Genomic DNA, 55,773 nt, shown 5'->3' with positions numbered 1-55,773 from the left:
CGAAAAGGAAACATGCGAGAAACGGGATGCTGTCACCCGTCGACTTCGAACGACAGCAGAAAATGAACGCCGAGGGTGTCTAAGAAACTCGGGGCTATTCACACCTTTGCATCTTTAGGGAAACGGACATTTGTTGAGAATGAAGCATCGGTAACAAAGGGCTCTAAAGCGGACCTTTGGTGCTGCCCGATCACCCAGCCATCTTCCACAACATCCAAAGCGCCATGCCTACCATCATCACGTTCTCGATCAGCGAGATGAAGCCCAGCGGCACGTTGCTGTTGCCGCCAACGCATACGATCGTATTTAATGCGTCACGGCTACTACCCAGTCCGCATCAGGCGGTTGCTGGTAGAGCGTCAGGTTGGCATCTGCAACACGCCAACACGGTTGTTCTTGAGTTAGCTCCGCATTCACACCAAATCTCAATTCGACACATCCAGCTTCAGATCACTGAAATCCCCCCTCGCCAACCGCTCGCTGTCTGTTGAAATCACCACGCTGCCAACGTCACCAAACATGTGGCCTGTCAGATAGTTCGTGCTCACTTCAATCAGCATGACAGATCGGGGCATATTTGCAGCAAATTCGATGCATTGCCCCTCCGGCATACCGCCAAATTGAATCGGTGCGCTTCTGGCCTGACTCCGCCACAGCTTCTTGAGCTCCTTTTTTACGTCAGCACGCATGGCACCAGCATTTTCTGCGTAGTCGCGCTGCAAAACCAAACTCCGCAACGTTCTGTAGTGTTCAAAATCGCTGCGAGAGACCAAATTTTGGTCAATCATTGCCTGCAGCAGCTCAGAAACGTGCTCCCAATCACCGATCTTCAAGCCTTCTTCGGGCGTGCTGGCCAGTTGCTCTTTCATTCGGTTCAGGACTTCCAGACCGGATGAGCGTTTTTCGACCCAGGAGGTCAGTCTGGCACGCTCCGCCTCCAGTTTGTCCGTGTCTGTCAAATCCGCCAACAGGCGTTCAGCACGCTCACGGTTCTTTTGTAGCCCATCGATTGCCTCGTCCAACGAATTTGGTGGCGTTCCCATTCCCACTTTAAAATAGATGCTTGAGGCATCGTCATCTTGGCCCGATTGTTTCATTCGGGCCGCGGATTCTTCAAAGCACACAAAACAAAGCCGCACATGCTCAGCCCGGATTTTCCGGATTTTCTGCGCTATTTCTTGCCATTCGCCGGGACTTTCAGCTCGAAGTTTGCGATAGCCTGCGTAGTTGATATCGCGAGTAACAGTGATAGGCAGGTCCACGAACTGCTCGGAAATCTGTTTGCTCAGCGCTGTGGTTGAAGCGCCCAAGTCCGCAGCGGCCTTTTTATCGCTGCTTGAAATGGGATAGGTCGAAGCGGACCTTGCGATCCCCTGCACTGCACTCTCGTCCAAAGCGCGGGCAAACGGCTCTCCGCGCGCGAGACTCTCCTCAAGCTGTAGCGCGATCAGGTCTTTAATCCGGTCATATTCATCGAGCCAGTTTTGCACCGTAAAAAGCTGGTCGCGATATCGATTGGTAAGATCGATGATCATCTTATCGAATCCAGCGATTTGGGATTCCAGAACATCGCAAAGTTCAGGATTACCGCCATCTTCCGAGCCAAAGTTTTTGAGTGACACCAACACCTTCTCATGGCGGCTGGAAAGTGCTGTGTGCGCAACTTCAACCAGCAACCGCAATTGACGCAACGAGGTGGGCCGAACCAAAGGATCGCTCAGCGGAAGATCGGCAAATGGATCACCCACTGGCTGTGGATTTCGCAAATCGGATACCTTCCCGCTCGTGGGAGCCTCCGCCAGCCGTATGGGCCAAGCGGGCATTTCAAGCGCAAAATCCGGCAGTTTCGACTGTTCGTAGTAATAACAGGAAAAGTCCTTCGGAACGGACGCGGGAACGGGGGCGATCGCCGTGTTGGCCTGAATCAAATGGGCCTGTGCCTGCAACACTTCACCTACCGAAAGGTGGACAACCAACTTGCCTTCGCGCGGTCCAAGCCCGCCCCACGCATCGGCAGGAAGCTGCGCACAGTCTATCTCACACAATTGGAACCGGGTCGGGTCTTGTCTGTCAGGTAAATTCAGCAGTTCAGGATGGTGGCTCTCACCGCCAATCCACCCTAGCGGAGGCGTGCTTGAACGCTCGGATACGTCAACGAAAGCAAAGACCGGATTGAAGTGGTGCGGCTGTGGAATGACGTCGCGTGCTTGACGAGCGTTGCTTGTCTGCTTGCCAAAAAGCCCGTTGAGTATTTGTTTTAAGGCCATGAAATCATCCGTGCGCCAGATATTCCCCCAATAATGCGCAAGATGTCTTTCAGAAATATTGACCCATAAAACTCTTATTCACCCAAACAACCCCGCCCCCATCCACAGCGCCATAGCAACCATCATCACGTTCTCGGTCAACGAGATGAACCCCAACGGCACATTGCTGTTGCCGCCGACGCAGGCGCATTTGAGATTTCGTTTGTCGATATAAACGGCCTTGAACACCGACACACCGTTGATCCCCGCGATGAACAGGGCAACGGGCGCGGAAATCCATGTCAACGCTCCCGCGATCATCAGCACGCCAGCGCCAACCTCGGCAAACGGGTAGAAATAGGCATAGCGCAGATGCTTCATCGCCAGCAGGTCATAGGTGATGAATGTGTTGGTGAAACTGTCAAGATCGCGCAGCTTCTGAATACCCAGCGCGCACATGGAAAAAGCGATAAACCATTCCGCCGCCCGCACAGTCGCCACGCTGCCGCTGATCGCGTAGCTGGCGGCCATAGCCATCAGCGCGGTCACAGCGAAAATGGCGATTACGGGCGTGTAGGACAGCGCGTTCTTGTCTTTGCTCGGCACACCCAGCTTTTCCTTAAGCGCATCGAACCCGCCAACATGCTCGCCGTCGATCCAGATTTGCGGGGTCGTCTTGACGTTGTGCTTGGCTTTGAACGCCTCCTGCTCCTCGCGTGAGGTAATCAGGTTGTCGTCCAGCTCGTAGCCCTTGCGAGACAGCAGATCGCGCGCCCTCATGCCTGAGGGACAGATATGGCTATCCATATACATGCGGTAAAGAACGGCTTTTTGCGCCATGATATTGCTCCCCAAAGCGGTGAAGCGGCTCTCCCGCCTCACCTTCTCACTTGGGGTGGAGCACAGCCCGTGTCAATCGCTACGCCGCCAAAGCTGCCGCGCCGTCGCGCAAATCCATTTCCAAGGCTTCAGCCACGGCACGGTTGGTGATCTGCCCGCGATGAACGTTCAGCCCGTTCATCAGGTGCGGGCTCTCTTTGAGCGCCTCAATGCCGTTGTCGGCCAATGCGAGGCCAAACGGCAACGTTGCGTTATTGAGCGCATGAGCAGACGTAACGGGCACTGCGCCGGGCATATTCGCCACGCAGTAGTGCACGATGCCGTCGACTTCATAAGTCGGCTCCGCATGGGTGGTGGCTTTTGAAGTTTCAAAACATCCGCCCTGATCAATCGCCACATCGCACAAAACAGAGCCGGGCTTCATGCCTGACAGCATAGCACGGCTCACCAGTTTCGGCGCAGCCGCACCGGGAATGAGCACCGCACCAATCACGGCGTCAGCGGAGAAAACCTCCTCTTCCAGCGCCTCTGTCTTGGAAAAGCGCGTGGTCACCCGCCCGCCGAACATCGCATCCAGTTCCCGCAGTCGGGGGATGGATCGGTCGAGGATGGTTACCTGAGCGCCCAGCCCAACCGCCATCATCGCCGCGTTCGTGCCAACAACGCCGCCGCCGATCACGACAACCCTGCCAGCCGCCACACCCGGCACACCGCCCAGCAGCACACCGCGTCCGCCATTGGCCTTTTGCAAGGCCGTGGCAGATGCCTGAATGGAGAGCCGCCCCGCCACTTCAGACATAGGTGCCAACAGCGGAAGGCCGCCTTGGGCGTCGGTGACAGTTTCATAGGCTATCGCCGTGCAGCCGGAAGCCAAAAGACCACGCGTTTGGTCTGGATCGGGAGCAAGATGCAAATAGGTGTAGAGCAACTGCCCTTCGCGCAATTGGGCCCATTCGGCAGGCTGCGGCTCCTTCACCTTCACGATCATGTCGGCACGGGCAAAGACCTCCGCAGCCGTATCGACAACCTCAGCCCCTGCCGCACGATAGGCATCGTCGTCCGCGCCGATGCCAGCGCCGCATGCCGTCTCGGCAATAACCCGATGACCGCGAGCCACATATTCGCGCACTGCGCCGGGCGTTAAGCCCACACGATATTCGTGATTTTTGATTTCCTTTGGAACGCCGACCAACATGATTTTCACTCCCCTCATCGCGCCGCTTTTCCAGCGCAAATTATTGCAATAACGCAGTTTACCGTCGATCTTCGCACATTTCCTTGCAAATATGCCTTTGTAAGCCACATACTGCGCTTAAAAATTGCGCTCACCTCTTCAACTACGGAGAATTATTGTGGCAATCGAACTCGACGCGATAGATCGCTCCATCCTCACCGAACTTCAGCGCGACGCCCGCGTGCCCAATGTTCAACTGGCCGAGCGCGTTGGCTTGTCGCCCTCCGCCTGTTCACGCCGTGTCGATGCGCTGGAAAAATCCGGCATCGTGCGCGGCTATCACGCCCGGCTATCGTCGAAAGCACTGGGCCACCCAATCGTGGTCATCGTCTACATCACGCTGGAGGGCCAGTCGGTCGCGCAACTGGCGGATTTCGAGGCGGCGGTGAAGAAATGCCCCAACGTGCTGGTCTGCTATCTCATGTCCGGCGAAAGCGACTACCTGTTGCGCGTCGCGGCGCAGGACTTGGAAGACTACGAGCGCATCCACAAAGAATGGCTCTCCTCCATGCCCGGCGTCGCAAGAATGACCTCCAGCTTCGCCCTGCGCGAAGTCATCAACCGCCCGAGTGTCGAGATCGGGTCGTTCGCCTAACGCTTGCACCGCTCTGGCGAGACGATTAGGGGATGGACTAACAACAGGGAGCGCTTTGCAATGCTGAAAAAACTAGGGGCGGCCTTCGCTGCCATTGTGGTTATCCTCGGCGCAGTCCTGATCTTCGGCCCGCGTGAGCCGGTGGATGAGACGATCTCTATCGACAAAGCGGCTATCGCAACCGATCCGCAAGCCTATCTAGCGGCGGAAGAAGCCGCTCACAGCGACATCATCGAAGGTGCGCACAAGCAGATCATATGGAATGACCCCGCCAACAAGGCCAAGACGTCACTTTCGGTGGTCTATATCCACGGCTTCTCCGCCACGTTGGAGGAGATCCGCCCCCTGCCCGATCAGGTGGCCGCAGCACTCGGCGCGAACCTCTTCTACACCCGTCTTTCCGGCCATGGGCGCACCGGCGATGCGATGGCCGAGCCGACCGTAAACGATTGGTTCAACGACACCGCCGAGGCCATCGAAGTGGGCCGTGCGATTGGCGAGCGCGTGGTGGTCATTTCCGTTTCCACCGGCGGCACCTTTGTCGCTTGGGCGGCGACTAAGCCGGAAATGATGGAAAACGTGGCCGGATTGGTGTTCATCTCGCCCAACTTCGCCATCAACAACCCTGCTGCGCCGCTGCTGAGCGCTGGAGCCGCCCGCTATCTGCTGCCACCGATCTTCGGCGCGGAGCGGTCTTTCGAAGCGATCAATCCCGAGCACAAAAAATGGTGGACGACGAAGTATCCCACAGCCGCTATCTTTCCCATGGCGGAAAGCGTTCGCTTCGTGGATAAGCTGGATAAATGGCAGGCCAAGACGCCTGCCATGTTCATATATCACCCGGACGACAAAGTGGTGAGCGCCGACGCCACCAAGCGTGTCGCCGCTTTCTGGGGCGGTCCGACCGTAGTGGAAGAAGTGACCGAGGCCGAAGACCCGTTTAACCACGTTATCGCGGGCCGTGTTCTCAGCCCTTCCAACACCGCCCCCCTTGCCCGCAAAATCATTGATTGGATCAAAACCAAGTGACCGAACTTACCGCCCAGCCCAAAGCCTCGCACTTTATCGATGGTGCCTATGTGGACTACGCGTCCGGCAAGCCGTTTGTCAGCCTCTATCCGGCAACCAACCAGCCCATCGCGCACCTTCACGCCGCGACGGACGAAATCGTTGAGAAAGCCATTGCAGCCGCCGTGCGCGCGCAAAAGGAATGGGCGTTGGTGCCGCAGATCGAGCGCGGGCGTATACTCATCGAGGCCTCTAAACTCATCCGCGCCCGCAACGACGAAATTGCCCGCATTGAAACGCTGGACACCGGAAAAGCCATCCAGGAGACGCTCTATGTCGATGCCGTTAGCGCCGCCGACAATCTGGAGTATTTCGGTCAACTCGTGGCCACGATGACCAACGAGCAAATCCCCGTCAACGAAACCAGCTTTGCCTATACACTGCGCGAGCCGCTGGGTGTTGTCGGCGCAATGGGCGCTTGGAACTATCCCATTCAGGTCGCCGCGTGGAAATCCGCCCCCGCTTTGGCGATGGGAAACGCCATCGTCTACAAGCCATCGGAAATGACACCGCTGACCGCGCTGATTCTGGCGGAATGCCTCACCGAAGCGGGGCTTCCCGCTGGCCTCATCAACATCATTCAAGGCTTCGGCGATGTGGGCGCGAAACTCACCACACATCCTGACATTGCCAAAGTCTCGCTCACAGGCTCGGTTCCTACGGGCACGAAAGTTATGGCATCCGCTGCGGAGAGCTTGAAACACGTAACGCTGGAACTCGGTGGCAAGTCGCCATTGATCGTATTTGACGATGCCCATATCGAAAACGCGGTTTCCGGCGCGATCATGGGCAATTTCTATTCCACGGGTCAGGTCTGCTCCAATTCAACCCGCGTTTTTGTCCAAGATGCCATCCGCGAAAAATTCACCGACCGTCTGGTCGAGCGCACTAAAGCAATCAAGTTGGGCGACCCGCTGGATCCCGATGTGCATTTGGGACCGATGGTCTCCAAAGCGCAGTTGGATATCGTCACAGGCTATATCGAGCAAGGTAAAGCCGAGGGCGCAACCCTGCTGTGCGGCGGCGACACGCTAAAGCTGCAAGGCTTCGAAGACGGCCATTTCATCAAACCCGCAATCTTCGACAACGTCACCGATGATATGACCATTGCGAGAGAGGAAATTTTCGGCCCCGTCCTTTCACTATTTTCCTTTTCGGACGAAGACGAAGTCATCGCCCGCGCCAACGCGACGCCGTTCGGTCTTGCAGCGGGAGTGTTCACGAAAGATCTGGCACGCGGTCACCGCGTGGTGCGCCGCCTGCAGGCGGGCACGACCTACATCAACAATTTCAACCTCACACCCGTCGGCGTTCCCTTCGGTGGCTACAAGATGAGCGGCATCGGGCGCGAAAACGCTGCCCACGCACTGGAAAGCTACAGCCAGGTCAAGAGCGTCTTTGTCGAATTGGGAGACGTCGAGGCGGGTTACTGAACCCAATTGTTCCCGACAATGGCCGCAATCGCCCTTGGCGCAGAGTGCGTTTCACGACAAGACCACGGGACAGCGCGTGAGGTCCCAGTCTTTTGCTAAGCCTTGAGACTCCAATGCCCGATAGAGGCGGTCGCTGATGAAGAACTTGCTCAAGATTCGCTCATCTCGCCAGATATCAGCACCTGACAATGCAGCTTCAGAAAACCGTGTGACCTGAAGGGATGGGTTTGGCGTCGTTGCCCACAGTTCTCCCTTCCAGACATCACGGGCACCTTCTGAAAGCTCGGGCAGAAACGCGTTCTTCTTGACGCCTATGTAGAGAATGCAAAACCCCTCACTGAAAATCGTCGTCTTGTCGGATTTGTAGAGGGTGACGGGTTTCAAAAAGCCGGGGGCAATGTCGAAGTCACGGATTACGGACGCACTCTCGGGAGACACGAAAAGCGGACCTGCTTTGAACAAATGCAGGGTGTTCGGGTATTGGTAAGGTTCCTGACTTCTCGGTTCGTAAAATTCCGATGGATATTCTTCGATATCAACCGGCTCGCTGCGCTCGGATCGCTGCAATAATTTGGACAAATGTTGCGTCAGGATTGACGTACGTTCATCAGGAAGATCGGTCGTCAGCCATGACTTCTGATGCGTGCTGCTGGTCTGCACGCTGCTCATCCAGATGCAGGGGCCATCCGGCGTATCGGTCGATGTTGTTTGATGGTCCGTCATCAATTTTGTCGCAGTGCTTTTATTCATCTGTAGCGAAAGCCGTAATGCTTCAAAATCGATCCCGCATCAAATACTTCGAATGCAGAACCCTGTGCTGAAAAGACAACCATTTTTCTTGAGGCCAGCACCTTTTCACGACATAAGCGTCGGGAATTCCCAACCTTGCGGCCGCCATCATGACCAATCCCATCCTCGTCGAAGTCTCCCGCGGCCCGAAAGTGGAGAGCGTGCACCGCGGCGCTATCGCCGTCATGGATGCTCAAGGTAAATCGGTTCTGTCCTTTGGAGACACCGAGGCCCCCGTCTTTCCCCGCTCTGCCGTAAAAGCCATTCAAGCGCTGCCGCTGATCGAGAGCGGTGCTGCCGATGCTTATGGCTTTGGTGACAAAGAATTATCGCTCGCCTGCTCCTCCCATTCCGGTGAAGACGAACACGTCGCTATGGCTCGCTCCATGTTGAAGCGCGCAGGATTCAGCGAAGACATGTTGGAATGCGGCGGCCATTGGTCGACCAACCACCGCACGCTGCTGCACCAAACGACAATCTATCCGATCAACTCCACACCGCCAGCCGTGTGCAACAATTGCTCCGGAAAACATACAGGCTTCGTATGTACAGCCGCCCATACGGGCGTGGACCCCAAAGGCTATATCGGGCGCGATCATACCATCCAGAAAAACATCAACACCGTTATGCAGGAAGTAACGGGCGCGGCTCACGATGAGGATATCTGCGGAACAGATGGTTGCTCCATCCCCACATACGCCGTGCCGCTGTCAGCTATGGCCACGGGCTTTGCGCGCATGGCCACCGGCGTTGGCCTACCTCCCGAACGCGCCACGGCCGCTAAGCGGCTGCTCAACGCCTGCATGAACGAGCCATTCTACATGGCAGGCACGAAACGGTTCTGCACGGAATACATGACGCTCGGCGCTGGGCGTCTGTTCGCCAAAACGGGCGCGGAAGGTGTATTTTGCGCAGCAATTCCAGAACTCGGTGTCGGCATCGCGCTTAAAGTTGACGACGGCACCACCCGCGCCAGCGAAGCGATGATGGCAGCCGTCACTGCGCGGCTGTTGCCAGCCGACGACCCGCTACAACAGGGACTTGCGCGTTGGACGGATAAGAGGATGCGAAACTGGAACGGACTTGACGTTGGCCGCGTGACGGCCACCCTGCCCCTTTAACTTGGACTGGGTTTTGCGTCCTTGGAGAATATGTAAACCACTGATGCGAAAACTGACGCCGCCAGATAAAGCCAGATCACAGCGCTGAAGCCAGACACTTCATCGCCCGACACAGCGCTGGCGTCATAGACGAAGCCGGACAAGCCCTGCATCAACCCTGTGCCGCCGATGGAGAAGAAGTTGATCAGCGTCACCCCCCGGCCCGTCAAATCAGCCGGCACGTAAGCCATACAATGGGCCATCACCACACCATAGAACATGCCAGCCAAGCCCATCACCACCAGCGCACCCGACACAAATTCCACACTGCCAAGTGGGTTGAACGCCCAAGCAGCCAGCGCCACTATCGTTAGGCCGTTGCCGCCCAGCACCACCCATTTGCGCGAGTTGAACAACGTGTCCATCGGACCATAAGCGAGCGAACCGATAACCATCGCCACCGCCACAAAAAACGTGATTGACCCAATCTCGGTAGCGGCCAACCCATGCACTTGATCAAAATACGGCCCGGCCCAAAGACCGCGAATGTTGGCAATGATCGCGTAGCCAAACAGGCACATGGGAAAAATTGGCCACAGTGCCGGAATGGAGAATACGCGCCAATAGGAACCGTTATCCCGGTCCGGACCTCCAGACACATGGGGATTCTTCACCAGCAGCAGCGTCGCCACCGCAATCGCCACAGTGACCGCACAAAGCCCGCCCATCACCAGCCGCCAGCCGTAGGCGTCCGCCAGTGATGCCAGCGGCGACGTGCCAAGCAAGTTTCCCGCATTGCCAAATGCGATAAAGGTCGAGGAGAGAAACGCAAACCGCTTGGCGGAAAACTCGGCTCTGAAAATATACAAAGTTGCCATCAACACAGGCGAACACCCAAGCCCAATGGCGCCCATAGCAACGATGACCATCCAAGGCGCACTCGCGACCGCAAACATCGCAGCGCCACCGCCTGCGCCTGCAAAAAACAACAAAGCCGCCGTCAGCTTAGGCCCAAGCCTGTCCAACATCGGCCCCACCAAAAACTGCGACAACGCAAAAACCACAAACCAAGCCGCCAGCGCCTGGCTCAACTGATTGTTCGTCATCCCCAATTCAGAAGAAAGGACGGGCGTCAGCACCGCAAGAAACGAGCGATAAAACTGGCTCATCACATAAGCAAAGGCGAGCGCGATAATGCCGGGCATGGGGAAGGTATCTCAGAAGAGCAAAAAGCCGACGAGAGGTATCATTGAAAAGGCACGTTTGGAAAGGCTAGTGCGAAAGACTGATGTGCGGACGAAGCGCGATTCAAACAATGGCAGCTATTGATACAGTGCGGACCCACCACTGTGATGCAACCGGATGTCATGCCCCAAGACTCATTGCTTGTTCAATCGATTTTGGTGAGTACGGGTAGTTTGTGACCAGGTGCTCTCTATGAACGAAAGCACTGCTTTGATTTCTTTGTCGGTCAGTACGCCTTCATATGCTGGCATGTTCGATTTGTAGTCTGGTTGATTGAGATATTTCGCCAAACCGTATTTTGTCAGATTGAAAAGTACCTGATTGCTATGATGCCAAGTATGACCAGTGTCGTCATGGGGAGGTGCAGGCATCGTGAGATCTGCATTCGGTCGCCGCCAGTTGGGTTCGCCCTCAAGATTTGTGCCATGACAGGAGGCACAGTGTTGCTGATAGATTTCTCTGCCCTTTGTCACAATTGGCAAGTCGTCGGGGGACAACAATTCTGCCGCGTGAGAAGAACCAGGAAAAACCGAGGCAAGCAACACCAGCCCGAGGCCTCCAGGGCTCCAAAATTTCAAGTTCTTCACTCAGATCACCTTGAACCAGGTTTTCATCCCAGCGGCAGAGTGCTCCAGCATGTGGCAGTGAAGAAGCCAGTTGCCAGGATTGTCAGCAACGAACGCGATTTTCACCTGCTCGTCGCGCTCGATTGTGAACGTGTCACGCCAGTCAAAGTGTTTTGGCGTTTTCCCATTGTGTTCGATGATCTGGAAGTGATGGCCATGCAAGTGGATACCGTGGGGCCAACCGGTTTGGTTATCTGTGGTAAGAACAATCGTCTGTCCCTTCTTGGCTTCAAACAGTGGTTTGTCGCCGAAATTGGCGACGCCGTTGAAAGACCAAAACTGGCCGGTTCTCCGCATTTCCCTCGGCCCCATCATCATGCCGTTGTGCATCATTCGGCCCATCCGTCCCATTGCGCCGCCCTCCATATTTAGACTGACGGACATCGCGTTTTCCAAGTCTGGCTGAGCGATAGGGTTCATCGGCAACGTCGTACTTGCTGCGGCTTTCTGCGTTCCGGAGGATTCCACAACATCGAAAACAGCAATACTCAGCGATTCCCGACCCGCAAACGCTGTCAATGCAAAGTCGCTTAGGTCATTGAGGCGCGCTACGGCTTTTTCCGTTGGAGTTACCAACAGGTCCATTCTCTGTGCGGGTAGCAATGCCTCATACGGGGTCTGTGGCGCGCGTGGTTCGGCGAATGGAAAGCCATCATATGCGATCACTTCTGCACTGATGACGCTAGGATCTATGAACATAATTCTCGCGTTTGCGGCATTGATGAGCCGCAGTCGATAACTCTCGCCAAGTGCTAGCTTAATCGTTGGCTGGGATTGTCCATTTACCGTCAGCCATCCGCCCAGGCGTCCAGCGTGGCTCCAGTCACCCATAAATCCAAGACTGGCGAAGTCAAAAACACCGTTCTCATCAAGCCGCCAGTCATCAATCATCAAGATCAGATCATGAGATCTATCAAATACTGGATCTGCTTCCTCGACAATCAGCGGCCCGTACAAGCCCAACGCAACCTGTTCCCAACTCCGGTTGTGGGCATGATACCAGAACGTACCCGCATCCGGCACATCGAAGATGTATTCAAACGTTTCACCAGGCCCAACAGCGTCTTGCGTCAGACCGGGAACGCCATCCATCGCATTGACGATACGAATGCCATGCCAATGAACGGATGTTGGCTCATCAAGCTCGTTGGTGAAGCGAACCCGAACCGTCTGACCCTGCTTTACTCGAATTTCAGGGCCGGGTGATGTGCCATTGTAGAGCCAGAGATCGGACTGCGCAGATTGGCTACCTGCAAGCTTCTTGGCTGTTTTTGTGGCTCGAAGATCAATAAAGCCATCATCCGCTTCTGCTACGACAAGTGTTGGAACTGCCAGTGCACCAACGCCCAGTCCTACGAACTTGATGAAATCACGACGATTAAAGTGCGAGCGATTATCCATTGGTCATATCCATCGTGTTTGGCAGTGAGGTTACGGTAGTGAGAACGGCGGTGATCGCCAGAATCAAAGCGACTACTGCCATTTCCAGTGAAATGGACTTTCGGAGATGCCCGGCAGCCGAAACACTCTCTTTCCTCAGCGCAGGAACGAAACGGATTTTGTTGGCGGCGGCAAGCGCTAGGAGTACCGCAACGGCTGCGAGTTTCAGCAGAAGGGTAAGTCCGTATTGCGACGAAATCAGTGCCAACGGTGATCCGACCAACAGAAAGGCCAGAACAGAACCTGCGACGACCAATCCGCCAACCACCCACATGGCCTGCCTGCCAAATTCGTGCGCCAGACCACCGGCAACGGAAAGATTTGATTTGGTTGCCACTGATTTGCGCAATGGCCAAAGCGCTCCGATCCAAAAACTGACGCCAAGCAGGTGAAGCGTTACCAGCGCCGCCAGAACAAGCCTAGGATCGCCGGTTGCATGGCCCACGAAGGAAAACGACGAAGCGGTCAGCAGGGCGCCTGTATATCCAAACCAACGTGCAGCCGGAATCCGCAACGCAAACGCTGTAAGTGCGGCCAGCCCCAGCACTCTTAGCAAAACTGATGTTCCAAGCGGAGCATTGCTTACCAGGCCGATCATCTCTGGATCGACCATTCCACTTATACCGTCATCCAGCAGCCTTCCTGCCTGCACGACTATTTGGGCCAACGAACCTGCTAGGCCAACGGCAGCCATTGAAACGATAATTCGACGCAATCCAGCCTTCAGATCATCTTGAAGTTGCGATGTTGCGAACAGATACAGGGCTGAGCCGATGGCCACGAAACAGCCGACGTAAGAAGCGAACTTGGCAGCGAGCGCCAAGAGATCCCAACTGCTCAGCTCGACAGACATCGGCGATCACTCGGATACTGAAAATGAGAACGCGCCGTTTAGCGGATGTCCGTCGTCGCTTAGCGCGCGCCATTCGACTTTATAGTCACCTTTGCCGCGGAATTGCGGCGTCAATTCAAACAGCTTTTGAAACGACCTGGAGGGCAGTTCCAGCCGATCTGCATGGTTTGCCTCACCAAGAGCATGCGTGAGAACGATCTTGGTGAGACGCGCCGGCTTTCCGAATTCCAGCGTCAGCTTGTCAGGCTGCGTTTTCATTTCCGAATTGTCGGCTGGAAACGTCGCCTTCAGCGGCGAATGAGCGAAGGCGCCAATCGGAAGCAGAAGAGCCAGAACTATCGCGTATGCTACTTGTCTCATTTGGTTTCCCTCACTGAATGCCGTTGGCGCGTTGAAGCGTTCGCACGTAAATGATGATATCGGCGATTTCCTGATCAGAAACGCCCGCTATGGGGGGCATGTTTCCATATGGCCAATGGTGTTGCCTAACGCCCTGTTTGACGGCCAGAACGAATGACATGTCGCTGTGATGGCTGGGCTCGTAAATTTTGTGAACCAAAGGCGGCGCAAAGCCGTCTTTTCCCGATGCATTTGTGCCATGACAGGAAGAGCAATTCGCATTGAAGGCCTTTTCTCCTTCAAGTGCCGCCCCCAACAATTCAGGCACAACCACTGCTGCTAGCGGTTCGCTTGATTTGGCAACATGATGATCTCGATTGAGAAAAAAATATCCCGCGGCGACCACTAACGAGACAGCACAAATTATCAATACAGAACGATTCATCAGCTTCGCTTTCCGGCAAGATCATCAATGATGGGACAGTCTGGCTTGTCATCTCCGTGGCAGTTTTCAGCTAGAGTCGATAACGTTTTTTTCAGTGAACGCAGCTCCTTTATCTTCCTGTCGATTTCAATCACCTTTTGGTTCGCAATTTCCTTCACATCGGCACTGGCGCGATGTTCATCTTCGTACAGCGAAAGCAGCAAGCGACATTCATCAATCGTAAAACCAAGACTACGCGCCCGCTGCAAGAAGCGCAGGCGATGCACTTCCTGCTCGGAATAATCCCGATAGCCATTACTGGCCCGCGTCGGCTTAATCAGGTCAATCTCTTCGTAGTAACGAATTGTCTTTGGCGGCAGCTCGCTTTGCCTCGCGGCTTCGCCAATATTCATCGCGAGCGACCTACCGCGTAGCCAACACCAAACCCGATTGCCAAAAGAATGATAACGGCAAAAATCATGCCGAAACCCATGTGGCCATATGGCATTCCCATCATGTGGCCGTATCCTTCATTGATCTGCATTTGAAGCTCCTTTCATCTTTCTGATCGGCCCGGTAGTTCTGCTGATGTCTGAAGATAATGGTTCCACCCACTGGAAGGTCAAGTTTAACGTTCTCAACTTACAAATTGATCCTCCGAAGTCTCAAAGCATTCGAGATCACCGAAACCGAAGACAAGCTCATGGCCGCCGCTGCAAACATGGGGGACAAGAGCGCTCCTGTCAGCGGATAGAGTATTCCGGCCGCCACAGGTACGCCCAGTGAGTTGTAGGCAAAAGCGAAGAACAAGTTTTGCTTAATGTTGCGCACAGTGGCGGTTGACAGCTTCCGGGCGCGAACGATGCCCGTAAGATCGCCGCTGAGAAGGGTGATGCCCGCGCTTTCCACCGCCACGTCCGCGCCCGTACCCATGGCAATGCCCACATCTGCGGCAGCGAGGGCGGGTGCATCATTCACACCGTCGCCAGCCATGGCTACCACCTTACCCTTATTGCGAAGTTCGGTGATGAGAGCTTGTTTTTCCTCCGGGAGGATGCCGGCTCTGATCTCATCGATACCCAATTGCGATGCGACGGCCACAGCCGTTTGCTCGTTGTCGCCGGTCGCCATCACGATCGAAATACCCTGATCGTGCAGGTCGTCAATTACCGACCGTGTGGTGGACTTGATTTCATCGGCGACAGCAATCAATGCCACCAGATCTTCAGCCAAAGCGACATACATTACGGTCTTTCCATCCAGGCGCAGGGTGTTGGCCTTATTTTCAAGCTGGGCGGTGTCGACACCTGCCAATTCCATCATACCGGCGTTACCTAGCGCCACCGATTTGCCTTCAACACTCCCTCTGACACCCTTTCCTGTAATCGCTTCAAAGGCTGAAACCTGAGCGGGAGAAATATTGCGGCCTGCGATGCCATCGACGATCGCTTCCGCCAAAGGGTGTTCCGAGCTGCGCTCCAGCCCGCGCACTGCGGAAAGAATGGCCGTTTCGTCACCGCTCAGCTTTACCACATCCGTCAGTCTGGGCTTTCCTTCGGTCAGCGTTCCGGTTTTATCGACGACGAGAACGTCTACCCGTGCCATCAGTTCAAGAGCCTCTGCTTCCCTGATCAAAACCCCCGCTTGTGCGCCGCGTCCCGTTGCCGTCATGATCGACATGGGCGTTGCCAATCCCAAGGCACACGGACATGCGATAATCAAAACGGACACGGCTGACACCACAGCAAATGCAAGTGTCGGATCTGGCCCGGCAGCCAGCCAGATCAAGAAAGCCAAAACAGCAATCAGAACCACGGTTGGAACAAAGTACGACGCAACTTTGTCGGCCAACCCTTGGATGGGTGCACGCGAACGTTGGGCGGATGCAACCATAGAGACGATCTGCGCCAACATCGTTTCATCCCCCACCCGTTTGGCTTCAATAACGACGGATCCGTTCTTGTTGATCGTGCCTCCGGTGACAGTTTCGCCAACCGATTTCTCAATTGGGATGGGTTCACCCGTCAACATGCTTTCATCTACATTTGTTGTGCCTGCCGTGACCACAGCATCCACAGGGATGGCTTCACCCGGGCGCACCCTTAGCGTATCGCCGACGATGATGTTTTCCAGTGGAACATCATATTCCTCGCCTTCTGGGGTGACACGTCGTGCTGTTTTTGGAGCAAGATCAAGGAGCGCGCGAATAGCGTCGCCGGTGCGATCACGGGCGCGCAGTTCCAGCACCTGACCGACGAAGACCAGTGCGATGATGACAACGGCTGCTTCGTAATAAACGGGAACATGGCCGCCTGCTTCCTGAAGTTTGGCAGGGAAAATACCTGGAAAGAAGGTGGCTATTGCGGAATAGGCGTAAGCCGCTCCGACCCCGATCATAATCAAGGTCCACATGTTCAGATTCCAAGTCTTTATCGACGTCCATCCACGCTGAAAGAATGGCAGAGCGGCCCATAGAACCACAGGCGTTGCGAGGAAAAATTCCAGATAAACGGAAACGGTTTCACCCAACCATTCCCGTATCGGAAAACCAACCATGGGGCCCATAGTGAGAACCATCAAAGGTACTGCCGCCAATACGCTCACCCACAAACGGCGGGAGAAGTCGATCAACTCGTGGTTAGGACCGTCCGAAACGCCATCCATCGGCTCCAGCGCCATGCCGCATATCGGGCATGTGCCGGGTCTTTCCTGCACGATTTCCGGGTCCATGGGACAGGTGTAGAGCGTATCTTTTGACTCGCCAACGGGCTTCCTGGCCTTGTTGCCGGAAAGGTAAAAGTAGGGATCGGCCTCAAAACGATCACGGCATTTGGGATTGCAGAAATGATATTCATCACCCTTGTGGGTTAGATACGGCTTTCCCGCGTTGAGATCGACCCGCATGCCGCACACGGGATCTTGAACTGTGCTGTCGGAAGGAACCAGCGCAGCCTTACGGATTTGTGCCTGAAGGGTGTTTGCATCTTGGTCGCTTTGACCATGGCTACATTGAGCTGAATGCTTGTGTTCGGTCTGAGTGGCCATTGCCTTGACATGCCTTAAAGATTTGCTTTCCACGCAAAGCTAATCTTTCCAGCAACTAGAAGGTCAAGCCGGTTCGCATTTATTCGATCTGCCCAAAAAATCATCTGCTATCAGATGGAATTCCGTATTTTCCTCGACCAGTTTTAGTGAGCTGCCCCCGCTTGGTCAGATTGGACAAAGCCCGATATGTCGCTTCGTGCGTTAATCCGAGTTGGCTCGCGAAGGACAAGACGCTTCCCTTTAACCACCCCTCGGCGATACCGGCATATACCCGCTCTTGGGCTGAGCGGATGGCACGCAGTTCCAATAGGCGACGATAGTCCTGCACTTGACCGGCAAGGTGTGCGGTCATCTTCATGGCGAAAACTGCATTGGTCTCTAAGTGATGAAGCACGAGTGCCTTATCAAACTTGACGATGGAACATGCTTTGAGTGCTACCGCATCACAGTGATAGGTATCTGAGTAGAGCGAGGCTTCTGCGAAGCTTTGGCCAGAGAACGCGCGGTGGATTGAAATATCCGCGCCATCTTTGGCATAGCGGATCATGCGAACCTCGCCTTCCAGCAGATGGAAAAAGCCGGTCGACTTTTCTCCGCTTCGAAATATCAAACTGCCTTGCAGCACCGATTTTTCGATTTTCGTTTCAGAAGGAAGGTCGAGATAGGGTTCGGGAAGCATCGAAGAAAAATATGATTGAAATCATATTTGCGCAAGCCAAACGCGTCTAACGTGTCGATAAAAGGAGCACCAAATGCAGTTTACTTTCAAACGCGTCACTTTGATCGTCGCTATCGCGATGGCCGCGCTTTTGGGAAGCTATTACTTCGCATCCCAAGAGACCCATTTTACCGCAAGCACCCATCATAATCATGGCAGCGGATCTCAACCAACAGAAGCAGGGCAGTCAGCATTCGCAGCAATTGCTGAAATCGTCGCGATCTTGAACGCAGATCAGAATACGGATTGGTCCCAAGTCGACATCAAGTCTTTGCGCAGTCATCTGGTCGACATGAATGCCCTGACCCTTGCCAGCAAAACAGAAATGCAGGTCGATGGTATGAGGGTTCGGTTTGTTGTGACAGGAAGCCAATCTGTCATTCGAGCAGCGCAGAACATGGTTCCTGCCCATGCAAGAGAATTAAACAAAAGCCCCGAATGGGCTGCTTTGGGAAAAGCCAATCCAACGGGTGCCACTCTCACCATGACTGCCACTTCCGACAATGTGCTCAAGAGAATAGAAGCCCTCGGTTTTTATGGACTGATGGCAACTGGTGCACATCACCAACCGCATCATCTCGGAATGGCAAAGGGCCAAGCAATGAACCACTGAACACTTGGTAGCAAGATCGAGACCAACGGTCAGCTCCATACCAATTAGCAGACATTCGATAAGTTCATCGAACGGCTAGGATGGGCTCCAAGCTGCCATCTTAGCATGGAGGTTGGAGACCGATCGGCAAGATACTTTGCATCCACGTCATTAATCAGAAATTTGAGGGCGAGAGCGAATTGCGGTTCATGCCACGGTGAGACGGCTGGACATGCCGGTGAACTCGTAACACCAATTCAAAAATGTGGAACGAGTTGAGATGTTGGAGCGATAAGCCTGCAACGGAACCGCTCTGCTCTGTATTATCGGTTCCGTTTTGGCCTGCTCTGGAATGATGGCGGTTGGCATTAAACAGCCGTACAAATGTGCAAAATCGATAGTCCAATGCAACCACCGAAGCCCAGCAGCCGAAGAGGCTGCCGGGCGAAGGCCCGCCCCATCGGAGCGCCTTTGGCGCGTGAGATATAAAATGGTGCCCTCTGCCGGACTTGAACCGGCACGACCGTTAGGTCCACGGATTTTAAGTCCGATGCGTCTACCAATTTCGCCAAGAGGGCATTTGGCCGCTTTGAAAGGGTTTTCGTGGCGACCGCAAGGCTGATAAAGGCTTTTGACGATTTGATAAACCCTGCCTTTCAGCCAGCGCACAGATTGCGCGCATTTTTGATGATGAGAAACAAGATGAGCCAACCCGTTACCGCCGCCATGCTGGTTATCGGCGATGAGATCCTGTCCGGGCGCACGAAGGACAAGAACATCGGTTATGCGGCCGAATATCTCACCAACATGGGCATTGATCTGAAAGAGGTGCGCGTGGTCTCCGACGACCTCGACGAGATTGCCGATGCGGTCAACGCGCTTCGCCACAAGTACACTTACGTTTTCACCTCAGGCGGCATCGGCCCGACCCACGACGACATAACGGCTGACGGCGTGGCGCAGGCGTTCGGCCTGCCCTGCGAACATCACCCGGAGGCGCTGGCCATCTTGCGCGAGCACTACGCTAAGACCGATTTGGACTTCACCGAAGCCCGACAGCGCATGGCCCGCACCCCGCGCGGCGCAACGCTCATCGAAAATCAGGTCTCAAAAGCCCCCGGCTTCAAGATCGGCAATGTGCATGTGATGGCCGGCGTGCCGAAAATCATGCAATCCATGATGGACGCGATCGGCCCCACGCTGGAAGGCGGCGCGAAGGTTCTTTCCAAACACATAGACTGCCCCGTCGGCGAAGGCACAATCGGCGGGCCGCTGGGTGAAATCCAGAAAAAGCACTCCGAGACGATGATCGGCTCTTATCCGAAGTTCGACGGTAGAAATATCACCACGCAAATCGTCGTGCGCGGACGGGATGAGGCGCAGGTGGATGCAGCGATTGCGGACGTAGAGGCGATGGTGGCGGGGTTGACGGGGTAATTGCGTGCCGCTCAAAGGTCGTTTTTGCCCCTGGTTCGCAGATGAGAAGTTAGAAATAAACTGCCAACAACACAAAACGCGTAAACGTGGATTTTGAAACTGAAGACATGGATTTAAACGACCTGCAACGCATACCAAATGGACTGCAATTAAAGCGGAACTTGATCTCATCCGAGCAGCATGACCGTTTGCTGAGCCAAGTGGATGCTCAACCTTGGCGGACCGACTTGAAGCGACGCGTGCAGCACTATGGTTGGCGATATGACTATCGGGCACGCTCCGTTGCGCGCGATGATTACATCGGCCAATTGCCCAATTGGCTGAGCAGCATCGCTCACAAACTCAAGGCGGATGGTTTTTTTGCTACCATACCGGATCAGGCAATCGTCAACGAATATCTTCCAGGCCAGGGCATTAGCTCCCATGTCGACTGTGAACCATGCTTTGGCGATAGCGTCGCAAGCCTTTCTCTCGGCTCACGCTGTGTAATGAACTTTGAGCAGGTGAGTGACAGCACCAGATTTCAAGCCTTGCTGGAACCCTGCTCCATGATCATCATTTCTGGTGAAGCGCGTTTCGGCTGGAAACACGGAATTGCTGCTCGAAAGAGCGACGTGATCGGTGGCATTCGCCATAAACGTAAACGGCGTGTTTCAATTACCTTCAGAACTGTGAATTCTGGGCGTTGATGCAAAAGCGGCAGGTATTGATCGCCTCCCTTCCCTGCGCTACTCCCGTGCGACCTCTTTCCCAGTGCGAGCGTCTTCCATGTCCTCACCCAAAAAATTCCCCGTTTCGTGGGATCAATTTCACCGTGATTGCAAAGCGCTGGCTTGGCGGTTGACTGGCCTTGCAGATGCGAACGGCGGCTGGAACGCTATCGTTGCGATCACGCGCGGCGGCCTTGTGCCAGCAGCGATTATTGCGCGGGAATTGGGCATCCGAAACATCGAGACGGTCTGCATCGCGTCTTATCATGAATACAAAGACCAGGGTGAGTTGGAGGTGCTGAAAGGCATTTCGCCCGATCTGATTTCGGGCTCCGGCGGTCAGGGCGAAGGCGTGCTGATTATTGACGATCTCACCGATACAGGCGCAACCGCCCGCAAGGTGCGCGAAATGCTGCCCAAGGCGCACATCGCCACCGTCTACGCCAAGCCCAAAGGCTGCGAGATGGCGGACACGTTTGTCACCGAAGTTTCTCAAGACACGTGGATCTATTTCCCGTGGGACATGGAAATGTCCTATGTCGAACCCATTTCAGGCCTCAAGGACGGATAAAACCATGACCATAACCCGCTCGCATTCCAACCAGCGCATGAGCCAGTGCGTCGTCCACGGCGACACGGTCTATCTCGCTGGGCAAGTCGCGCAATCCGCCCCCGGCGGCACGGTGACAGCGCAAACGCAAGCCATTCTGGCGCAAATCGATTCGCTGCTTGCAGAAGCCGGTTCCGACAAGACCGAAATCCTATCCGCCACGATCTGGCTGTGCTCGATGGACGATTTCGCGGAAATGAACGCAGTCTGGGACGCATGGGTGCCCGAAGGCCATGCACCCGCTCGCGCCTGTGTCGAATCCCCCCGCTTGGCAACACCCGATTTCACGGTCGAAATCGGCATCATCGCCGCGAAATAAGGATCTGGCGAATGGCAGACTTCGACCTCATCGAGAACCTGCCCTTTACCACCCAACAGGCAATCGGTGCGCGCGCGAGGCTTGGTCTAGTCGTTCTGGCGAGCGACTACACGCTGGAGCACGAAATCGCCGCCACGCTCGCACGGTCCGATATGCCGGAGGGTTTGGCGCTGTACGTCTCCCGCATCGCCAATTCTCCGCAAATTACGCCCGACACTCTCGCTGCGATGGGGCCAAACCTCACCGAGACTGCGGAGCGCTTGCTGCCCGGCGATAACCTTGACGTGCTGGCCTATGGCTGCACGTCGGCGTCGATGGTGCTCGGCCCTGATGCGGTGAACGAACGCCTCACCGCTGCCAAACCGATGGCCAAGCCGACCAACCCTGCCAGTGCGGCATTCGCTGCGTTGACCGCTCTAAAGGCCAAGCGCATCGCTGTGCTGACGCCTTACACAAAAGACGTGAACGCATATGTGGCTGACGGTTTGACGAAGGGCGGCTTCAAGATTGAGGTTTTCGGTTCGTTCAACGAGCCGATGGATCCGGTTGTCTCCAGCATCGACCCGCAAAGTCTCAACGGCGCAATCGACACCATCACAAAAGGGCGCGACGTGGATGCGGTGTTCGTCTCCTGCACCTCGGTTCGTTTGATGGATGCGGTTGCCAAGCTGGAGCGAGAAACCGGCCTGCCCGTCACATCCTCCAACCACGCCATGATCTGGCACATGCTCCGGCTGGCGGGGGTAAACGAACGTTTTGACGGCTTGGGCAGGCTCTACACCGTCTAACGACGTCATTGCGGTGACAATTTCCCCACTGGCACCCATCCCCCACTTCGCTTAAACACGCCCGATGGCCGCAAGAAACCCCGCCCTATTCTTCATCATTCTCACCGTGGTCATCGACATGCTCGGTGTCGGCCTTGCATGGCCAATCTTGCCTCAACTCGTCGAGGAACTGTCAGGCGCAGATTTCTCCGATTCGGCTCTGATCTACGGCTTTCTCATGTCGGGTTTTGCGCTGGTGCAATTCTTCGTCTCGCCCTTCGTCGGCATGCTGTCGGACCGCTACGGCCGCCGGCCTATTCTGCTGATCTCGCTGTTCGGATTGGGCGTAGACTACATAATCCTCGCGCTTGCTCCGAACCTATGGTGGCTCGTCGTAGGGCGTATTCTTGCAGGCCTGTTCTCCGCCACCGTATCCACCGCCAACGCTTATATCGCCGACATAACGCCCCGCGAGGGCCGCGCAGCAGCGTTCGGCCTGTTGGGAGCAGCATTCGGCGTTGGCTTCACGCTTGGCCCGCTCATTGGCGGCGTGTTGGGCCAATACGACCTGCACTATCCTTTCTGGCTCGCCGCTGCGCTGGCGTTTGCAAACTTTATACTCGGCTGGTTCGTGCTGCCCGAATCGCTTCCGGTCGAAAAGCGTTCGGCAATCGATATCCGCAAGGCAAACCCGTTTAGCGCCCTGCTCTATATCCGCCGCTATTCATCGCTTGCCATCCTTCTGGTCGCCCTGCTCCTCACGGGCATCGCCCAGCAAGGCTTGCAAGGCATCTGGGTGCTGTGGACCAAGGCTCAATTCGATTGGGGCGTGGCGGAGGCGGGCTACTCGCTCGCATGGGTGGGCGTGTGCATGGCCTTCGTCCAAGGCTGGCTCGTGCGCCAAGTCGTTCCGATCTATGGCGAACGCAAGGTTATGTTCACTGGCTTCATCATCTCCACCTTCGCCTTCGCCGCCCTACCCTTCGTGACCGTCGGCTGGGTCGTCTATCCGGGCATTCTCATCCATCTTATCGGTTGGGGCTGCGCCGCGCCTTGTCTTACCGCGCTGATGTCGCAAAACGTGCCGGACACGGAACAAGGCCTCCTGCAAGGCACGATGGGCTCGGTCAACACAATCGCGATGATTCTCGGGCCGCTGATCGCGACTGGCATATTCGCCAAGTCAGTCGGCCCCGATGCGTGGATCGATATGCCCGGCTCATACTATTTCTTCGGCGCTATCCTATTCGTCATCGTGCTGGGCATTATATCGCGCGACACCCGCCGCAGCCGAAGTGTTGAAAAGGTAGAATCCACCTAAGCAACCGTTTCCAAACCGCGCCCTTCCGCGCCATAGTGAGCGCAGGAGGAAAAGCCGACGTGTATGAATTGGTGTATGCCAGCGAAGCAGTCGCTGGGCTGACGCAAAACGATATTGAAGATATTCTGAGCTGCGCCAACGCCCGCAACCCCGCGCTTGGCATCACAGGGCTGATGATTTTCGACGGCAAGCGCTTCCTGCAATTGTTGGAAGGCCCTTTCGATTCGGTCGAAACCATCTTTGCCTCGATAGAACGCGATCCCCGCCATACAGATATCATCCGCTACTATGGCCAGAACGTCGCTACGCGCTCTTTCGATAGTTGGTCTATGGGTTTCAAATCGGTCGATTCCGCCAAGGCGTATGAAGAAGTGGCCAGAATGGAAGGCCGCTCGCTCAATCTCTCGGCCGCTGATCTGCCCTCGATGGGCGGACGCTTGCTGCGATTGTTACACGATGCAGACGAATAGAATTTGTCGAGGAAGCTTCGCAACAAAGGTCTGCAATGAGCCCATCATACCGCGTCATTGTTTCTTGGAAAGCGAGCTATTCAGACCCCATTGCCGTTCAAAACGGCGAACAAGTTTGGCTGAGCGGCAAGACAGACGAATGGGATGGACATGTCTGGCTTTGGGCCAAGGACACACGAGGCAAAGAGGGCTGGGTTCCAGACAGCATTATTGAAGCGACTGAGAATCAGTGTTTCGCCAAAGAAGCATTTTCTGCGCTCGAATTGAGCTGAAGCATTGGCGATCAACTGGTTTGCCTGGATCAAGCCCATGGCTGGCTGCTGGGCAAAGCAGCAGACGGGCGGCAAGGATGGGTGCCACTGGATAACTTGGAACAAATCCAGCCTCAACGGGGTGTTTAATTGGCAGAACACTGCGCATACCCCGTCCAGACACTCCCAAGCCCCTGCAAGGTGATGGCTATCAGGGATTGAGACCAAGCCGACACATTCGACAGGCGAACAACCTTCTGTTTTACAATATATTTTCTTGATATTTGGCTTCGCAGATTCGGCGAAATGAATGCCTTTCCAAAGCGCTTTCAGCCCGAGAATCGGGGAACCGAGAAACGCCTTTTTGGGTCAACAAGTTTTTTTCATTTTTTTTGCTGTCCATCTTTTGACATGTGACCAACATGTGCAGAACCGCCAAAACCGTTTGAAATGCCGTGTTTAGCCTATGAACTTGCTGTTGATGGCCACAAGCACCCTACCCACTAGTCCTAGTAGGCCACAGTTTTGCGGGCCCCAGCATGTTGACCCAACAAACCACTTTGTTAGTTTCGCCACCGTCAGTACGACCACTCTCTCATCTGCAAAGCCGCTCGATTGCGCGGCACGCAAAAACGGGGGTGAACAATCCGGCCTTCGAGTAGTTTGTGACGTCTGAACGGGTGTTTGTTTTCAAAAAACCGTTTTGATGCACTGCGCTTCTCTGTGTCCAAATTCAGGGCAGAAAGGTCGAGTGAGATTTTGTTAACGATCTGTTAACACAATTAGAGCCTACTACATCTTGTAGTAGGCGGGGCGGAAGGATACTATATAACGCGTTGGCGACAGCGAAGCGATTGAACCAATCGCACTCACGCTTTCAACCGCAACACGTCATAGCACCTTGCGAACCACTGTATTTTTAGGAGCGGCTTCGTTGTCGGCTCCGCACGCGTAACACCGGATGATGCAAGCCTTTCAGGGGCTGGTTTCATCGTCCGCATGCCGGAGGCGGCATCAATGGCCAAGCGGTTCGTTCAAGAAACCGTCGTCCACTGGGTCCGCCACACATTCCGGGGAAGACAAACCGGGGGCACTGCTGAACAAAAGCGGGGCTAGAAATTGAGACAACCGGACGGCAGGAAGCCGATCCGGCGAACGAGGGACTATCGAACGATGCGCATTGAACGCCACTATACCGAAGCTGGAAAATCACCCTTTGCGGGCGTGCCGATGCGCACCGCTACATCCGAAATCAAAAACCCGGATGGCTCCGTGGTGTTCAAGCTGGAGGACATTTTGGTCCCCGAGCAGTTCAGCCAGGTTGCAGCTGACATCATCGCACAAAAGTATTTCCGCAAGGCGGGCGTACCAGCCGTACTGAAGAAAGTCGAAGAGAACGATGTTCCCTCCTTTCTGTGGCGCTCGGTTGAAGACAAAGACGCGCTAAAGAAACTGCCGAAAGCCGAACGCTACGGTCCGGAAATGACCGCTGAGCAGGTTTTCCGCCGTCTGGCAGGCACTTGGACCTATTGGGGCTGGAAAGGCGGCTATTTCGACAGCGATACCGACGCCGAAGCCTATTTCGACGAGCTTTGCTTCATGTTGGCGACCCAGAAGGTCGCGCCAAACTCTCCCCAGTGGTTCAACACAGGCCTGCATTGGGCATACGGCATCGATGGCCCCGCCCAAGGCCACTATTACGTTGACTTCGAGACCGGCAAACTGACCAAGTCGAAGTCCTCCTACGAGCACCCACAGCCGCACGCTTGCTTCATTCAGAGTGTTGGCGATGATCTCGTGAACGACGGCGGCATTATGGACCTTTGGGTTCGCGAGGCGCGCCTGTTCAAATACGGTTCAGGCACAGGCTCCAACTTCTCCTATATCCGCGGCGAGAACGAGCCCCTCTCCGGCGGCGGCAAGTCCTCCGGCCTCATGTCATTCCTCAAAATCGGCGACCGCGCAGCAGGCGCGATCAAATCTGGCGGCACAACGCGCCGTGCGGCGAAAATGGTTGTCGTCGACATCGACCACCCGGATATCGAGCAATATATCGAGTGGAAAGTGACCGAAGAGCAGAAGGTTGCGGCCATCGTGACCGGCTCGAAAGTCGTCTCCAAGCACATGAAAGCCATCATGAAAGCCTGCGTGAACTGCGAAGGCCCGGACGGCGATTGCTTTGACCCGAACAAGAACCCAGCCCTGAAACGCGAAGTGCGTGCGGCGAAGAAGAACATGGTGCCGGAAAACTACGTCGCTCGCTGCATCGCGCTGGCACGCCAAGGTTACACCGATATTGATTTCCCGGTTTACAACACCGATTGGGACTCTGACGCCTACCTCACGGTTTCCGGCCAGAATTCCAACAACTCGGTGTCCATCAAAGACGAGTTCCTGCAAGCAGTCGAAAAAGACGAAGAATGGAACCTGATCGCCCGTAAAGACGGTTCGGTGACCAAAACGTTGATGGCCCGCGACCTGTGGGACAAAATCGGCACAGCAGCCTGGCAGTCCGCCGACCCAGGCCTGCACTACAACACAACCATGAACGACTGGCACACCTGCCCCGAAGCTGGCCCGATCCGCGCATCGAACCCCTGCTCCGAATATATGTTCTTGGACGATACGGCCTGTAACCTCGCTTCGCTGAACCTTCTTCAGTTCCGCAAGGGCGACAAGTCCTTCGATGTTGAAGCTTTCGAACACGCCACACGTCTTTGGATGATGGTGCTGGAAATATCGGTTCTGATGGCACAGTTCCCGTCAAAAGAAATCGCACAGCTTTCCTACGATTACCGCACGACTGGCCTCGGCTTCGCCAACATCGGCGGCCTGCTTATGACGGCTGGCATTCCTTATGACAGCGACGAAGGCCGCGCGATTTGTGGTGCGATCACCGCAATCATGACGGGCGTTTGCTACGAGACATCCGCTCTGATGGCCAAGGAGCAAGGCCCGTTCCCGGAATTTGCACCAAACCGAGAGCACATGCTGCGCGTGATCCGCAATCACCGCAACGCCGCTCACGGCAATGCGGACGGCTACGAAGCTCTCGCTGTGAACCCTGTCCCGCTGGACCATGCCAACATTTCCGACAAAACGCTCTCCGACCACGCGAAAGCCGCTTGGGACCGCGCTCTGGAGCTCGGCGAAAAGCACGGCTACCGCAACGCTCAATCCACCGTCATCGCACCCACGGGAACAATCGGCCTGGTGATGGATTGCGACACGACCGGCATCGAGCCAGACTTCGCGTTGGTGAAATTCAAGAAACTCGCCGGTGGCGGTTACTTCAAAATCATCAACCGCGCCGTGCCGGAAGCTCTGTCAAACCTCGGCTATTCCGAAGCCGAAGTGGAGCATATGATCACCTATGCGGTCGGCAACGGCACGCTGAAAGGCTCCAACGCCATCTCCCACGGTGCGCTGGAAGCCAAGGGCTTTGGCCCCGAGCAGATCAAGGCTGTCGAAGACGGTCTGGCACAAGCGTTCGACATCAAATTTGCCTTCAACAAATGGTCGCTGGGCGAAGAATTCTGCAAAGACAAACTCGGCCTAACCGACGAGCAGTTGAACGACTTCAACTTCGATCTTCTCGCCGCTATCGGCTTCTCGAAGGACGAAATTCAGGCCGCCAACATCTATTGCTGCGGAGCGATGACGCTGGAAGGCGCACCGGGCCTGAAAGACGAGCACCTGCCCGTCTTTGATTGCGCCAACCCATGCGGCAAGATCGGCACCCGTGCGCTGTCCACAGAATCGCACATCCGCATGATGGCAGCGGCCCAGCCGTTCATCTCCGGCGCGATTTCAAAGACGATCAACATGCCAAACGATGCAACCGTTGAGGATTGCACCGCCGCTTACATGCTGTCTTGGAAACTGGGCCTGAAAGCCAACGCGCTCTACCGTGATGGCTCCAAGCTCTCCCAGCCCCTCAACGCTTCGCTGATCGAAGATGAGGACGACGAAGACGCGCTGGAAAACCTGATCGAAGCGCCGAAGGCTGCCGCTGCGACGCAGATCAGCGAAAAGATCGTTGAGAAAATCGTTGAGCGCGAAGTGCGCCGCCGCCAGAAGCTGCCAAACCGCCGCAAAGGCTACACCCAGAAAGCCGTCGTTGGCGGCCACAAAGTGTACCTGCGCTCCGGCGAGTTTGACGATGGGTCGCTCGGCGAGATTTTCATCGACATGCACAAGGAAGGCGCTGCCTTCCGCGCGATGATGAACAACTTCGCCATCGCCGTGTCGCTAGGCCTGCAATATGGCGTGCCGCTGGATGAATACGTGGAGGCCTTCACCTTCACCAAATTCGAGCCAGCCGGCCCCGTCATCGGCAACGATGCAATCAAGAACGCAACGTCGATCCTCGACTACGTGTTCCGCGAACTGGCCGTCTCCTATCTCGACCGCCACGACCTTGCCCATGTCGACACATCCGATTTCGGATCGACCGCTCTGGGCAAAGGCGTGAAATCCGGCGAAGCGCAGGCCGTTTCCCGCGGCCTGACACGCGGCTCGAAGCTTTCGGTCGTTGACGGTTCCGCCAGCACGGGAAGCGACCCGAAAGGCTCGTTCTCCGGCGGAAACGGCGGCAGCGGCGGCTCAACGGTCGTCACAGCCATCGGCGGCGGAACAGCAACCACGGCAACCGCCATCGCTTCCCACCCCGTTCACGACGGCATGGCCGAAGCGGCCACCGCCTTCAAACGCGACTACGAGGAAAACAACCGTTCAACCGTAGAACAAGGCGAAGTAGCCCCAGCCCACACACCCTCCAAAGGCGAACAGCGGGCCATGGCCAGAATGCAAGGCTACGAAGGCGAAAGCTGCCCCGAATGCCAGAACTTCACGCTCGTGCGAAACGGGACTTGTTTGAAGTGCGACAGCTGCGGCGGGACGACTGGGTGTAGTTAAGAAGCGATGAGACTTAGCCTCTAAACCACAGCATGAGTGACTACTTTGAAATAGCTTATTCCGCTGCGTCCAAACGCTTATGTATTCTATCCGGAACCGGCTTTTCAAAGGCCGTTTCCGGAAACGCGGCTCCAAGCTGGATTGAGTTGTTGGAGCAATTAAGTAGCCACTGCAAAAATGGAAAAGAACTACTGACTGAACTCCTTCCAGAGGATAGTGCTCCGGCGCTAACACTGGAGGAGATCGCAGAGGTCATCAGGCTGAATTTGGAAAGTGTCGACAAAGACATCTACGAAATTACAGCGTCTGTGATTTCGGAAATTGAACTGTCGGGAAAAATTGACGAAACGCAGAAATTTCTGGCTGGTTTCGAAGGTACGATATTTACTACTAACTATGACAAGTTAGCGGAAAATCTGACCGGTGCGGAACGAACTCAGTCACTGACACCTGGAAGACCGATACCGAGATCAAATGCTGCTGTAAATGTCTTTCATATACATGGCTCAATCGACTCTCCTCAAGATATGATTATCACAACGAAAGATTATTACAGATTTCTGAGTGGTGAAAACTATTTTTCTAGGAAAATAAGTACAGCCTTGCTAGAGAATACTACAGTCATAGTTGGATACTCTCTTTCAGACTTCAATCTCAAAAAGATATTGGACGAACTAAGAAACTCCCACTCTGGATTTTCCTTGGGTTCAAATTTGTTTTTCGTATCGCGGGATGAAATTAGCCAAAATGTGAAAGATTTTTACGCTTCAACATTTGGAATTCGCGTAATTGATGATACAGAAGTCGAGCAATTCTTTTGTTTACTTGGCGGTGAAATGGAAGAAGCAAAAAATTGCCTCGAAAAAACTCGAGAGACAGTGCGCAAAGTATTTAGAGATGAATATGAATTTACCGATAATTATCTAAAGACAAAAAATTGCTTCTTCGAGATTATATCAGCCGCAGAATCTGATGGAATAGACCTGTCAGAGGATGCAATGGTGTCAAAGGTCGGAGAGATGCTCAAACGGAAAATAGGGTTTTCTCAAGAAACTAGTGCTTGGTCGCAGTATGAGCATCTAGCGAGTTGGCTCACCCACTGGGCATGCAAAAAGGACATTGCTGGAAGTTCAATCGAAACCGTTTTCCTTGAAGCCGTAAAACATTCAATGGAACACATGAGAAGCGAGAACAAACTAGGCTACTCATGGGCTGCCTACGGCGTTTGGAAACAAAAATGGTCTAGCTTAACGCCCGAGAACCGAAAGATGTTGAAAACCTATGTTCGAGAGCAAGTCGATTCGGAGGACGGTAAGCTGTTGGTAAGTTCGCTGTAAGTCTTTCCCGCCCCCCTTCACCCTCCACTAACCACATCCTCAACTTCCCCTGCCCAATGAACACTTCACCCACCGCCCTGCCCTAAACTGGCCCCATGGCAGCGGCGATTTACAGTTATGGATCTTCCCGAAGGGCTCCTGTTCGGGCATTTGATCCGTTCGATCCTGATGAGATCGACGCGCGGGATCGTGTGCGGTCCATGCTGTTGCTGATTGTCGTCGCCTTTGCGATCATTTTCGGCCTTTACCTGCTCATCATGAATGAACATGCGCCGGATGGCGTGCGGGGCGCTGCGAGCCTCAGTCTGCCGCTGCTGGCGTTCGTTTGGGAAACGCTGCGTTTCCTGTTTATTGGCCCGCTTCCCGCAAACAAACTTCATACGCTGAAGCGTTTTCGCTCGCTCCATACACGGGTATCGCTGCGGGCTGCCCCGTTTCTGTTTGCTGCGGGCATCCTGTGGGCAGATACGTCGAACGGCTTGGCCGTCTTCCTCTATGAATGCGCCACGTTCGGCACCCTTCTGTTTGTGCTGCTGACATTTGGCCTGCGACACGCATATCTGAACAGAAAGCGCGACATCATCAAAAGCGCTCAGAGGTTTGCCTATGGCTGACGTGAACCGACAGAACGAGCGCCAGAACCAGATCATGCTCGGCATCGCCATCGCGGTCATCATGGTGCCGTTTCTTGGGCTTTTGACCTATCTGATTTTCGGTGACTTCGACCCAGCCTTGCCCTCAACGTGGATCCTGATTGCTGTGTTCCTTGTTGGCATGTTTTTCAAGGAAATCGCTGAACGCACCTATGGCCCCGCGCTCGACAAACGCCTCGCTAACGTGCCCCTTTTCTGGCGGTTCGTTGCAGAGGAATTCAACAAGACCGCCGGCATCTGCCTGTTCATCGTGGTGCTGATGCACCTCAGCCCCGGAGACGCTCTGGGGGAAAATTACGGCACGATCGGCAAGATTGGCATTGTGTTCGGCCTGCTCATCGGTCTGTCGCTGTTCTGGGCCGCTGTGCGCCTCGGCTACTACCATTGGCGCAACCGCTCCTGAAAAATTTATCCCGGCACTTCACTCCTCCCATACCCTTACCCCACCCCGTGCAACGAACGGCGCGTATTGGACGGTCCGGTGCGGTCTACTTGTGAGGGGTCGGTTGCGGGACGAATAATTGATCGTTTCCGCCTGCCGGATGAAATTCAGAGAACGGTCTGTTTCGAGAAGCCGCACGTCGGGCGCTTGAAAATAACGCTGGGCCTTTGCGGAGAAGTCGGGGCAAGCACTTCGACACCGTCTGCGATGTTGGCAAGCATGGTGTGGCATGTGCGAACGATGGTGTTGAGTGGATGGTTTCCGTTGAGTGGCGCGGGATTTTCTTCCGCGCCGAACGGCCAGCCAACCTTCACCACACATCACCCCCTTTGCACTTCCACCTTCGCCTTCACGCTCTTCGCCGTCTTCACCCGCGCTGGGCGCTTGCGCGGTGCTTTCTTCCTAAAATCCGGCCCCTTGTAGAACACGATCAGAGACCAGCGTTCGCCTTTTGTCGTCTGCGTCACGCCGTGCACCACGTTGCCGGAATGCAGCACGGCCTTGCCGGTCTGGCGGGCCACGGTTTTTAGCTTTTTGCCGGGTTTGGCCAGCAGGTCGCCGCCTTCAAATTCGTCATTGTCGTTCAGCGCGATGTTGATCGTGTAGCGGCAACTGTCGGCATGGAACGAGATGTTGGGGCGCGTCTCGGGCGAATATTTGCGGATGAACATCGTCGTGTGCTCCGCCACTTTCGCCACGTCCACATCCGCCGGTGCGCCCAACAATTCGGGCAGCTTCAACACCGCAGCCGCCTTCTTGGCACCCAGGATTTTCGTCAGAAGCGCGTGGCTTAGGTTCACCTGATATTCCGGCAATTCGTCCACCGTGTCAGGCACCACGGAGGTCATGTGATCGGCGGCGTAGTCCAGCAGTTTGGCGCAGTCGGCCTTGCTCAGCACATCGACGTTTTCCAGCACTTTCGGCTCGTCACCCGGCTCCTGCTTGGTCTTGCGGCCATAGGCCTGAATGCGCGCAAGCTCCGCCTCGGTGGCCTTGGCGGGGTCGGTGTTCTCCACCAGAAAGCGGTTGATGACCGGGCAATCACTGCGCTTGAACTTCTTGCGCCCCAGTGAAGCGTCGCGTTTCAGCTTTTCCATCATCAGTTCGATCTTTGGCACAGGTGCGGTAATAGGCTGCGCGGTGCCGCATGCAAACACGATATCATCGCCGTGCTTCTTCGCGCGGTACTGCGAGACAGTCAGCAGGCCCGGACGCGCAACAGAGGGAACATCAATACCCACCGCCATCACATCGCCGCTGCCGGAAAGGCCATGGCGGCGGAAACCGCTGGCAAAGACCAGATCCCCCGGCCCCATATTCATCGAAGAACCATCGCGAAACTTCGCCATCACAGCGTTGTCGGCATCGTGGTCCAGCCGCACATACGCGCAAAGGTGGTGCCGCCCGCGCCGCATCGTGGGCGCGTCGTGGCCGTTCAACCGCTCAACACTGGGAACGCTCATCACAGCACCGTCGGCGCTGATGTTCTGGTCGCGCAGATAGCAATAAAGCCGGTCGGCCACGTTGTTGAACGCCTTCCAGCTCGTGCTACCCTCGCGCGTCAGATGGCTGACGCCGTCCGCCTCGCGCCATTTGGTCGGATCGGCTGCGGCCATCTTCTCAGCGTAAAGCCGCCCCTCGGCGCGGCTGGAGACGTGCCGAAACCGGCGCGTTTCCCAAAGCACGTGGTCTTGCGCAGGCACCAGCATGTACCGGTCGGCCGAGCGGAAATAGCGCGACGCCTTCGTCAGTGGCACCCCGTCGCTTGCATCCGGCAGCGCGGCAGCGGGCGTGCGGGCGCTAAAGCGTTTGACGGGCGCGCGGTCGGGAAGCTGGATGGTTTTCCACTTCTCCGGCGAGGGCATCAGGAATTCGTCTTGCCCCTTGTTGTCGGCCCGCGAGGTGATGATGATGTCGAAGGAGACCGAGATACGGTCCTCATCCGTCATGTTCTCCGCCACCGAATGCAGTGTCTTGGCAGGGAACAAAACCAAACGCCCCTCTTGCGGGGCATAGCTTGCCACCTTGCGGTTGAAGGCGTTGATGCCCGAATAGGCCTTGGTCATCGAAGAGCCGAGGCCCGGCGTCAATTCGTTGGGCTTGGTGTCGTTGTGAAACGAAATTTCGCCGGACTTGCTCGCGTCTTTCGGCACAGAAATGTAGCAAACGGAGCTCAGATGCGCCGTGTTGTGAGCGTGGCGCTTTACACGCTGCCCGCGTGTACCGATCACTGGCCATGAGCGCTGAATGTGAATGTCCAGCTTATCAAGATTATGCCCCAGCGCCTTCAGATAGGCGACGATGTTGGTTTCAAGCTGCTGCGTCAGCCAAGCAAAGACTGGGTCGTCGTGGATCGCATCAACGCCGTGCACATCGCCCGTCCAACTTGAGCGCTTCGACGAACGCTTTTCGCCAGAGGCCTCGCGCAGAGCATAGATGTGGTCGACCATCGCCTGTTTGTGTTGAGCAAATCCCTCAAGCTCTTCGACAAACAGCCCAAGCGGAAACCATTCCTGCATCGGCATCGCTATTCCCCTCGTCACATTGCGCCTCAGACCGCGCAGTTTAAGACAGGTTTCTAAAATATCCATGAACCAGCCATCGCAGGGCACCTTGAAACGGGCCCGTTTCATCTCCACACTCTGTCCACACAAATTCACACCTCTTGGAGAATATCGGTATGGGCATGATGGGAACACTGGCGAAAGTCGCCATCGGTATTGCGGTCGCCAAAGGCGTTTCCGGCATGATGAACAGAGGCGCCAGTTCAGGCGGCGGTGCGGCTCCCCAAGGCGGTGCCTCCGGACGAACGGGCGGCGGCGGCTTAGGCGATATTCTCGAACAACTGGGCGGCGGAGGCTCAAGAGGCCAACAAGGCGGCGCGCCCTCTTCCGGTGGTGGCTTAGGCGACATTCTGGGCCAACTCTCAGGCCGTGGCGGCAGCGGCGGAGGACTTGGCGGCGGCTTGGGCGATCTGCTCGGACAACTCGCAGGCGGCGCGGCAGCAGGCGGCGCAGCCCGCGGCGGTCAGCAACAGCGGGCTGATGAAATTATGCCCCCGCCCCCATCCAGCGGCGGCGGCTCGGTGTTCGACGAAATGCTCGGCAACGCGCCGGCCCAACGCGATTCCGGCGGCTCTTTTGGCGATATGTTCAACGATGCCATGAACCGTGGCGGCGATCCGGCCGTGCAGCCAAGCCAATCAGAGGAAGCCGTAGCCGCGCTGATGTTGCGCGCCATGATCCAGGCTGCGAAATCTGACGGCCATATTGATGAAGAAGAGAAAGCCCGTCTGCTCGAAAATCTGGACGAGGTGTCAGAAGCCGAGCGCCGCTTTGTGCAGGCTGAAATGGCAGCGCCGATAGATATCGACGGGTTGGTGGCGCAGGTTCCAGCCGGTCTGGAACAGCAAGTCTACGCGATGAGCCTTGCCGGCATTCGGCTGGACGATCAGGCAGAGGCGCAATATCTGCACTCGCTTGCGCAAGGTCTCGGCATCGAACCACAAGTCGCCAACGCCATACACGATCAATTGGAGCAGCCGCGCATTTATTCCTAATCGCGGTTCAATCGTTGTCGTTCAATCCCGCTCCGGCGCCAGCCAAACGGCTGGCTTCGGTTGCGGGTGCGTAGGTTTTGTGTGCATGAATTGAAAGCCGCCGCATCGCAGCTTTGGCCTGTGGCTCAACTCTGGAAAAACACCCGCCCGTTGGCGCTTCCGCCAGCGAGGAGAACGTAAGGCGAGCGCTGTCACGCATTGCGGGGCCATTTAAAACCATGCCAGTCGCTGCAACGTCCCATACGCTTCCATCGACACTCACCCGATGGGCGGTCTGCGGCAGCGCGGTCACGACAAACGGAATCAACAACAGAGGTTGCGCGATGGGCCGTTCCAGTGAGGCCAGCACAATTGCTCCATCGCAAAGCGATGCGCCCAGACGCAGCGGACAAGCCTTTGGCGGTGTCGGGCCTGTATCCAGCAGCGCTGCAAGAGCCTCCACTCCGGGCGCACCACGCGCTTGCAGCCATTCCACGGCAAAACCCGCCTCCTCGGCCAGCCCCCAATCATACCCCCCGCCTCGCGCCGCCTTTACGGCCAGCGATGCGGCTTCAGAAAGAGACCAGCCGGTTTCGCTCATGTCGTCGGCAGGCTCCGGTCAAGACGCCCTTCAACCGGCGGATAAGCCATGTCATCAGGGTCGCATTCGGTCAGTTCATAGGGAAATGGCGCGCCCTGAAACATAGTGATCCGCACCCAGCGGTCGGAACGCGGGTCGAACTTCGTCGCACCAAAGAATGAAAGTTTGCAGCGCAGAAGATCAATCGGCAGCATCGTGCTGGAAATCGTGTTGTCGCGGATCTCCGCATAGGCAAGCAAAGCCGCCCGCTGCGCCCGACGCGCAATATGACGGTGTTCCGGGTGCTGCAAGAGGAAAGCCGCTAAACGCGCTCCCCCATCCCAATGGGAAAGATCGGCCATCATCCGCGCCGCATCGCGCCCCGGCTGCAAAGGCTGCTCATAGTCTGCCACATCTTCCCAGTGGCGTTCGCCAAGCCTTGGCTCAAGCTTCTCCTCAGAAACATACCAAACTCGAGCATCATTATCTGGAAGACCATAGTCAATTTCTTGCGCCCAGCCATAAGCGTCGTTCATCAAGGTCCGCATTGAGGTGACCGACATGGAACCATCAATACGAAACGAAGACTGCTCATCAGCCATCATTGAAGCAGCCAAATCGTCAACCAGATCGCCATTCACTTCGATCATCAGCGACACCAATTGCTCCTGCCCTTCAAGTGAAAGCGAGGTTTCTGCCCAACGGTGCAGTGTATCAAAAGGCTTTCGCTCTCCTTCAACGATGGAGGGAAAAGCCTCGATCAAGGTCATCAAATCAGCCCTCAGGGCATCAATCTTCTCAATCTGCAGCAGATGGTCCGAGTTCCATCCCTGCACATTGACCAACGCACGAGAACAGAGCTGCGACAGCCGTTCCAGCTTCTGCGGGCCAACGTTCTCCAACGAACGAACCCGCGCCAGCGCCGTTTCGCGTGCATCTATCCACGAATGGATGAGCGCCGGATGGTTGATCAGAAACGGCGCCATGCCGAGGCCGGTTGAATTCCCCACCCCAAACCGACGCCGCAAGTCAGGATCGACAGCAACCGCAGTCTGAGGTGCATCGCAGGCAGCAAGATGCTCCACCAAATCCAGCGTGAAGGCGCGAATGAGGAACACCGACAGCAATTCTGGCTGGAACGAACCGGCAAATTCAGGCCGTCCATGCCATGCGCTGCGGTCCGCGGCACCAAACTTTCCAGCGCCGTAGACCGCCGTGGTGCGCATCAAATAGCCAACGCTTTCGATAACATCGACATCCGGCTGCTCGCCCTTTGCCAAAGCACTGCGCACATGGTCAAACAAGCGTACAGAACGGTTCGCTCGGGAAAGAACGAGTTCCTGCTCAGATATCCGCCCGGCTTCCTGGCGAGGCACGTTGCCAGACAATCGCTGGATATCCGCTTCGGTCGGTTCGCCGTCAAACAGCGTGAACGTTGCGTCCCACGCATCCGCAATGACACGATCAGACCGTTTCTCCGGAGGAAGATCGTGCGCGAAAGCAATCAGAGTGTAACACCGTTCCGGCCCCTTGGCGCGGTAGGTCGCCACGCCAACGCCGCTTTCATCAATACGCCAGATTGGACGATCAAATGACCAATTCTGCTGCTTCAGCCGACGCAAAAGCACCCGCATGAAGCTCAAGCGACTTTGATGGAAAGACCCCATGCGGGACAGCCTCATGACACAATCGGGCGAGCGCTTTTCCACCGCGTGACCTTGGTCAAAATCATGATCTGAAATGCGACGATCCATCATCACTCTCCCTAGCGAATGACCTCTTGCCTTATCAGTAGCAAAATTTGACTGAAGTAAAACGAAAATCGCACGGCCCATCGCGCAAAAATCCTGAAGCGGTTCTAGCAAGTCTCGCATTTGGCGAGGCAAAATGCCATTTTCCGCTTAGCGATTCGATACCAAGCACAGACCGGCACTCGAAAGACACCGCATATGGATGACAGCACCGATCTCTTCAAAGCCGCCAGCGCGGCCCCTGCTCCAGCCAGCGACAAGGCTGCGCCCAAACCAAAGGCTTCAAAGCCCGTGGTGAGAAAAGCGACGAGCAAGGATCTGGGCAAGAACGCGAGCGATGACTATTCCGCTGCTGACATTGAGGTGTTGGAAGGCCTGGAACCCGTGCGCCGCCGCCCCGGCATGTATATCGGTGGCACCGACTCAAAAGCCATGCACCACCTCTTTGCCGAGGTGATCGACAATTCCATGGACGAAGCGGTGGCCGGCCACGCCAACTGGATCGAAGTGGAACTGGATGCGGATGGCTATCTTACGGTCACCGACAATGGCCGCGGCATCCCCATCGACCCCCATCCGAAGTTCAAAGATAAATCAGCGCTGGAAGTGATCATGACGACGCTCCATGCGGGCGGTAAATTCGACGGCAAGGCCTATGAGACTTCCGGCGGCCTGCACGGCGTCGGTATTTCGGTGGTCAACGCGCTGTCGGATGATCTTATCGTTGAGGTGGCCCGCAACCGCCAGCTTTACCGTCAAACATTCTCCAAGGGCATCTGCCAAGGCCCGGTTGAACTGGCAGGAGACGTGCCGAACCGTCGTGGCACGAAGGTCCGCTTCCATCCCGATGCCGAGATTTTTGGCGCAAACGCCAAGTTTGATCCTGCCCGCCTTTTCAAGATGGCCCGCTCGAAAGCCTATCTTTTCGGCGGTGTGGAAATCCGCTGGTCCTGTGACCCTGCGCTCATCAAAGAAGGCAGCGAGGTCACCGAGAAGGCGGTTTTCCACTTCCCCGGTGGCCTGAAAGACTATTTGCAGGCCTCGCTCGGCAAACAGCATCAAGTCACCACCGAGCCATTCGCCGGATCAACCGACAAGAAGTCCGGCCACGGCGCCGTCGAATGGGCGATCACGTGGTATGGCGATGACGGCTTCGTAAATTCGTACTGCAACACCGTGCCAACACCCGAAGGCGGCACACACGAGGCAGGCTTGCGCATCGCGCTCACCCGCTCGTTAAAAGCCTATGCCGATCTGGTGGGCAACAAAAAGGGTTCCATCGTCACCACCGATGATGTGATGACTTCCGCTGCCGCCATGTTGTCGGTCTTTATTCGCGAACCGGAATTTGTGGGCCAGACGAAAGACAAGCTCGCCACCGTTGAGGCACAGAAGATTGTCGAGAACGCCATCCGTGACCAGTTCGACCATTGGCTTGCAGCATCTCCCACACAGGCGGGTGCGCTGCTGGAATGGGTGATCGATCGTGCTGAAGAACGTCTGCAAAGACGCAAGGAAAAAGAGGTCAACCGCAAGTCAGCTGTTCGCAAACTGCGCCTGCCCGGCAAACTGGCCGATTGCTCCAAAAACGCCAAAGGCGGCACGGAAATCTTTATCGTTGAGGGCGATTCCGCTGGCGGCTCGGCCAAACAGGCCCGCGACCGGGCCAGCCAAGCGATCCTGCCACTGCGCGGAAAAATCTTGAACGTCGCCTCCGCCACGCGGGACAAGATGGCCAGCAGCCAGCAAATCCAGGATCTCGTGCAAGCGCTTGGCTGCGGCACAGGTTCAAAGTTCCGCATTGACGATTTGCGTTATGACCGTGTGATCATCATGACCGACGCCGACGTGGACGGAGCGCACATCGCGTCGCTCTTGATCACGTTTTTCCATCAGGAAATGCCGGGGCTGATCGAAGGCGAACACCTCTTTTTGGCCGTCCCACCGCTCTACCGGCTCAGCCAAGGCGGCAAAACGATGTATGCCCGAGACGAGGCCCATAAGGACGAACTGCTGGAAACAGCTTTCTCCGGCCAAAAAAAGATAGAGATCGGACGCTTCAAAGGCTTGGGCGAAATGATGCCGGCGCAGCTTAAGGAAACCACGATGGACCCCAAAAAGCGCTTGCTGTTGCGGGTGGAAATTCAAGACGCTGAACCAACCAAAATCTCTATTGATGCCCTAATGGGCAACAAGCCGGAAAAACGCTTCGCCTTTATTCAGGAAAACGCCGAATTTGCGGGTGAAGATCTGCTGGACGTCTAGTTCGCGAAAGCGCTGATTCCGCAGCCAGATTGACTTTTGCAGGCATAAACCCTAAATCCTGCACATTCGCTCGGCGCTTGGATTTTTGCGCCACTGGAACGGGACCGAACCCGTTTCCTCTTACCCTTCAATCGATGGGTCTAATCGGCGTATAACGAAACCAACCGTAAAGAACGAACATCTATGAAATTTTCTGACCTTGGCCTCTCCGCCAAAGTGCTCGCCGCTGTTGAAGCTGCGGGCTATACCGAGCCTACGCCTATTCAGGCGCAGGCCATCCCCGAAGTTCTCGCTCGTCGCGATGTGATGGGCATTGCGCAGACCGGCACCGGCAAAACAGCAGCGTTCACCCTTCCCATGATCTCCATGTGCGAAAAAGGCCGTGCCCGCGCACGCATGCCCCGCACACTCATTCTTGAACCGACCCGCGAATTGGCAGCGCAGGTTGAAGAGAATTTCGAGAAATATGCCATCAATCACAAGCTCAACATCGCTCTCTTAATCGGCGGCGTGTCGTTTGAAGATCAGGTTCGCAAACTTGATCGTGGTGCAGATGTTCTGATCGCAACACCGGGCCGCTTGCTCGACCTGTTTGAGCGCGGACGCATCTTGATGACCGGCGTTGAAGTGCTTGTCATTGATGAAGCCGACCGCATGTTGGATATGGGTTTTATTCCCGACATTGAACGCATCGTGAAAATGGTGCCCTTTACGCGCCAAACGCTGTTTTTCTCGGCCACCATGCCCCCGGAAATCGAACGTCTTGCCGATCAATTTCTGCAAAATCCCGTTCAAGTTCAGGTATCCGCTGCCGCTTCGACTTCGAAAAACATCGAGCAAATGCTGGTCTCAGCGCCGAAAAAAGACTTTGAAAAGCGCGAAGTTCTGCGTGGCCTGATCGATAATGCCACCAACCTCAACAACGGCATTATCTTCTGCAACCGCAAACGGGACGTAGCGGCGCTCAACCTTTCACTGATGAAACGCAATTACTCGGTCGGTTCGCTGCACGGTGACATGGACCAAACTGCACGCACCAAGACCTTGGACGGCTTCCGCAAGGGCGAAATCAAATTGTTGGTCGCCAGCGATGTCGCAGCCCGTGGGCTGGACATTCCAGACGTATCGCACGTCTTCAACTACGATGTGCCCAACCATGCGGAAGACTACGTCCACCGCATTGGACGCTGCGGCCGCGCAGGCCGTGAAGGCTGGGCGTTTACGCTGGTCATGCCATCAGACGACAAATACCTTGCAGGTATTTTGAAACTCACGGGAGACGATATTCCGTGGCTTGATGGAAAGGCTGCATCAGTCGACGCAACTGAGGCTCCAAAGCGCCCTCGCCGCGCTAAAAAAGAAGACGCGCCGGCAAAACAGGCCAAAGACGCGGAAACATCAGAAGAAAAGCCCAAACGCGCGCCACGCAAGCGTAAGGAAGAGGCAACAGAGCCCGATCAAGTGGACGCTAACGTCCATCAAGAATCGGCACCACGCCAACCGCGCAAGTCAGAATCCAACGAGCGCTCAACAGATCGTTCCCGCCGAAACAACCGCGACAAAGACGATGGCGGACCGACGCCTCAAGGTTTGGGCGACCACGTTCCAGCCTTCATGCTGACCCCTGCAACGCTGCAAAAGGACTAGACACCGCACCAGCTTTCGAAAAGTTGATCAGCTAACATTTGCAGACATGATGGTGCCGCAATACAACGGCATTTAATGCGGATATATGCGGGTGCGCGGACGCTCCCGTTTTCCCCTTCGGATCGACAGGACAAGCCATGCCCCGCCTTTTCCGCCCTATCGCCCTTGCATTTATCGCACTCATGATTGCGCTAACGCAGTCCTTCGCCCAGCGTGTTCCACTGGTGCGCGATGCGGAAATTGAAGCGCTGATTAAAGACTATGCTCGCCCGCTAATGAAGGCTGCTGGCCTGCGCCCCGGCTCTGTGCGGTTTTTCATCGTCAACGACGACAGCTTCAACGCTTTCGTCTCGCGCGGCGGCATGTATCTGCACACCGGCTTGCTGCTGCAATCGCAGACGCCAGGCGAAGTCATCGGCGTCATCGCCCATGAACTTGGCCACATCACAGGCGGCCACGAAATCCGCCTTCAAAACCGTGCCCAAACCGCTCGACGCGTAGCGCAGATAACTACATTGCTAGGCCTCGGCTTGGGTGTGGCTGGCGCTGCGTCGGGTGATGGAAACGTGGCTGCTGCGGGCCAAGGCGTTGCGCTTGGCGGCAACAATATCGCAATGCGCGGCCTACTGGCCTATCAGCGAGACGAAGAAGCGTCTGCCGACCGTGCTGCCGCCACCTATCTTTCAAAAGCCGGCATCTCTGGCGAAGGCATGTTGCGCACCTTCAAGCGATTGGCCGAACAAGCAGGGCTCGCGTCGAGCGGACGCGAAGACCCATACCTGCGCAGCCATCCTGCCCCGCGCGACCGCATCAACGCGCTCAACAACACACTGCGCAAAAGCAAAGCCTTCGGCAAACCGGATCCAGCCAGCTTGCAGCTTCGACACGACATGATGCGGGCTAAGATCGCAGCTTACAGCGGCAATTCACGATATGCCCGTGCTGTTCTGGCCGACCGTTCCTTGCACCCAAACGCCCGCCTTTATGGCCGCGCTATCGTAGCCCACCTCTATGGTTCGGCAAAAGATGCCCTGCCCTTAATTGACAAACTGGCTAAATCAGACCCCAAAAACGCCTATCTTCAAGAGATGCGCGGTGAAATTCTACTGCGCAACGGCAAAGGCAAAGAGGCAGCCGCAGCCTTGGCACGCGCCGTTGAGCTTGACCGCTATCGCGCAGGCTTCATCCGCGTACAGCTTGGCCACGCCCAATTAGAGGCTGGTGGCGCAAAGAATGTGAAGGCCGCCATCTCCAATCTGCGAAAAGGCCTTGCCAGTGACCCCTATGCTGTTGGCGGATATCAACTGCTCGCGCGTGCATACGGAGAACTTGGCGACCGCCCCAATGCCCTGCTTTCTTCGGCTGAGTTCAGCATTCGCACAGGGCGCAAAAAGCTGGCGCGAGACTACGCTCGCCGCGCGCAGGAGAGCCTTAAACGCGGCTCGCCCGGCTGGCTACGCGCTCAGGATATCTTGACCTTAAAATAACGCTTTCACTTCATTCTCCGCTGGCAATTACGCAAAAAGGCAATCGCGCCCATGAACAAAATCGCATTCCCCTCGCTCCGTGCCGCTCTGGTAGCGTTGACTATCGGCGCAACGACAGCACTTGCTCCATTGCCAGCAGCAGCCTTTGATGCGTCTGAAAAAGAGAAAATTGAGACGATCATCCGGGATTATCTGCTGACAAATCCGGAATTGATGCTGGAAGTGCAGCAGGCTCTCGAAGCAAAACAGAAAGCCGCACAGTCAATTGCTGCCAAGGCCGCGCTGGAGGAAAACCGCGAGGCAATTTTCAATTCCCCCAACCAAGGCGTGATCGGTAATGCCGAAGGCGACGTCACTGTTGTTGAGTTCTTCGACTACAATTGCGGCTACTGCCAACGCGCCATGCAGGATATGAACGTGTTGTTGGAGGGCGATAAGCAGCTCAAATTTGTGATGAAGGAGCTACCAATCTTATCACAAGGCTCGGTGGAGGCAGCTCAAATTTCCACCGCCGTTTACCGCCTGCTGCCGCAACGATATGGCGAGTTCCACAACAAACTACTCGCAATTGACGGCCCAAAGGACGGCAACCGAGCGCGCCAAGTCGCAGACGAAATGGGCTTGGACGTTGCCGCGCTTGAAGCGGAAGCCAGCAAGGAAGACGTTTTTGAAGCCTTTCGTGAGGCCAACACTCTGGCCAACAGCCTGGGCATGAACGGCACACCGTCATATGTGATCGGCGACGAAATTCTCTTCGGCGCACTGGGCGCAGACGTGCTGCGCGAAAAGATCGCCAATGTCCGCAAATGCGGCAGCGCAAACTGCGACTAACCACAGGCTTTTTCTCCATTCATGCGCCGAGTATGGCGCTGAAACGCTAGCTGTGGCATGAATTGCGCTGTTGAATTGGCGGTAAAATGCTGATTCCCGGCGATTTGTTTAAAGTGTAAGCCGCATAGTCGGCCAACAAGATTTTGTAAGATTGGCTGTACCTATCCAGCCGACGCAAACACGAAAGACGCGACCAACATGGCAACTAAGAAATCGGCAATCGATACCAAGCTGATCAAGGAACTTGCAGACCTCATCAACGAAACCGATTTGACCGAAATCGAAGTCATGGCGGATGACATCAGCATCCGTCTTTCACGCGGTGGCAAGGTTGTAGCGTCTGCACCAATCCCGGCTCCTGTTGCTGCCCCCATCGCTACTGCAGCCGCAGCCCCTGAATCATTGCCAGCCGCTGCTGCGGGCACATCGGTGCCATCACCGATGGTGGGTACGGCCTATCATTCCCCCGCTCCGGGTGCGGATGCCTTTGTGAAGGTTGGCCAGAAGGTCAAAAAAGGCGAAACGATCATGATCGTGGAAGCCATGAAAACGATGAACCAGATACCTTCCACACAGGATGGCACCGTGGTCGCCATTTTGGTGGAAGACGGCCAGCCGGTTGAATACGGTGAAGCCCTGATAACGCTCGAATAGGGGCGCGGGAAATGTTCAACAAGGTTCTCATCGCAAACCGCGGGGAAATCGCTCTGCGCGTTCTTCGTGCCTGCAAGGAACTCGGCATCAGCACAGTCGCCGTCCACTCCACCGCTGACGCTGAGGCCATGCATGTTCGCTTGGCAGATCAAAGCGTGTGCATCGGTCCGCCGGCATCGCGCGACAGCTATCTCAACGTGCACGAAATCATCGCCGCCTGCGAAATCACCGGCGCGGATGCTATCCACCCCGGCTACGGCTTTCTGTCTGAAAACGCCAAGTTCGCGCAGATTCTGGAAGCTCATGACATCACGTTCATTGGCCCGTCCTATCAGCACATCATGACGATGGGCGATAAGATCGAGGCCAAACAAACGGCCAAACGCCTAGGAATCCCCGTCGTTCCCGGATCTGACGGCGCAGTGACCGAAGACGATGACGCCAAGCGAATTGCATCCGATATCGGCTACCCCGTCATCATCAAAGCCGCATCTGGCGGCGGCGGACGCGGCATGCGGGTTGTCTGGAAAGAATCCGAAATGGGCGTGGCGCTTCAAACCACACGTTCTGAAGCCGGCGCTGCATTCGGTGACGACGCGGTTTACATCGAAAAATACCTCGCCAAACCGCGCCATATCGAAGTTCAGGTCTTGGGCGATGGAAAGAATGTCGGCATCCATCTGGGCGAACGCGATTGTTCGCTCCAGCGCCGCCACCAGAAAGTTTTCGAAGAGGCCAACTCCCCTGCGCTCAACGAAGAACAGCGCGACCGAATCGGCATGGTTTGTGCCAACGCGATTGGCGAAATGGGCTATTCCGGCGCAGGCACGATCGAGTTTTTGTATGAAGACGGCGAGTTCTATTTCATCGAAATGAACACGCGCCTTCAGGTCGAGCATCCCGTCACCGAAATGATCACCAGCATTGATCTCGTCAACGAGCAATTGCGCGTTGCATCCGGCGCGGGCCTTTCTGTTGGCCAGCAAGACATCGCCTTCACAGGCCATGCCATCGAGTGCCGCATCAATGCTGAACACCCCAGCACATTCGTGCCGTCACCGGGCAAAATCACATATTACCACCCGCCGGGTGGCTTAGGTGTGCGGGTCGATTCAGGCGTGTTTCAGGGCTATTCGGTGCCGCCCTATTACGACAGCCTGATCGGCAAACTCATCGTTCACGGTCGCAACCGGGTTGAATGCCTCATGCGATTGCGTCGGGCGCTTGATGAGTTTGTGGTGGACGGAATCGATACAACAATCCCCCTTTTCCGCGATCTTCTGGACAACCAAGATGTTCAGATGGGGGACTATGACATTCACTGGCTTGAAAAATTCCTCGATGAAAAATCGAAAGAGCAAGCAAACGGCTAAGGGCAATTACCATGTCGGGCGTTGATGATCTGATGATGGAGGTCACGCCAGAATTGCTGCTGAAGGCCTATGCCAGCGGCATCTTCCCCATGTCGGAGTCGGCCTCCGATCCCGGCATTTTCTGGGTGGAGCCGGAAAACCGGGGCATCATACCCTTTGACACGTTCCACGTTCCCAAACGGTTGGCGCGCACCGTGCGGCAAAAGAAGTTTGATGTACGCATCGACACCGCGTTCGATGAAGTTATGCGGCTGTGCGCGGAAGAAACCCAACAACGCACCGAAACGTGGATCAACAAACGCATCCTTGAACTCTATAGCGAACTACACACAATGGGCCACGCCCATTCAGTCGAGTGCTGGACCGAAGACGGACTGGTCGGCGGTCTCTACGGTGTGCGTTTGCGTGGTGCGTTTTTCGGAGAAAGCATGTTCAGCCGCGCCAGAGACGCATCCAAAGTTGCGCTTGTTCATCTTGTTGAGCGCCTCGACAAAGGCCGCTTCCACCTGCTCGACACCCAATTTCTGACTTGGCATCTGGCGCAATTCGGTGCCATCGAAGTGCCAAAAATCGTCTATGAAGAATTGCTCGACGAAGCCATGCAGATCGAAGCCGATTTCTTCGCCGTGGACCGCGCCAATTAGTTTCCGTCCAGCTGCTCTTTCACGGCTGTGGCCAATTGTTTCAATGAATAAGGCTTTGGAATAAAGCCAAATTTGCCACGCTCAGCCTCTGGCAGGTTCTTCTCAAATGCTTCTTCCGCGTAACCGGAAGCGAAAATGAAACGAACGGTATAGCCGGCTTTGCGTGCCTCTTGCAGCAAGGTTGGCCCGTCCATTTCAGGCATAACCACATCAGAGACCACAAGATCGACTTTGTCACCGAGGTCTTCTAGCAGCTCCATTGCCTCAACGCCGTTCTCCGCCTCATGAACATCATAGCCGCGCGCTTGCAGGGTGCGCGAACCAACAGCCCGCACAGCGTCTTCGTCTTCCACAAACACGATGGTTGCATTGCCAGCGAGATCACGGGCAACCTCTTTGCGCTCGCCCTCTTCCGCTGCCGCGCTGACTTCAGCTGCTGTCGGTTCGTGGCGCGGGAAGTAGATCTGGAACGTCGTCCCCTCCCCAAGCACCGATACTGGATAAATAAAGCCGCCGCTCTGCTTCACGATGCCGTAGACAGTCGAGAGGCCCAAGCCTGTGCCTTTGCCTACGTCCTTGGTGGAAAAGAACGGCTCAAAAATTTTCTGCATCACTTCCGGCGTCATGCCCGTGCCAGTATCGCTGACCTCAATCAACACGTAGTCCGCCGCCGGCATTTCGGGACGGCTGTGGCCTTTCTCAACATCTTTGGCAGTCAGATTTCGGGTCGTGATTGTAACCGTGCCACCGTCGCCAGACTGATCATTGATCGCATCGCGGGCATTCACGCACAGGTTGACAATCACTTGTTCAAATTGGCCGATATCGGCCTTAAGCGGCCACAGGTCTCGCCCGTGATTAATTTCCAACTTCACTTTATCGCCCAGCAAACGCGCAATCAGCATGCGTAAGTCTGATAGGCTGTCCGGCACCGTCAAAATCTGCGGACGCAAAGTCTGGCGACGTGAGAAGGCAAGCAATTGACGCACCAGCGAAGCAGCACGGTTGGCACTGTGCTTAATATTCATAATGTCAGGAAAGGAAGGGTCGGACGGACGGTGATTGGACAAAAGCAAGTCTGAAAAACCGATAATCGCAGTCAGCACGTTGTTGAAGTCATGAGCGATGCCACCGGCCAATTGACCAACCGCCTGCATCTTCTGACCTTGCGCCATTTGCCGCTCTAGCGCTTTCTGCTCTGTCATTTCGATAGCATAGAGAATTGCCGTCTCACGCGCTTCTTCACCATGGGCGACCGCACCATCGGTTATCGCGCTTATAAAATAACGGACCGAACAGTCTTCGTTGCCCGGCAAATGAGAATCGATGAAATCAATCTGCGTGCGCCCTTCGCTGGCTGCCGCCAGCGCAGCCCTCGCGGCATCGCGCTCTCCGTCGCCGCAAAGGTCCACAACCGTAACAGCATTCTTGCCGGCTGACTTCAAAACATGCGCAAACAGTCGCTGGAAGGGAGCGTTGGATTGAGTGATTGCCCCGTCTTCAGAGAGCGAAGCAATCGCGATAGGTGTGTTGTTGAAGAAACGGGTGAAACGCAGTTCCGCCACACGCAAATCTTCCGCGATGCCTTCGCCGCTGGAACGATTGAGCACCAAAGTGCGCGTTTCGCCCGGCGCGCCGTCGGGAGATACCGGTACTTTGTGATAGAGCCGCGCCGGCAAGCTGGTGCCATCAGCGCGTGCTAAATCAAGATCGACAACGCCAGTGGTCGTTTGCCCCGGATTGGTGTTAATCGCATCCAACAGCGCCAATCCGTCACCAAGCACCAAATCGCGCAGGCGGTATGAACCGGGACGGAATTGCGCCAAATCAATGCCAAGCCAATCCGCCAGCGTCGCGTTGAGATAGGCAATACGTCCATCAGCTTGGGTTGAGAAAAACCCGGCCGGGGCGTGATCAAGATAACTGACAGCATCCTGCAGTTCCTGAAACACGCTTTCCTGTCGCGCGCGATCCTCGGTCACATCGCTGATTTCCCAAACGATGAGAGGCTTACGGTAACCTTTAAGTTCAAGCGGACGCGCGCAAAGTCTATACCAGTGGGGTTCAGACACTGACGATTGACCGTCATCGCCGTTAAGCGCAACAACGCTATGTGGCACGCGGAATTCACGCGTCACATTCATGCCGGAACGCACCTTCTGGTTCATCTGATAGACGATTTCGGACGCATCTTCCGCGTGCGAAAACACCCGTTCGATCGTCGAAACATCCCGCTCAGAGGCGCTGCCCGTCAAATCGCCATAAGCACGATTGGCATAGACGATACGGCCTTCCCAATCGGTCACAATAGCTCCGCGCGACAGTCCGTCGAGAAAAGCCCGCGCGAAAGCGTCTGCGCGGCTGGTTGACGACAAATGCACAAAGCCAATCGCAATTGAAAATATGAAAATGATCCCCATCACGGACAAAACCAGCATCACCAGGATGCTGACTTGCTGTGAATATTCAGGTGGCAAAAAGACGAACAGTCCCATGATGAGAACCAAGGCGATACCAGCCAGCATCAAGCGGCCAATGCCAGGGCCACCTCCAGCACGGTCAATCAGTGCGCTCTCGACGGTCTCCTGATCGCGGTCCGCATGAACGAGACCGTCACTGCTGTTGACCTTTGCATCGCCAGCGTTTTCTGCACCGCTTGCAGCGACTTTGGCCGACATATCGCTCGTTGCGCTTTCGCTGGTTGATACCATTATGCCGCCGAATCCTGAGTTCGCGATTCACTACGCAGAACATACAGAAACACCCTGAAAAAGCCCAAAGAAAAGCCCCAATTTGATTGCAGCAACACGCTCAGCAAGTTAGACGCCCTAACCGCCACTTGAGAATGGCTGCCAAAGTCAGTTAGTTTCTCGACATACAGGCGAGGAAGATCTTTTCATGACCGATTTTTTTGCGGGGCTTTTCGGCCCAGAAATGGCTGGAACGGCCATGATAATCGCCAGCCTTGTGGCGTTACTTCTCGTCCTTTTCCTGATTTGGCTGGTCGTTCGTGCAATCCGCCGCCCCCGTGCGGCTGGTGGACGCCGAAGCAAGCAGGCGCGTTTGGCAGTGACCGATGCCGCCGCCATCGACCCACGCCGCCGTCTGGTGTTGGTACGTCGTGACGATGTTGAACACCTCATCATGATTGGTGGCCCAACCGATGTTGTGATCGAACAAGACATCCGTCGCCTCTCAAGCGCAAGGTCGATCCAAGACGTTGAGCCGAAAGAAACGGTTGCCACTACCAAGGCCATACCCCCGTTGAGCACCCCGTCTCCAGCCGCATCGACCTCGCAAGCACACACAACACCACCGCCTTCCGCGACAGCCGCGCCGTCGATTTCAAGCAGCCAAAAAGGCATTTTGGGTGCAGCAGCAGGTGGACTCGCAGCCACAAGTGCAAAAGCTGTCGCCGCTTCAAAAGAGGCCGCTAGAGACGCGATCGCACACGAAACGGATTTAGCTGCAAGTTCGAAAGAGGAATCAATAGAAAAGATCACAGCAACCGTTGCCGCAAAAAACTCTGAAACGGCCGCACCCGTTCCAGAACCAAAAGTTACCGAACCAGCACCCACACCAGAAGTTTCTGTCACACCACAGCCAAGCGCTGAACCGAAACCGAAATCTTCGCAACAGCTTTCAACGTCAGACGACATTGAAGCGCTGCTAGACCAAATTGCCGCACCGAAACGATAAACGAAAAAGAGCGCCTCGAAAGGCGCTCTTCATTCAGTTTCTATTTCAAACAGAAAATCAGTCGTCGCGGTGAACCTTTTCGCGACGCTCGTGACGCTCCTGCGCTTCCAGCGACATTGTGGCGATGGGCCGTGCATCCAAACGCTGCAGGCTGATCGGTTCACCGGTCTCCTCGCAATAGCCGTACGTCTTGTCCTCAATACGCGCCAGAGCTGAATCGATTTTAGCAATCAGCTTGCGCTGGCGATCGCGAGCGCGAAGTTCGATAGAACGATCTGTTTCGGACGACGCGCGGTCGGCAATGTCAGGCGCATTCAGATTGTGCTCCTGAAGCGTCTCCAACGTGCCGTTCAACTCCTGACGAATATCTTCTTTCCAAGCCAGCAACTTGTCCTTGAAATAGGCAAGCTGGCGTTCGTTCATAAATTCCTCTTTGTCGTGAGGCTTATACTCTTTGACCTTCGCAGGCATGGGCGTTCTCTTTCATAATGCGAGTACGAAAAGAGCCTACGCCAAGCGCCAGACCGCCACGGCTGAAGCAGGCTCCCATCCGACTTCGTTGCGGCGTCTATACAAGCTGCTTCTCACCGCTTCAAGCAGGTTTGTAGCCTCGTTGATCCGTCACACTGCTCCATACACATTTAGCCTTGGCATATGGCGCTGCCACGGTTAGTCAGTGCGCATGAAAAAGCTCGCCATCCTCCGTCACGCCAAAAGCGCATGGTCCCTTCCAGGAGAAGGCGACGAATCGCGCCGACTGAACGATCGCGGACACGAACAGTTGGGAATTCTGTCGGGCTGGTTGGACAAGTCCGGCTTCACTCCAGACCACATCATTTGTTCAACCGCCACCCGAACGCGCGAAACTCTGGGTGGGTTGTCCCATAAATTCGACACCTCCAAGGCAGAGTTCGATGCCAATCTTTACCTAACGTCCATCGATGCCTATCTGGACACGATCTGGGGCGCACCGGATTGTGAAACCCTGCTGATCATTGGCCATAATCCAACGTGTGACGAACTGGTGCGCTATCTGGCGAATTCTGGCAGCCCAGCAATGGAAACACTGTTGCTGCATCATTTCAGCACTGGAACACTCGCAATCATGGAACTGGACGTTGCCGCGTGGAGCCAAGTCTCCCGCGCTAAAGGGCAATTGACCCATTTCTTGCGCCCAAAATTGATCCAGGAAGGCGCTTTCTGAGCTACCGCCTTTCATCGAGAGCCGTGCAACCTATATTGGTGGTGGCCAGCGGGTGACAAAACGGAAATTTCCTTGAGCAAAATTACATCGCTCTCAGATGACGCGCTGATTGCCGTCGACAATATCGGCGATGCAGCGCGCAGCCTGCTGCACCCAACCTTGCGCTTCGGTGTGACCGGGCTTTCGCGGGCCGGCAAAACCGTGTTCATCACATCGCTCGTTCACAATTTGCTACACGGCGGCCGCCTGCCGCTTTTCGCAGCTTATTCGGAAGGCAGGCTAAGCAGTGCCGAACTGCAACCACAGCCTGACGATGCCACTGCGCGGTTTCAGTATGAAGATCACCTCAACGCGCTGCTGGAAGAAAAAACGTGGCCTAACTCAACCCGTGCAATCTCTGAAATCCGCATCCGGCTGAAATACGAATCCGCAAGCGGCTGGAGCCGGACTTTTGGCGCTGGCGAATTGACGTTGGACATTGTCGACTATCCCGGCGAATGGCTGCTCGATCTCCCCCTTTTGGGAAAATCGTTCGAGCAGTGGTCAAGGGAAGCCTTGGCGCTTTCACATCTGCCCAACAGATCTGACTTGGCAGAGGAATGGCACAAGGCTCTTGAGGCCGTCGATCCCGCCGCAAACGCTGACGAGACACAGGCCCGCCACTTAGCCGCAGTTTTTACCGATTATCTGCGCGCGTGCCGCGAGGACAAGACTGCGCTTTCCACCCTGCCACCGGGTCGTTTTCTGATGCCGGGTGATCTGGAGGGCTCACCAGCACTCACCTTCTCGCCACTTCCACCATCGCAAGGAGATGCGGGTAAAGACAGCCTGCAAGCTATGATGGAACGGCGCTATGAGAGTTATAAATCCATCGTGGTGAAACCGTTCTTCCGCGAGCATTTCGCCCGTATTGATCGCCAGATCGTGCTGGTGGACGCCTTGCAGGCACTCAATGCTGGCCCGGCAGCCGTTGCAGACTTGGAAACCGCGCTGTCGGATATTCTTGGCTGTTTCAATCACGGCAAGCGCTCTTGGCTGACGTCGCTGTTCTCGACCCGCACCGAGCGGATCCTCTTCGCCGCCACCAAGGCCGATCACCTGCATCACGAAAATCACGACCGGCTTGAGGCCATTTTGAGTAAGTTGGTAGAAAAAGCAGCCGAACGGGCGCGGTTTGCTGGCGCAAAGGTTGATGTTGTTGCGATGGCGGCAATCCGGGCCACGCGAGAAGCGGAGATCGAACAAGAAGGCGAAAGCCTGCCAGTGATTGTAGGTAAGCCGCTGGCGGGCGAAACCATCGACGGTCAAACCTTCGATGGCAAAACAAAAACGGCCATCTTCCCCGGCGACCTTCCCGACAATCCGGCCAAGGCCTTTGCAGAAAGTGAAGCGGGCGACCTGCGTTTTGTGCGTTTCACGCCGCCCGCGCTTGAAAAAACCGCCGAGGGCATCACGCTATCCCTGCCCCATATTCGCCTCGACCGCGCGATGGAATTCCTGTTTGGAGACGCGCTGCGATGAGTGACAACAAGCCCAGACGCCCCCGCGCCATCGTTTTGCCAGACGAAACCGCTTCCGCCAGCAAAACCGCGAAGCCTGCCTCTACAAAGGCAAAGCGCAAACAATCCAAGCAGCGCCGCCCCCGTGCGGTCAAAGATGCACCAGTCTTGCGTGAAGTGCCGCTCGAAGCCGCTCAGCGCTTCGACACTGTGCCCAAGACACTGGACGCCCTTGCGGAAGATCTGCCCCCCCCGCCCGCGCCGCCATCAAGCAAACGCTTCAAATGGTCAAAAGTCTTTTTCGCTGCCGCAGGGGGGCTGATCTCGTTGGCCTTTGGCCTATGGCTTGATCAACTCGTCCGCGACCTGTTCGCCAGACAAGATTGGCTCGGATGGATTGCGGTTGGCCTTACAGCTCTTTTGATCCTCGCCATCGTTGCCCTCATCGTGCGTGAAGTGATGGCTTTGCGCCGCTTAAGCCAGATCAGTTCGCTGCAAAAAGCAGCCGAACAAGCCCGCATCGGCAACGACATGAAGCAGGCCCGCAGCGTGAGCGCACAGATTGTCGATCTGTATGAAGACCGCCCGGACACAGCCGCAGGCCGCGCCGCGCTCAAATCGCACAGTGAGGAAATTATCGATGGGCGCGATCTCATTCACCTAACCGAACGTGACCTCCTGCGCCCGCTCGACGCAAAAGCCCGTGCAATGGTGATGGCATCAGCCAAGCGCGTTTCCGTCGTCACCGCTGTCTCACCACGGGCAATCGTTGATATCAGCTATGTTCTGCTGGAAAACACGCGGCTGATCCGCTCCATTGCCGAGCACTACGGCGGCAGACCCGGAACGCTTGGCTTTTGGCGGCTCGCCCGCACCGTCTTAACCCACCTTGCCGTGACAGGCTCGATTGCCGTGGGTGATGGCCTCATGCAGCAATTGATCGGTTCAGGTTTGGCCGCAAAACTTTCTGCAAGGCTGGGCGAAGGTGTCGTCAACGGAATGTTGACCGCACGCATAGGCATCGCCGCAATCGATGTGTGCCGCCCACTGCCCTTCGCAAAGGAGGCTAGACCAGGCGTGAAAGACTTCATGGGCGAGTTGCTAAAGGGCGCCAACGTGCAAGATTCTGCGCAAAAATCTTGACGTAGCCTGCGCTATCAGCAATCCATTAACCATTATTGGCGATAGTCGGAATTGATCAGCACAGGTGTTTGTCCCCATGAGTTCAGCGTTTTCCGCAAGCCCTGCAGTCAGCTCAACGTCGAGCTTTGCAGCAAAAACCATTCGCACTTTCGCAGCTGCCACCTTCATGGCAGCCTCGGTTTATGCCGTGCCGGCAGAGGCCAGCGAACGAGCCTATTTCAAATCGGTGCAAGGCAATTGGTCTGGTTCGGGCGAAATCGTAGCGGGCAAATACAAGAACACCCGCTTCACCTGCAAATTCACCGGAAACGTGCCCCGTGGCCTTGGCATGGATATTTCTGGAAAATGCCGCGTTGGCCTTTTCACGCAGGAAATGTCGGCCCGCATCACAAAACGCGGCAAGAGCTACCGCGGACAGTTTCTCGATGGCGCTAAAGGCAAAGGCTTGGACATCGTATCCGGGCGGTTGAAGTCGAATAAGCTTATTGTGGGGATCAACCGCAAGAAGCTGAACGGCACGATGGTTGCAAACATGAAGAATCGCAACAAAATGCACATCACGATCTCTGTGCGTGGCAACAGCAACAAGCTGATCCCGGTAATCGGCTTAACCCTCAACCGCACCTAGACACGCCACCAATCGGCGCGTTCATCGACAATTTCAAGCCCTTCCCGGTCTGCTTTATCGGCAAGATCAGCAATCTTGTTGCCTGAAAGCATGGCTTGTGGGGCAATATCAGCCAACGGAACGAGCACGAACGCACGTTCCGCTATGCGCGGATGGGGAATTGTGAGCCGTTGCTCCGTCTGCTCGACGCCCTCGTAGATTAGAATATCAACATCAATTGTTCGCGGTCCCCATCGCATGGTGCGTTTGCGGTTCCCTGCCCGTTCGACAGCTTGGCAAAGTTCCAGCAATGCCTCGGGCTCCAGCGTGGTTTCTATTTCCGCACAGCAATTGAGAAACCAAGCCTGCTCGGTCACGCCCCAAGGCGGGGTTTTGTAGAGTTTTGAAACGGCCGTAACGGCGCACTCCGGATCAGAATCAATCTGCTGCAATCCTGCGGTCAGCGTTGCGCGGACATCACCGATATTTCCGCCGAGACCCAACCATGCGCGTTGGCTCATTCTGGATGGCATACCGTCACTTCAACATGGTCTAGAATACCGGGAACAGGCGCATTTGGCTTGCGCACGGTTACGCGGGCATGGGTGATCTGAGAAAACGCTTCACACAGCCCTTGGGCAATATCGAGGGCAAGCGCTTCAATGAGATATCGGTTGCGCCCCGTGACCAGCTTTTCCATGACGGCAAACGCTTCACCATAGTGCACGGTGCCTTCGATGCGATCTTCCTCAAGCGCACCGTTTGGTTCCACCTGCAAAATCGCATCGACGAAAAACCGCTGACCAAGTTTGGTTTCTTCCTCATAGACCCCATGGTGGGCGAAGAAAGCACAATTTTTTAGTGTAATTTCATATGTATGCGTTGATTTTGTCATGTAGCGCTTCAATTCTTGATTGTGTCAGCGATCACCGCGTCTGCAACAGCCAGAGCGTCTTTGTTTGCGCCAATACCATGCACCCGGAAAATCGCAGCCCCTTTCATGCGCGCGACAACGCTTGTCGCAGCCGTG

53 protein-coding genes, 1 tRNA gene and 1 pseudogene (1 of these 55 cut by a window edge) are annotated in these 55,773 nt (G+C 55.7%); 30 read left to right on the top strand and 25 right to left on the bottom strand.

The genetic code is table 11. The features are described from left to right. Nucleotides 1–190: 190 nt before the first annotated feature. The 4 genes and pseudogenes from ACFQ14_RS14325 to ald form a co-directional block, all read right to left on the bottom strand. Nucleotides 191–295, bottom strand: a pseudogene (locus ACFQ14_RS14325) (glutaredoxin); the annotation flags it as partial. A 130-nt stretch (nucleotides 296–425) separates the two neighbouring features. Continuing rightward, nucleotides 426–2,267, bottom strand: coding sequence for a hypothetical protein (locus ACFQ14_RS14320; RefSeq protein ID WP_377213437.1), 1,842 nt, complete (start codon nucleotides 2,265–2,267; stop codon nucleotides 426–428). Between the two features lie 78 nt (nucleotides 2,268–2,345). Continuing rightward, on the bottom strand, nucleotides 2,346–3,086 hold the full coding sequence (locus tag ACFQ14_RS14315; protein WP_377213436.1) for a MauE/DoxX family redox-associated membrane protein: 741 nt from the start codon (nucleotides 3,084–3,086) through the stop codon (nucleotides 2,346–2,348). 79 nt (nucleotides 3,087–3,165) lie between these two features. After that, nucleotides 3,166–4,281, bottom strand: a complete 1,116-nt coding sequence (gene ald / locus ACFQ14_RS14310; protein WP_377213435.1) for an alanine dehydrogenase — start codon at nucleotides 4,279–4,281, stop codon at nucleotides 3,166–3,168. 163 nt (nucleotides 4,282–4,444) lie between these two features. Between ald and ACFQ14_RS14305 the strand changes: the two genes are divergently transcribed. Genes ACFQ14_RS14305 through betB form a run of 3 tightly spaced genes read left to right on the top strand, consistent with a single transcriptional unit; the run spans nucleotide 4,445 to nucleotide 7,416 of the window. Then, nucleotides 4,445–4,915, top strand: a complete 471-nt coding sequence (locus ACFQ14_RS14305) for an Lrp/AsnC family transcriptional regulator (RefSeq protein WP_377213443.1) — start codon at nucleotides 4,445–4,447, stop codon at nucleotides 4,913–4,915. Nucleotides 4,916–4,975: 60 nt separating this feature from the next. Continuing rightward, nucleotides 4,976–5,944, top strand: a complete 969-nt coding sequence (locus ACFQ14_RS14300) for an alpha/beta hydrolase (RefSeq protein ID WP_377213434.1) — start codon at nucleotides 4,976–4,978, stop codon at nucleotides 5,942–5,944. Further along, nucleotides 5,941–7,416 carry a betaine-aldehyde dehydrogenase gene (gene betB, locus ACFQ14_RS14295; RefSeq protein WP_377213433.1) on the top strand — a complete coding sequence of 492 codons (1,476 nt, stop codon included), beginning with the start codon at nucleotides 5,941–5,943 and terminating at the stop codon, nucleotides 7,414–7,416. The genes ACFQ14_RS14300 and betB overlap by 4 nt, the downstream gene beginning before the upstream one ends. Before the next feature lie 51 nt (nucleotides 7,417–7,467). Here the strand turns inward: betB and ACFQ14_RS14290 are convergent, their stop codons facing one another. Further along, nucleotides 7,468–8,139, bottom strand: coding sequence for a hypothetical protein (locus ACFQ14_RS14290; protein WP_377213432.1), 672 nt, complete (start codon nucleotides 8,137–8,139; stop codon nucleotides 7,468–7,470). Between the two features lie 176 nt (nucleotides 8,140–8,315). Here ACFQ14_RS14290 and ACFQ14_RS14285 point away from each other — a divergent pair, with 176 nt between their 5' ends. Next, nucleotides 8,316–9,326 (top strand): asparaginase, encoded by a 1,011-nt coding sequence (locus ACFQ14_RS14285; RefSeq protein WP_377213431.1) that lies wholly within the window; start codon nucleotides 8,316–8,318, stop codon nucleotides 9,324–9,326. Here ACFQ14_RS14285 and ACFQ14_RS14280 read toward each other — a convergent pair. The 10 genes from ACFQ14_RS14280 to ACFQ14_RS14235 all read right to left on the bottom strand — a co-directional run bounded on the left by ACFQ14_RS14280 (nucleotide 9,323) and on the right by ACFQ14_RS14235 (nucleotide 17,956). Further along, nucleotides 9,323–10,510: an MFS transporter gene (locus ACFQ14_RS14280; RefSeq protein WP_377213430.1), complete on the bottom strand. Its 1,188-nt coding sequence runs from the start codon at nucleotides 10,508–10,510 to the stop codon at nucleotides 9,323–9,325. The two genes, ACFQ14_RS14285 and ACFQ14_RS14280, sit on opposite strands and share 4 nt — an antisense overlap. A 174-nt stretch (nucleotides 10,511–10,684) precedes the next feature. Continuing rightward, nucleotides 10,685–11,137, bottom strand: a complete 453-nt coding sequence (locus tag ACFQ14_RS14275) for a c-type cytochrome (RefSeq protein WP_377213429.1) — start codon at nucleotides 11,135–11,137, stop codon at nucleotides 10,685–10,687. After that, entirely contained in the window at nucleotides 11,138–12,577 is a 1,440-nt protein-coding gene (locus tag ACFQ14_RS14270; RefSeq protein WP_377213428.1) for a multicopper oxidase family protein, read from the bottom strand. Then, nucleotides 12,570–13,469: a copper resistance D family protein gene (locus ACFQ14_RS14265; protein ID WP_377213427.1), complete on the bottom strand. Its 900-nt coding sequence runs from the start codon at nucleotides 13,467–13,469 to the stop codon at nucleotides 12,570–12,572. The genes ACFQ14_RS14270 and ACFQ14_RS14265 overlap by 8 nt, the downstream gene beginning before the upstream one ends. A 6-nt stretch (nucleotides 13,470–13,475) precedes the next feature. Next, on the bottom strand, nucleotides 13,476–13,829 hold the full coding sequence (locus ACFQ14_RS14260) for a copper resistance CopC family protein (protein ID WP_377213426.1): 354 nt from the start codon (nucleotides 13,827–13,829) through the stop codon (nucleotides 13,476–13,478). Nucleotides 13,830–13,839: 10 nt separating this feature from the next. Further along, nucleotides 13,840–14,136, bottom strand: coding sequence for a c-type cytochrome (locus ACFQ14_RS14255; RefSeq protein ID WP_377213425.1), 297 nt, complete (start codon nucleotides 14,134–14,136; stop codon nucleotides 13,840–13,842). A 116-nt stretch (nucleotides 14,137–14,252) separates the two neighbouring features. Next, nucleotides 14,253–14,645, bottom strand: a complete 393-nt coding sequence (cueR, locus tag ACFQ14_RS14250; RefSeq protein WP_377213424.1) for a Cu(I)-responsive transcriptional regulator — start codon at nucleotides 14,643–14,645, stop codon at nucleotides 14,253–14,255. Then, a complete protein-coding gene (locus ACFQ14_RS14245; RefSeq protein ID WP_377213423.1) occupies nucleotides 14,642–14,776 on the bottom strand; it encodes a hypothetical protein in 135 nt (44 codons plus the stop codon). The genes cueR and ACFQ14_RS14245 overlap by 4 nt, the downstream gene beginning before the upstream one ends. A gap of 98 nt (nucleotides 14,777–14,874) precedes the next feature. Beyond that, nucleotides 14,875–17,277, bottom strand: a complete 2,403-nt coding sequence (locus ACFQ14_RS14240) for a heavy metal translocating P-type ATPase (RefSeq protein ID WP_377213422.1) — start codon at nucleotides 17,275–17,277, stop codon at nucleotides 14,875–14,877. A 100-nt stretch (nucleotides 17,278–17,377) separates the two neighbouring features. Then, complete coding sequence (locus tag ACFQ14_RS14235; protein ID WP_377213421.1) at nucleotides 17,378–17,956, bottom strand: Crp/Fnr family transcriptional regulator; 579 nt, start codon at nucleotides 17,954–17,956, stop codon at nucleotides 17,378–17,380. Nucleotides 17,957–18,029: 73 nt separating this feature from the next. Between ACFQ14_RS14235 and ACFQ14_RS14230 the strand changes: the two genes are divergently transcribed. Then, a complete protein-coding gene (locus tag ACFQ14_RS14230; RefSeq protein ID WP_377213420.1) occupies nucleotides 18,030–18,608 on the top strand; it encodes a hypothetical protein in 579 nt (192 codons plus the stop codon). A gap of 470 nt (nucleotides 18,609–19,078) precedes the next feature. Here ACFQ14_RS14230 and ACFQ14_RS14225 read toward each other — a convergent pair. Further along, nucleotides 19,079–19,165 (bottom strand) — tRNA-Leu (locus ACFQ14_RS14225). A gap of 124 nt (nucleotides 19,166–19,289) precedes the next feature. Here ACFQ14_RS14225 and ACFQ14_RS14220 point away from each other — a divergent pair. The 12 genes from ACFQ14_RS14220 (at nucleotide 19,290) to ACFQ14_RS14165 (ending at nucleotide 31,782) form a co-directional block, all read left to right on the top strand. Beyond that, on the top strand, nucleotides 19,290–20,024 hold the full coding sequence (locus ACFQ14_RS14220; protein ID WP_377213419.1) for a competence/damage-inducible protein A: 735 nt from the start codon (nucleotides 19,290–19,292) through the stop codon (nucleotides 20,022–20,024). A gap of 107 nt (nucleotides 20,025–20,131) precedes the next feature. After that, entirely contained in the window at nucleotides 20,132–20,713 is a 582-nt protein-coding gene (locus ACFQ14_RS14215) for an alpha-ketoglutarate-dependent dioxygenase AlkB (RefSeq protein WP_377213418.1), read from the top strand. A 79-nt stretch (nucleotides 20,714–20,792) separates the two neighbouring features. Next, the gene (gene gpt / locus ACFQ14_RS14210; RefSeq protein WP_377213417.1) at nucleotides 20,793–21,305 is read left to right on the top strand and encodes a xanthine phosphoribosyltransferase; all 513 of its coding nucleotides are present in this window, start codon (nucleotides 20,793–20,795) and stop codon (nucleotides 21,303–21,305) included. Between the two features lie 4 nt (nucleotides 21,306–21,309). Beyond that, on the top strand, nucleotides 21,310–21,663 hold the full coding sequence (locus ACFQ14_RS14205; protein ID WP_377213416.1) for a RidA family protein: 354 nt from the start codon (nucleotides 21,310–21,312) through the stop codon (nucleotides 21,661–21,663). An 11-nt stretch (nucleotides 21,664–21,674) separates the two neighbouring features. Continuing rightward, nucleotides 21,675–22,451: a maleate cis-trans isomerase family protein gene (locus tag ACFQ14_RS14200; protein ID WP_377213415.1), complete on the top strand. Its 777-nt coding sequence runs from the start codon at nucleotides 21,675–21,677 to the stop codon at nucleotides 22,449–22,451. A 64-nt stretch (nucleotides 22,452–22,515) separates the two neighbouring features. Then, nucleotides 22,516–23,751, top strand: a complete 1,236-nt coding sequence (locus ACFQ14_RS14195; protein ID WP_377213414.1) for an MFS transporter — start codon at nucleotides 22,516–22,518, stop codon at nucleotides 23,749–23,751. Nucleotides 23,752–23,810: 59 nt separating this feature from the next. Beyond that, the gene (locus tag ACFQ14_RS14190) at nucleotides 23,811–24,221 is read left to right on the top strand and encodes a BLUF domain-containing protein (protein ID WP_377213413.1); all 411 of its coding nucleotides are present in this window, start codon (nucleotides 23,811–23,813) and stop codon (nucleotides 24,219–24,221) included. Between the two features lie 35 nt (nucleotides 24,222–24,256). Then, complete coding sequence (locus ACFQ14_RS14185; RefSeq protein ID WP_377213412.1) at nucleotides 24,257–24,493, top strand: SH3 domain-containing protein; 237 nt, start codon at nucleotides 24,257–24,259, stop codon at nucleotides 24,491–24,493. A gap of 1,152 nt (nucleotides 24,494–25,645) precedes the next feature. Then, entirely contained in the window at nucleotides 25,646–29,389 is a 3,744-nt protein-coding gene (locus ACFQ14_RS14180) for a vitamin B12-dependent ribonucleotide reductase (RefSeq protein ID WP_377213411.1), read from the top strand. Between the two features lie 32 nt (nucleotides 29,390–29,421). Next, the gene (locus ACFQ14_RS14175; protein ID WP_377213410.1) at nucleotides 29,422–30,726 is read left to right on the top strand and encodes an SIR2 family NAD-dependent protein deacylase; all 1,305 of its coding nucleotides are present in this window, start codon (nucleotides 29,422–29,424) and stop codon (nucleotides 30,724–30,726) included. Between the two features lie 95 nt (nucleotides 30,727–30,821). Further along, nucleotides 30,822–31,340 (top strand): hypothetical protein, encoded by a 519-nt coding sequence (locus ACFQ14_RS14170; protein ID WP_377213409.1) that lies wholly within the window; start codon nucleotides 30,822–30,824, stop codon nucleotides 31,338–31,340. Continuing rightward, entirely contained in the window at nucleotides 31,333–31,782 is a 450-nt protein-coding gene (locus ACFQ14_RS14165) for a hypothetical protein (RefSeq protein WP_377213408.1), read from the top strand. Before ACFQ14_RS14170 ends, ACFQ14_RS14165 begins: the two co-directional genes overlap by 8 nt. Nucleotides 31,783–31,928: 146 nt before the next feature. Here ACFQ14_RS14165 and ACFQ14_RS14160 read toward each other — a convergent pair whose 3' ends face one another. Continuing rightward, nucleotides 31,929–32,138 (bottom strand): hypothetical protein, encoded by a 210-nt coding sequence (locus tag ACFQ14_RS14160; RefSeq protein WP_377213407.1) that lies wholly within the window; start codon nucleotides 32,136–32,138, stop codon nucleotides 31,929–31,931. Between the two features lie 3 nt (nucleotides 32,139–32,141). Then, a complete protein-coding gene (locus ACFQ14_RS14155) occupies nucleotides 32,142–34,454 on the bottom strand; it encodes a 2OG-Fe(II) oxygenase family protein (protein WP_377213406.1) in 2,313 nt (770 codons plus the stop codon). Nucleotides 34,455–34,501: 47 nt separating this feature from the next. Between ACFQ14_RS14155 and ACFQ14_RS14150 the strand changes: the two genes are divergently transcribed. Further along, nucleotides 34,502–35,380 (top strand): DUF533 domain-containing protein, encoded by an 879-nt coding sequence (locus ACFQ14_RS14150; protein WP_377213405.1) that lies wholly within the window; start codon nucleotides 34,502–34,504, stop codon nucleotides 35,378–35,380. A gap of 7 nt (nucleotides 35,381–35,387) precedes the next feature. Here the strand turns inward: ACFQ14_RS14150 and ACFQ14_RS14145 are convergent, their stop codons facing one another. Both ACFQ14_RS14145 and ACFQ14_RS14140 read right to left on the bottom strand, forming a co-directional pair. Beyond that, nucleotides 35,388–35,960 carry a DUF3726 domain-containing protein gene (locus ACFQ14_RS14145; protein ID WP_377213404.1) on the bottom strand — a complete coding sequence of 191 codons (573 nt, stop codon included), beginning with the start codon at nucleotides 35,958–35,960 and terminating at the stop codon, nucleotides 35,388–35,390. After that, nucleotides 35,957–37,693, bottom strand: coding sequence for a hypothetical protein (locus ACFQ14_RS14140; RefSeq protein ID WP_377213403.1), 1,737 nt, complete (start codon nucleotides 37,691–37,693; stop codon nucleotides 35,957–35,959). Before ACFQ14_RS14140 ends, ACFQ14_RS14145 begins: the two co-directional genes overlap by 4 nt. A gap of 195 nt (nucleotides 37,694–37,888) precedes the next feature. On the opposite strand from ACFQ14_RS14140, the gene parE reads away from it, so the two are divergent. From parE to aat, 7 genes are all read left to right on the top strand, one after another. Further along, nucleotides 37,889–39,955, top strand: coding sequence for a DNA topoisomerase IV subunit B (gene parE, locus ACFQ14_RS14135; RefSeq protein ID WP_377213402.1), 2,067 nt, complete (start codon nucleotides 37,889–37,891; stop codon nucleotides 39,953–39,955). 183 nt (nucleotides 39,956–40,138) lie between these two features. Continuing rightward, entirely contained in the window at nucleotides 40,139–41,602 is a 1,464-nt protein-coding gene (locus ACFQ14_RS14130; protein WP_377213401.1) for a DEAD/DEAH box helicase, read from the top strand. Between the two features lie 137 nt (nucleotides 41,603–41,739). Then, entirely contained in the window at nucleotides 41,740–43,089 is a 1,350-nt protein-coding gene (locus ACFQ14_RS14125) for a M48 family metalloprotease (RefSeq protein ID WP_377213400.1), read from the top strand. Nucleotides 43,090–43,140: 51 nt separating this feature from the next. Then, complete coding sequence (locus tag ACFQ14_RS14120) at nucleotides 43,141–43,920, top strand: DsbA family protein (RefSeq protein WP_377213399.1); 780 nt, start codon at nucleotides 43,141–43,143, stop codon at nucleotides 43,918–43,920. Nucleotides 43,921–44,118: 198 nt separating this feature from the next. Beyond that, complete coding sequence (gene accB, locus ACFQ14_RS14115) at nucleotides 44,119–44,574, top strand: acetyl-CoA carboxylase biotin carboxyl carrier protein (protein WP_377213398.1); 456 nt, start codon at nucleotides 44,119–44,121, stop codon at nucleotides 44,572–44,574. A gap of 11 nt (nucleotides 44,575–44,585) precedes the next feature. Then, nucleotides 44,586–45,947 carry an acetyl-CoA carboxylase biotin carboxylase subunit gene (gene accC, locus ACFQ14_RS14110; protein ID WP_377213397.1) on the top strand — a complete coding sequence of 454 codons (1,362 nt, stop codon included), beginning with the start codon at nucleotides 44,586–44,588 and terminating at the stop codon, nucleotides 45,945–45,947. Between the two features lie 11 nt (nucleotides 45,948–45,958). Beyond that, the gene (aat, locus tag ACFQ14_RS14105; protein WP_377213396.1) at nucleotides 45,959–46,591 is read left to right on the top strand and encodes a leucyl/phenylalanyl-tRNA--protein transferase; all 633 of its coding nucleotides are present in this window, start codon (nucleotides 45,959–45,961) and stop codon (nucleotides 46,589–46,591) included. Here aat and cckA read toward each other — a convergent pair. Continuing rightward, entirely contained in the window at nucleotides 46,588–49,302 is a 2,715-nt protein-coding gene (gene cckA / locus ACFQ14_RS14100; RefSeq protein ID WP_377213395.1) for a cell cycle histidine kinase CckA, read from the bottom strand. The two genes, aat and cckA, sit on opposite strands and share 4 nt — an antisense overlap. A gap of 187 nt (nucleotides 49,303–49,489) precedes the next feature. Between cckA and ACFQ14_RS14095 the strand changes: the two genes are divergently transcribed. Next, a complete protein-coding gene (locus ACFQ14_RS14095; protein ID WP_377213394.1) occupies nucleotides 49,490–50,290 on the top strand; it encodes a hypothetical protein in 801 nt (266 codons plus the stop codon). Nucleotides 50,291–50,347: 57 nt separating this feature from the next. Here the strand turns inward: ACFQ14_RS14095 and dksA are convergent, their stop codons facing one another. Next, nucleotides 50,348–50,761: an RNA polymerase-binding protein DksA gene (dksA, locus tag ACFQ14_RS14090; protein ID WP_377213393.1), complete on the bottom strand. Its 414-nt coding sequence runs from the start codon at nucleotides 50,759–50,761 to the stop codon at nucleotides 50,348–50,350. Nucleotides 50,762–50,972: 211 nt separating this feature from the next. Between dksA and ACFQ14_RS14085 the strand changes: the two genes are divergently transcribed. From ACFQ14_RS14085 to ACFQ14_RS14070, 4 genes are all read left to right on the top strand, one after another. Then, entirely contained in the window at nucleotides 50,973–51,494 is a 522-nt protein-coding gene (locus ACFQ14_RS14085) for a SixA phosphatase family protein (protein ID WP_377213392.1), read from the top strand. A gap of 72 nt (nucleotides 51,495–51,566) precedes the next feature. Next, nucleotides 51,567–53,015 (top strand): YcjX family GTP-binding protein, encoded by a 1,449-nt coding sequence (locus tag ACFQ14_RS14080; protein ID WP_377213391.1) that lies wholly within the window; start codon nucleotides 51,567–51,569, stop codon nucleotides 53,013–53,015. After that, nucleotides 53,012–54,136, top strand: coding sequence for a YcjF family protein (locus ACFQ14_RS14075; protein ID WP_377213390.1), 1,125 nt, complete (start codon nucleotides 53,012–53,014; stop codon nucleotides 54,134–54,136). Before ACFQ14_RS14080 ends, ACFQ14_RS14075 begins: the two co-directional genes overlap by 4 nt. Nucleotides 54,137–54,302: 166 nt before the next feature. Then, nucleotides 54,303–54,764, top strand: a complete 462-nt coding sequence (locus ACFQ14_RS14070) for a hypothetical protein (RefSeq protein ID WP_377213442.1) — start codon at nucleotides 54,303–54,305, stop codon at nucleotides 54,762–54,764. Here the strand turns inward: ACFQ14_RS14070 and folK are convergent. The 3 genes in view from folK to folP are tightly spaced (at most 8 nt apart) and all read right to left on the bottom strand, a layout consistent with a single transcriptional unit that may run on beyond the window. Next, nucleotides 54,761–55,264, bottom strand: coding sequence for a 2-amino-4-hydroxy-6-hydroxymethyldihydropteridine diphosphokinase (folK, locus tag ACFQ14_RS14065; RefSeq protein WP_377213389.1), 504 nt, complete (start codon nucleotides 55,262–55,264; stop codon nucleotides 54,761–54,763). The two genes, ACFQ14_RS14070 and folK, sit on opposite strands and share 4 nt — an antisense overlap. Then, nucleotides 55,261–55,638 carry a dihydroneopterin aldolase gene (gene folB / locus ACFQ14_RS14060; protein ID WP_377213388.1) on the bottom strand — a complete coding sequence of 126 codons (378 nt, stop codon included), beginning with the start codon at nucleotides 55,636–55,638 and terminating at the stop codon, nucleotides 55,261–55,263. The genes folK and folB overlap by 4 nt, the downstream gene beginning before the upstream one ends. A gap of 8 nt (nucleotides 55,639–55,646) precedes the next feature. Beyond that, nucleotides 55,647–55,773 carry the 3' end of a dihydropteroate synthase gene (gene folP / locus ACFQ14_RS14055; protein WP_377213387.1) on the bottom strand. The gene runs 728 nt beyond the window's last position, so only the last 127 of its 855 coding nucleotides appear in the window; the start codon falls outside the window, past its right edge — the gene reads right to left on this strand; it ends in the stop codon at nucleotides 55,647–55,649.

Origin of the sequence: Pseudahrensia aquimaris (genome assembly GCF_042676045.1) — a bacterium.
GTDB lineage: Bacteria > Pseudomonadota > Alphaproteobacteria > Rhizobiales > Rhizobiaceae > Pseudahrensia > Pseudahrensia aquimaris.
This window is presented reverse-complemented; position numbering and strand designations above follow the sequence as displayed.

Coding starts and splice junctions, on each gene's coding strand:
- ACFQ14_RS14300 (WP_377213434.1), top strand. CDS start 4,976: ATGCTGAAAAAACTAGGGGCGGCCTTCGCTGCCATTGTGGTTATCCTC.
- ACFQ14_RS14095 (WP_377213394.1), top strand. CDS start 49,490: ATGACCGATTTTTTTGCGGGGCTTTTCGGCCCAGAAATGGCTGGAACG.
- ACFQ14_RS14155 (WP_377213406.1), bottom strand. CDS start 34,454: ATGAAACGGGCCCGTTTCAAGGTGCCCTGCGATGGCTGGTTCATGGAT.
- ACFQ14_RS14150 (WP_377213405.1), top strand. CDS start 34,502: ATGGGCATGATGGGAACACTGGCGAAAGTCGCCATCGGTATTGCGGTC.
- cueR (WP_377213424.1), bottom strand. CDS start 14,645: ATGAATATTGGCGAAGCCGCGAGGCAAAGCGAGCTGCCGCCAAAGACA.
- ACFQ14_RS14070 (WP_377213442.1), top strand. CDS start 54,303: ATGGCAGCCTCGGTTTATGCCGTGCCGGCAGAGGCCAGCGAACGAGCC.
- ACFQ14_RS14235 (WP_377213421.1), bottom strand. CDS start 17,956: ATGCTTCCCGAACCCTATCTCGACCTTCCTTCTGAAACGAAAATCGAA.
- accB (WP_377213398.1), top strand. CDS start 44,119: ATGGCAACTAAGAAATCGGCAATCGATACCAAGCTGATCAAGGAACTT.
- ACFQ14_RS14120 (WP_377213399.1), top strand. CDS start 43,141: ATGAACAAAATCGCATTCCCCTCGCTCCGTGCCGCTCTGGTAGCGTTG.
- ACFQ14_RS14270 (WP_377213428.1), bottom strand. CDS start 12,577: ATGGATAATCGCTCGCACTTTAATCGTCGTGATTTCATCAAGTTCGTA.
- ACFQ14_RS14290 (WP_377213432.1), bottom strand. CDS start 8,139: ATGACGGACCATCAAACAACATCGACCGATACGCCGGATGGCCCCTGC.
- ACFQ14_RS14075 (WP_377213390.1), top strand. CDS start 53,012: ATGAGTGACAACAAGCCCAGACGCCCCCGCGCCATCGTTTTGCCAGAC.
- gpt (WP_377213417.1), top strand. CDS start 20,793: ATGTCCTCACCCAAAAAATTCCCCGTTTCGTGGGATCAATTTCACCGT.
- ACFQ14_RS14320 (WP_377213437.1), bottom strand. CDS start 2,267: ATGGCCTTAAAACAAATACTCAACGGGCTTTTTGGCAAGCAGACAAGC.
- ACFQ14_RS14240 (WP_377213422.1), bottom strand. CDS start 17,277: ATGGCCACTCAGACCGAACACAAGCATTCAGCTCAATGTAGCCATGGT.
- ACFQ14_RS14165 (WP_377213408.1), top strand. CDS start 31,333: ATGGCTGACGTGAACCGACAGAACGAGCGCCAGAACCAGATCATGCTC.
- ACFQ14_RS14085 (WP_377213392.1), top strand. CDS start 50,973: ATGAAAAAGCTCGCCATCCTCCGTCACGCCAAAAGCGCATGGTCCCTT.
- ACFQ14_RS14185 (WP_377213412.1), top strand. CDS start 24,257: ATGAGCCCATCATACCGCGTCATTGTTTCTTGGAAAGCGAGCTATTCA.
- ACFQ14_RS14145 (WP_377213404.1), bottom strand. CDS start 35,960: ATGAGCGAAACCGGCTGGTCTCTTTCTGAAGCCGCATCGCTGGCCGTA.
- ACFQ14_RS14175 (WP_377213410.1), top strand. CDS start 29,422: ATGAGTGACTACTTTGAAATAGCTTATTCCGCTGCGTCCAAACGCTTA.
- ACFQ14_RS14125 (WP_377213400.1), top strand. CDS start 41,740: ATGCCCCGCCTTTTCCGCCCTATCGCCCTTGCATTTATCGCACTCATG.
- dksA (WP_377213393.1), bottom strand. CDS start 50,761: ATGCCTGCGAAGGTCAAAGAGTATAAGCCTCACGACAAAGAGGAATTT.
- ald (WP_377213435.1), bottom strand. CDS start 4,281: ATGTTGGTCGGCGTTCCAAAGGAAATCAAAAATCACGAATATCGTGTG.
- ACFQ14_RS14195 (WP_377213414.1), top strand. CDS start 22,516: ATGGCCGCAAGAAACCCCGCCCTATTCTTCATCATTCTCACCGTGGTC.
- ACFQ14_RS14315 (WP_377213436.1), bottom strand. CDS start 3,086: ATGGCGCAAAAAGCCGTTCTTTACCGCATGTATATGGATAGCCATATC.
- ACFQ14_RS14170 (WP_377213409.1), top strand. CDS start 30,822: ATGGCAGCGGCGATTTACAGTTATGGATCTTCCCGAAGGGCTCCTGTT.
- ACFQ14_RS14215 (WP_377213418.1), top strand. CDS start 20,132: ATGGATTTAAACGACCTGCAACGCATACCAAATGGACTGCAATTAAAG.
- folK (WP_377213389.1), bottom strand. CDS start 55,264: ATGAGCCAACGCGCATGGTTGGGTCTCGGCGGAAATATCGGTGATGTC.
- aat (WP_377213396.1), top strand. CDS start 45,959: ATGTCGGGCGTTGATGATCTGATGATGGAGGTCACGCCAGAATTGCTG.
- ACFQ14_RS14265 (WP_377213427.1), bottom strand. CDS start 13,469: ATGTCTGTCGAGCTGAGCAGTTGGGATCTCTTGGCGCTCGCTGCCAAG.
- ACFQ14_RS14285 (WP_377213431.1), top strand. CDS start 8,316: ATGACCAATCCCATCCTCGTCGAAGTCTCCCGCGGCCCGAAAGTGGAG.
- accC (WP_377213397.1), top strand. CDS start 44,586: ATGTTCAACAAGGTTCTCATCGCAAACCGCGGGGAAATCGCTCTGCGC.
- ACFQ14_RS14230 (WP_377213420.1), top strand. CDS start 18,030: ATGCAGTTTACTTTCAAACGCGTCACTTTGATCGTCGCTATCGCGATG.
- ACFQ14_RS14245 (WP_377213423.1), bottom strand. CDS start 14,776: ATGCAGATCAATGAAGGATACGGCCACATGATGGGAATGCCATATGGC.
- ACFQ14_RS14180 (WP_377213411.1), top strand. CDS start 25,646: ATGCGCATTGAACGCCACTATACCGAAGCTGGAAAATCACCCTTTGCG.
- ACFQ14_RS14260 (WP_377213426.1), bottom strand. CDS start 13,829: ATGAGACAAGTAGCATACGCGATAGTTCTGGCTCTTCTGCTTCCGATT.
- ACFQ14_RS14220 (WP_377213419.1), top strand. CDS start 19,290: ATGAGCCAACCCGTTACCGCCGCCATGCTGGTTATCGGCGATGAGATC.
- ACFQ14_RS14205 (WP_377213416.1), top strand. CDS start 21,310: ATGACCATAACCCGCTCGCATTCCAACCAGCGCATGAGCCAGTGCGTC.
- ACFQ14_RS14130 (WP_377213401.1), top strand. CDS start 40,139: ATGAAATTTTCTGACCTTGGCCTCTCCGCCAAAGTGCTCGCCGCTGTT.
- cckA (WP_377213395.1), bottom strand. CDS start 49,302: ATGGTATCAACCAGCGAAAGCGCAACGAGCGATATGTCGGCCAAAGTC.
- ACFQ14_RS14280 (WP_377213430.1), bottom strand. CDS start 10,510: ATGCCCGGCATTATCGCGCTCGCCTTTGCTTATGTGATGAGCCAGTTT.
- ACFQ14_RS14140 (WP_377213403.1), bottom strand. CDS start 37,693: ATGGATCGTCGCATTTCAGATCATGATTTTGACCAAGGTCACGCGGTG.
- parE (WP_377213402.1), top strand. CDS start 37,889: ATGGATGACAGCACCGATCTCTTCAAAGCCGCCAGCGCGGCCCCTGCT.
- folB (WP_377213388.1), bottom strand. CDS start 55,638: ATGACAAAATCAACGCATACATATGAAATTACACTAAAAAATTGTGCT.
- ACFQ14_RS14200 (WP_377213415.1), top strand. CDS start 21,675: ATGGCAGACTTCGACCTCATCGAGAACCTGCCCTTTACCACCCAACAG.